The 57,092-nt window shown below is 69.6% G+C and carries 48 protein-coding genes and 5 pseudogenes (2 of these 53 only partly in view); 37 read left to right on the forward strand and 16 right to left on the reverse strand.

The genetic code is table 11. The features are described from left to right. The 5 genes from MFF26_RS03820 to MFF26_RS03840 form a co-directional block, all read left to right on the forward strand. Positions 1-332: the 3' portion of a hypothetical protein gene (locus tag MFF26_RS03820; protein WP_238307498.1), read on the forward strand. It extends 34 nt beyond the left edge of the window; the window shows 332 of its 366 coding nt (coding positions 35-366); its start codon lies off the left edge, out of view; its stop codon occupies positions 330-332. A gap of 23 nt (positions 333-355) precedes the next feature. Beyond that, positions 356-748, forward strand: a complete 393-nt coding sequence (gene copM / locus MFF26_RS03825; protein ID WP_238307499.1) for a CopM family metallochaperone — start codon at positions 356-358, stop codon at positions 746-748. Positions 749-829: 81 nt separating this feature from the next. Continuing rightward, the gene (locus MFF26_RS03830) at positions 830-1,579 is read left to right on the forward strand and encodes a glutaredoxin family protein (protein WP_238307500.1); all 750 of its coding nucleotides are present in this window, start codon (positions 830-832) and stop codon (positions 1,577-1,579) included. 90 nt (positions 1,580-1,669) lie between these two features. Further along, the gene (locus tag MFF26_RS03835; protein ID WP_238307501.1) at positions 1,670-1,888 is read left to right on the forward strand and encodes a hypothetical protein; all 219 of its coding nucleotides are present in this window, start codon (positions 1,670-1,672) and stop codon (positions 1,886-1,888) included. A 112-nt stretch (positions 1,889-2,000) separates the two neighbouring features. Then, complete coding sequence (locus MFF26_RS03840) at positions 2,001-2,474, forward strand: YidB family protein (protein WP_238307502.1); 474 nt, start codon at positions 2,001-2,003, stop codon at positions 2,472-2,474. 90 nt (positions 2,475-2,564) lie between these two features. Here MFF26_RS03840 and MFF26_RS03845 read toward each other — a convergent pair. Both MFF26_RS03845 and MFF26_RS03850 read right to left on the reverse strand, forming a co-directional pair. Further along, positions 2,565-3,570, reverse strand: a pseudogene (locus tag MFF26_RS03845) (magnesium and cobalt transport protein CorA). Between the two features lie 235 nt (positions 3,571-3,805). Beyond that, entirely contained in the window at positions 3,806-4,510 is a 705-nt protein-coding gene (locus MFF26_RS03850; RefSeq protein WP_238307503.1) for a sigma-70 family RNA polymerase sigma factor, read from the reverse strand. Positions 4,511-4,587: 77 nt separating this feature from the next. On the opposite strand from MFF26_RS03850, the gene MFF26_RS03855 reads away from it, so the two are divergent. Continuing rightward, positions 4,588-4,986: an ArsR/SmtB family transcription factor gene (locus MFF26_RS03855; RefSeq protein ID WP_283207388.1), complete on the forward strand. Its 399-nt coding sequence runs from the start codon at positions 4,588-4,590 to the stop codon at positions 4,984-4,986. 34 nt (positions 4,987-5,020) lie between these two features. On the opposite strand, the gene MFF26_RS03860 is transcribed toward MFF26_RS03855, so the two are convergent. The 3 genes from MFF26_RS03860 to MFF26_RS03870 form a co-directional block, all read right to left on the reverse strand. Next, positions 5,021-5,377, reverse strand: coding sequence for an Hpt domain-containing protein (locus MFF26_RS03860; RefSeq protein WP_238307504.1), 357 nt, complete (start codon positions 5,375-5,377; stop codon positions 5,021-5,023). A 29-nt stretch (positions 5,378-5,406) separates the two neighbouring features. Continuing rightward, positions 5,407-5,634, reverse strand: coding sequence for a hypothetical protein (locus MFF26_RS03865; RefSeq protein ID WP_238307505.1), 228 nt, complete (start codon positions 5,632-5,634; stop codon positions 5,407-5,409). A 101-nt stretch (positions 5,635-5,735) separates the two neighbouring features. After that, positions 5,736-6,419: a LuxR C-terminal-related transcriptional regulator gene (locus MFF26_RS03870; protein WP_238307506.1), complete on the reverse strand. Its 684-nt coding sequence runs from the start codon at positions 6,417-6,419 to the stop codon at positions 5,736-5,738. 168 nt (positions 6,420-6,587) lie between these two features. On the opposite strand from MFF26_RS03870, the gene MFF26_RS03875 reads away from it, so the two are divergent. From MFF26_RS03875 to MFF26_RS03885, 3 genes are all read left to right on the forward strand, one after another. Beyond that, complete coding sequence (locus tag MFF26_RS03875; RefSeq protein ID WP_238307507.1) at positions 6,588-6,893, forward strand: response regulator; 306 nt, start codon at positions 6,588-6,590, stop codon at positions 6,891-6,893. After that, the gene (locus MFF26_RS03880; RefSeq protein ID WP_238307508.1) at positions 6,862-7,323 is read left to right on the forward strand and encodes a CYTH domain-containing protein; all 462 of its coding nucleotides are present in this window, start codon (positions 6,862-6,864) and stop codon (positions 7,321-7,323) included. Before MFF26_RS03875 ends, MFF26_RS03880 begins: the two co-directional genes overlap by 32 nt. Positions 7,324-7,406: 83 nt before the next feature. Further along, complete coding sequence (locus tag MFF26_RS03885) at positions 7,407-11,300, forward strand: CHASE domain-containing protein (protein WP_238307509.1); 3,894 nt, start codon at positions 7,407-7,409, stop codon at positions 11,298-11,300. A 10-nt stretch (positions 11,301-11,310) separates the two neighbouring features. Here MFF26_RS03885 and MFF26_RS03890 read toward each other — a convergent pair whose 3' ends face one another. After that, on the reverse strand, positions 11,311-11,745 hold the full coding sequence (locus MFF26_RS03890) for a response regulator (RefSeq protein ID WP_238307510.1): 435 nt from the start codon (positions 11,743-11,745) through the stop codon (positions 11,311-11,313). Between the two features lie 154 nt (positions 11,746-11,899). Between MFF26_RS03890 and MFF26_RS03895 the strand changes: the two genes are divergently transcribed. Beyond that, entirely contained in the window at positions 11,900-13,393 is a 1,494-nt protein-coding gene (locus MFF26_RS03895; RefSeq protein WP_373324348.1) for a PAS domain-containing protein, read from the forward strand. 74 nt (positions 13,394-13,467) lie between these two features. Here MFF26_RS03895 and MFF26_RS03900 read toward each other — a convergent pair whose 3' ends face one another. Both MFF26_RS03900 and MFF26_RS03905 read right to left on the reverse strand, forming a co-directional pair. After that, positions 13,468-14,013 carry an N-acetyltransferase gene (locus MFF26_RS03900; RefSeq protein ID WP_238307511.1) on the reverse strand — a complete coding sequence of 182 codons (546 nt, stop codon included), beginning with the start codon at positions 14,011-14,013 and terminating at the stop codon, positions 13,468-13,470. Further along, entirely contained in the window at positions 13,913-14,395 is a 483-nt protein-coding gene (locus MFF26_RS03905) for a DUF1330 domain-containing protein (protein ID WP_308447730.1), read from the reverse strand. The genes MFF26_RS03900 and MFF26_RS03905 overlap by 101 nt, the downstream gene beginning before the upstream one ends. A 738-nt stretch (positions 14,396-15,133) precedes the next feature. On the opposite strand from MFF26_RS03905, the pseudogene MFF26_RS03910 reads away from it, so the two are divergent. Further along, a pseudogene (locus MFF26_RS03910) lies at positions 15,134-15,617 on the forward strand (YidB family protein). 575 nt (positions 15,618-16,192) lie between these two features. Here MFF26_RS03910 and MFF26_RS03915 read toward each other — a convergent pair. After that, a complete protein-coding gene (locus tag MFF26_RS03915; protein WP_238307513.1) occupies positions 16,193-18,106 on the reverse strand; it encodes a potassium transporter Kup in 1,914 nt (637 codons plus the stop codon). A gap of 263 nt (positions 18,107-18,369) precedes the next feature. On the opposite strand from MFF26_RS03915, the gene MFF26_RS03920 reads away from it, so the two are divergent. Then, entirely contained in the window at positions 18,370-18,924 is a 555-nt protein-coding gene (locus tag MFF26_RS03920) for a DUF6894 family protein (protein WP_238307514.1), read from the forward strand. Here the strand turns inward: MFF26_RS03920 and MFF26_RS03925 are convergent. Next, on the reverse strand, positions 18,879-19,124 hold the full coding sequence (locus MFF26_RS03925) for a hypothetical protein (protein WP_012452129.1): 246 nt from the start codon (positions 19,122-19,124) through the stop codon (positions 18,879-18,881). The two genes, MFF26_RS03920 and MFF26_RS03925, sit on opposite strands and share 46 nt — an antisense overlap. Positions 19,125-19,365: 241 nt before the next feature. Between MFF26_RS03925 and MFF26_RS03930 the strand changes: the two genes are divergently transcribed. Then, positions 19,366-20,916 (forward strand): sensor domain-containing diguanylate cyclase, encoded by a 1,551-nt coding sequence (locus tag MFF26_RS03930; RefSeq protein WP_238307515.1) that lies wholly within the window; start codon positions 19,366-19,368, stop codon positions 20,914-20,916. A 204-nt stretch (positions 20,917-21,120) separates the two neighbouring features. Here MFF26_RS03930 and MFF26_RS03935 read toward each other — a convergent pair whose 3' ends face one another. Then, positions 21,121-21,378, reverse strand: coding sequence for a DUF6894 family protein (locus MFF26_RS03935; protein WP_238307516.1), 258 nt, complete (start codon positions 21,376-21,378; stop codon positions 21,121-21,123). A gap of 216 nt (positions 21,379-21,594) precedes the next feature. Between MFF26_RS03935 and MFF26_RS03940 the strand changes: the two genes are divergently transcribed. The 6 genes from MFF26_RS03940 (at position 21,595) to MFF26_RS03965 (ending at position 29,533) form a co-directional block, all read left to right on the forward strand. Beyond that, on the forward strand, positions 21,595-22,386 hold the full coding sequence (locus MFF26_RS03940) for a Crp/Fnr family transcriptional regulator (RefSeq protein ID WP_238307517.1): 792 nt from the start codon (positions 21,595-21,597) through the stop codon (positions 22,384-22,386). 51 nt (positions 22,387-22,437) lie between these two features. After that, on the forward strand, positions 22,438-25,095 hold the full coding sequence (locus MFF26_RS03945) for a PAS domain-containing protein (protein ID WP_238307518.1): 2,658 nt from the start codon (positions 22,438-22,440) through the stop codon (positions 25,093-25,095). Between the two features lie 136 nt (positions 25,096-25,231). Further along, complete coding sequence (locus MFF26_RS03950) at positions 25,232-27,454, forward strand: CHASE3 domain-containing protein (RefSeq protein ID WP_238307519.1); 2,223 nt, start codon at positions 25,232-25,234, stop codon at positions 27,452-27,454. Between the two features lie 567 nt (positions 27,455-28,021). After that, positions 28,022-28,516: a YciE/YciF ferroxidase family protein gene (locus MFF26_RS03955; protein ID WP_012452123.1), complete on the forward strand. Its 495-nt coding sequence runs from the start codon at positions 28,022-28,024 to the stop codon at positions 28,514-28,516. Between the two features lie 158 nt (positions 28,517-28,674). Then, complete coding sequence (locus tag MFF26_RS03960) at positions 28,675-29,145, forward strand: DUF3597 domain-containing protein (RefSeq protein ID WP_238307520.1); 471 nt, start codon at positions 28,675-28,677, stop codon at positions 29,143-29,145. 142 nt (positions 29,146-29,287) lie between these two features. Continuing rightward, the gene (locus MFF26_RS03965; RefSeq protein ID WP_012452121.1) at positions 29,288-29,533 is read left to right on the forward strand and encodes a hypothetical protein; all 246 of its coding nucleotides are present in this window, start codon (positions 29,288-29,290) and stop codon (positions 29,531-29,533) included. Positions 29,534-29,558: 25 nt separating this feature from the next. Here MFF26_RS03965 and MFF26_RS26430 read toward each other — a convergent pair whose 3' ends face one another. Continuing rightward, positions 29,559-30,140, reverse strand: coding sequence for a sensor histidine kinase (locus MFF26_RS26430; protein WP_283207392.1), 582 nt, complete (start codon positions 30,138-30,140; stop codon positions 29,559-29,561). 36 nt (positions 30,141-30,176) lie between these two features. Then, a pseudogene (locus tag MFF26_RS26435) lies at positions 30,177-30,503 on the reverse strand (PAS domain-containing protein); the annotation flags it as partial. Positions 30,504-30,930: 427 nt separating this feature from the next. On the opposite strand from MFF26_RS26435, the gene MFF26_RS03975 reads away from it, so the two are divergent. The 9 genes from MFF26_RS03975 (at position 30,931) to MFF26_RS04015 (ending at position 38,248) form a co-directional block, all read left to right on the forward strand. After that, the gene (locus MFF26_RS03975) at positions 30,931-31,173 is read left to right on the forward strand and encodes a hypothetical protein (RefSeq protein WP_012452119.1); all 243 of its coding nucleotides are present in this window, start codon (positions 30,931-30,933) and stop codon (positions 31,171-31,173) included. Between the two features lie 13 nt (positions 31,174-31,186). After that, complete coding sequence (locus MFF26_RS03980; protein WP_238307522.1) at positions 31,187-31,840, forward strand: type 1 glutamine amidotransferase; 654 nt, start codon at positions 31,187-31,189, stop codon at positions 31,838-31,840. Between the two features lie 48 nt (positions 31,841-31,888). Continuing rightward, entirely contained in the window at positions 31,889-32,047 is a 159-nt protein-coding gene (locus tag MFF26_RS03985; RefSeq protein ID WP_238307523.1) for a hypothetical protein, read from the forward strand. 133 nt (positions 32,048-32,180) lie between these two features. Further along, positions 32,181-32,885, forward strand: coding sequence for a guanitoxin biosynthesis heme-dependent pre-guanitoxin N-hydroxylase GntA (gene gntA, locus MFF26_RS03990; protein ID WP_238231192.1), 705 nt, complete (start codon positions 32,181-32,183; stop codon positions 32,883-32,885). 76 nt (positions 32,886-32,961) lie between these two features. Continuing rightward, the gene (locus MFF26_RS03995; RefSeq protein ID WP_238307524.1) at positions 32,962-34,065 is read left to right on the forward strand and encodes a cation:proton antiporter; all 1,104 of its coding nucleotides are present in this window, start codon (positions 32,962-32,964) and stop codon (positions 34,063-34,065) included. Positions 34,066-34,076: 11 nt separating this feature from the next. Further along, positions 34,077-34,784: a cation:proton antiporter gene (locus tag MFF26_RS04000; RefSeq protein ID WP_238307526.1), complete on the forward strand. Its 708-nt coding sequence runs from the start codon at positions 34,077-34,079 to the stop codon at positions 34,782-34,784. A gap of 97 nt (positions 34,785-34,881) precedes the next feature. Next, the gene (locus MFF26_RS04005) at positions 34,882-35,883 is read left to right on the forward strand and encodes an SDR family oxidoreductase (protein WP_238307527.1); all 1,002 of its coding nucleotides are present in this window, start codon (positions 34,882-34,884) and stop codon (positions 35,881-35,883) included. 61 nt (positions 35,884-35,944) lie between these two features. Then, positions 35,945-37,123: a zinc-dependent alcohol dehydrogenase gene (locus tag MFF26_RS04010; RefSeq protein WP_012452115.1), complete on the forward strand. Its 1,179-nt coding sequence runs from the start codon at positions 35,945-35,947 to the stop codon at positions 37,121-37,123. 48 nt (positions 37,124-37,171) lie between these two features. After that, a complete protein-coding gene (locus MFF26_RS04015) occupies positions 37,172-38,248 on the forward strand; it encodes a patatin-like phospholipase family protein (protein WP_238307528.1) in 1,077 nt (358 codons plus the stop codon). Here MFF26_RS04015 and MFF26_RS04020 read toward each other — a convergent pair. After that, positions 38,224-39,427, reverse strand: a pseudogene (locus tag MFF26_RS04020) (DUF2252 domain-containing protein). The gene MFF26_RS04015 and the pseudogene MFF26_RS04020 overlap by 25 nt on opposite strands. Positions 39,428-39,623: 196 nt before the next feature. Here MFF26_RS04020 and MFF26_RS04025 point away from each other — a divergent pair. From MFF26_RS04025 to MFF26_RS04055, 9 genes and pseudogenes are all read left to right on the forward strand, one after another. Then, positions 39,624-41,000: a deoxyribodipyrimidine photo-lyase gene (locus MFF26_RS04025; RefSeq protein WP_238307530.1), complete on the forward strand. Its 1,377-nt coding sequence runs from the start codon at positions 39,624-39,626 to the stop codon at positions 40,998-41,000. Positions 41,001-41,122: 122 nt separating this feature from the next. Then, positions 41,123-42,061 carry a lipase family protein gene (locus MFF26_RS04030; protein ID WP_238307531.1) on the forward strand — a complete coding sequence of 313 codons (939 nt, stop codon included), beginning with the start codon at positions 41,123-41,125 and terminating at the stop codon, positions 42,059-42,061. A 322-nt stretch (positions 42,062-42,383) separates the two neighbouring features. Next, positions 42,384-42,932 carry a hypothetical protein gene (locus tag MFF26_RS04035; protein ID WP_238307533.1) on the forward strand — a complete coding sequence of 183 codons (549 nt, stop codon included), beginning with the start codon at positions 42,384-42,386 and terminating at the stop codon, positions 42,930-42,932. Positions 42,933-43,245: 313 nt separating this feature from the next. Further along, positions 43,246-45,495 (forward strand): annotated as a pseudogene (locus tag MFF26_RS04040) (PAS domain-containing hybrid sensor histidine kinase/response regulator family protein). A 197-nt stretch (positions 45,496-45,692) separates the two neighbouring features. After that, a complete protein-coding gene (locus MFF26_RS26700; RefSeq protein ID WP_378780147.1) occupies positions 45,693-45,917 on the forward strand; it encodes a hypothetical protein in 225 nt (74 codons plus the stop codon). 42 nt (positions 45,918-45,959) lie between these two features. After that, positions 45,960-46,601, forward strand: a complete 642-nt coding sequence (locus tag MFF26_RS26705) for a PAS domain-containing protein (protein ID WP_505744332.1) — start codon at positions 45,960-45,962, stop codon at positions 46,599-46,601. Positions 46,602-46,616: 15 nt separating this feature from the next. Then, positions 46,617-48,434 (forward strand): hybrid sensor histidine kinase/response regulator, encoded by a 1,818-nt coding sequence (locus MFF26_RS04045; protein WP_505744333.1) that lies wholly within the window; start codon positions 46,617-46,619, stop codon positions 48,432-48,434. Positions 48,435-48,537: 103 nt separating this feature from the next. Beyond that, positions 48,538-48,714 carry a hypothetical protein gene (locus MFF26_RS04050; protein ID WP_238307534.1) on the forward strand — a complete coding sequence of 59 codons (177 nt, stop codon included), beginning with the start codon at positions 48,538-48,540 and terminating at the stop codon, positions 48,712-48,714. Between the two features lie 123 nt (positions 48,715-48,837). Next, positions 48,838-51,948, forward strand: coding sequence for an ATP-binding protein (locus MFF26_RS04055; protein ID WP_238307535.1), 3,111 nt, complete (start codon positions 48,838-48,840; stop codon positions 51,946-51,948). 53 nt (positions 51,949-52,001) lie between these two features. Here MFF26_RS04055 and MFF26_RS26685 read toward each other — a convergent pair whose 3' ends face one another. Together MFF26_RS26685 and MFF26_RS04065 are read right to left on the reverse strand one after the other, a co-directional pair. Then, positions 52,002-55,985, reverse strand: a complete 3,984-nt coding sequence (locus tag MFF26_RS26685) for a PAS domain S-box protein (protein WP_378780144.1) — start codon at positions 55,983-55,985, stop codon at positions 52,002-52,004. A gap of 229 nt (positions 55,986-56,214) precedes the next feature. Next, a protein-coding gene (locus MFF26_RS04065) for a YihY/virulence factor BrkB family protein (protein WP_373324353.1) crosses the window boundary here: on the reverse strand, positions 56,215-57,092 show its 3' portion. 226 nt of this gene lie beyond the right edge of the window; 878 of the gene's 1,104 nt are visible here — the last part of the coding sequence; its start codon lies beyond the right edge, outside the window; the stop codon is at positions 56,215-56,217.

Raw genomic sequence — 57,092 nt, forward strand, 5'->3', positions numbered from 1 at the left:
TGCTCGCCGCGACGACCGTGTGCGCCCACGAGACCTCCGGCCAGCACGGCGGCCGGGTGGCGGACGCCGGCAAGTTCCACGTCGAGCTCGTCGCCAAGGGCGACACCGTCGACGTGTTCCTGTCCGACGAGGGCCAGAAGCCGGTCCCGGCCGCCGGCTACAAGGGCACTGCCATCCTCGTCGTCGGCGGCAAGCCGGCCCGCGTGACGCTGGAGCCGGCCGACGGCAACCGCCTCACCGGCAAGGCCGCGACCGCCCTCGGCGCGAGCCCGAAGGGCGCCGTGCAGCTCACCAGCCCCGACGGCGCGACCGCCAGCGGCAAGTTCAACTGACCCCCATCGAGCGAGGAAGACCCATGACCCACCTCCGCACCCTCTCCGTCGTCGCCCTGCTGTCGGCCGGCTTCGCCGGTCCTACGGTCGCGCAGGGCATGCACGACCACGGCTCAATGTCCGGCAAGGAGACAGTCTCGATGAAGCCGGCCCCGAAGGACAACGCCTCGACCAAGGACTTCAAGGCCGCCGACATGGCGATGATGAAGGATATGGATGTCCCCTACACCGGCAACCCGGACGTCGACTTCCGCACGCACATGATCCCGCACCACAAGGGCGCGGTGGCGATGTCCAAGGTGGCGCTCAAGCACGCCAAGGACCCGGCCACCAAGGCGATGGCTCAAATGATCATCGACGATCAGGAGAAGGAGATCTCCGAGATGGAGGCCTGGCTGAAGCAGCACGGCAAGTAGCGGAAACGCCGGATCGGGGCGGCCCTTCGGTGGCTCCGGTCCGCCCCCCCCCCGTCACCCGAGATCAGGCAGAAGAGCACGATGCCCGAAGCCACCGTCCGCAAGGCCGCCCTCTATCGGATGGCCACCCCCGAACACACCTGCCCTTACGGGCTCAAGGCCAAGGACCTGCTCGAACGTAAGGGCTTCCAGGTCGATGACCACCTCCTGACCACGCGGGAGGAGACCGACCGCTTCAAGGCCGAGCATCAAGTCAGGACCACGCCGCAGACCTTCATCAACGGCGAGCGGGTCGGGGGCTTCGACGACCTCAGGCGCCACTTCGGCGAGGCCGCCAACGACCCGAACGCGACGACCTACATGCCCGTCGTCGCAGTGTTCTCGATGACCGCGCTGATGGCCCTGGCGGCGAGCCAGGCCGTCTACGGAACGCCGCTCACGATGCGCGCCGCCGAATGGTTCATCGCCTTCAGCATGTGCGTGCTCGCCCTCCTGAAGCTGCAAGACGTCGAGAGCTTCTCCTCGATGTTCCTTGGCTACGACCTGCTCGGGCAGCGGTGGGTGCGCTACGCCTACGCCTACCCGTTCCTGGAGGGCGTCGCCGGCGTCCTGATGGTGGCGGGCGCCCTGAACTGGATCTCGATCCCGGTGGCCCTGTTCATCGGTACGGTCGGGGCGGTCTCGGTGTTCAAGGCGGTCTACGTCGACAAGCGGGACATCAAGTGCGCCTGCGTTGGCGGGTCGAGCAAGGTGCCGCTCGGCTTCGTCTCGCTGACCGAGAATCTTATGATGGTTGCCATGGCCGTTTGGATGCTGGCGGTGCACCACTGAGCGACCGACGGCACCGCGGCTTGACCCTCCCACGATGGGAATCCCTATCGAAAGCGAGACCGACGGGTTCGTCGGGTAAGGAGGGGGTTCATGAAGCGGATCGTACTGGCCTCGGCCGCCCTGCTGCTGCTGGCGGCGTCCCCCGCTATGGCGATGTCGTGTTGCGGCGGCGGCAAGGGCAAGGGTGCCATGATGTGCGGCAAGGCCGGGCCGAAGGGCGGCATTGGCATGAACCACGGCGCCATGAAGGGGAAGAAGGGCAGATGCTGCTGCGAGGGCATGTCCATGAACATGACCAAGCGCGGCTGAGGTCGGGCATCATGACGGCTTTTCTTGTGCATCAACTCGGCGCACGAGCGCGTTCGTAGGGTTCGAACTCAAGCGGACGGGCTCCACCCCGCCCGCAAGCGGGAGACGAACCATGAGTGACGGCTACCCCTCGATGACGGCCCTGCTCGGCCTCCTCGCCCTCGCCGGCTACCAGAACCGGGACAAGCTTGCCGAACTGCTCGGGGGCGCTGGCCAATCGGCCCCTTCACCCACCGGTCCCGGTGCGGCGTCCAATGCCTCCGGTGGCGGGTTGGGAGGCCTTCTCGGCGGTCTGCTGGGCAACCGGCGGGACCAAGCCCCTGGCGGCTTCCTGCACAGCGGTTTGGGCGAAATGCTCGATCGCTTCCAGCAGGCCGGCCACGGGGCGGCCGCGCAGTCCTGGGTCGCTCAGGGGCCGAACCAGGAGCTACCGCCGCAGCACCTTGAGCAGGCCATCGGGTCCGACGTTCTCTCGACCCTTACGCAGCGCACGGGATTGTCCCGCGAGGAGCTCCTGTCACGGTTGTCGCGCGAGCTTCCCCAGGCGGTCGACCGCTACACGCCGGACGGTCGGATGCCGGCCTAGCCGGCGCTGTCCCCCCGGGGCATCGACCCATAGGACCGCGCCGACGTGTCGTCTTTTCGGCGCGGCGTCTCTCGACCTTCGGGACGGCGGTCAGAGCCATCCGCTCTTGCGGAAGCGCCAATACAGGATCGCGCAGGCGGAAAAGATGATGCCCAGGACCATGAAGTAGCCGTAGCGCCACTTCAGCTCCGGCATGTGCTCGAAGTTCATGCCGTAGATGCCGGCAATAGCCGTCGGCACCGCGAGGATGGCCGCCCAGGCGGCGAGCCGGCGCGTGATCACGGTTTGCTGCGCCTGTCCCAGCTGCAGGCTCGCCTCGAAGGCGAAGGCCAGCACCTCGCGCATTGCGTCGATCTCGTCTTGCACCCCGCGCAGGTGGTCGGAAACGTCCCGGAACAGGGGCTGCATCTCATCGTCGATGGCGACGAGGTCGCCGTGCTCCAGCTTGCGGCAGACCTCGACCAGCGGCACCACGGCCGAGCGCAGGCGCAGGAGGTCGCGGCGCAGTTGGTAAAGCCGCTCGACCTCGGCGGCCATCAGCTCGCGCTTGAGGATGCGGTCCTCGAGGCCTCGACCTCCGCCAGGACCGACTCCATCACCGGCGCGTAGTTGTCGACGATGAAGTCGAGCACCGTGTGCAGGATGAAGTCCTCGCCGTGCGCGAGAAGCTTGGGGCAGGCCTCGGCTTTCTCGCGGGCCGGCGCGTAGGAGACCGACGCGCCGTGGCGGACCGTCACCACGAACCCCCGCCCGACGAAGACCTGCGTCTCGCCGAGCGCGATCCGCCCCTGGACGAGCTGGGCGGTGCGGGCGACACGAACAGGCAATCGCCATAGCGTTCGAGCTTCGGTCGCTGGTGCGCGTTCCGCGCGTCCTCGATGGCGAGCGGGTGCAGGCCGAACTGGTCTTGGATTTCCGACAGCAACTCCGCCGAGGGCTCGTAGAGGCCGATCCAAACGAGATGTCCGTCCTTGTCGGCCCAGTCGCCTGCCTGGCCGATCCCCACGTCCGCGACGTGCTTGCCGTCCGCGTAGGCGGCCGCCATCACGACCCCCGGCGTCTTCGGCTCGGGGGGCACGCTGTTTCTGGAAAGCATCGTCCACTCCCCGGACCGCCACCTTCGATGTTTGACGGTCATCACCAATCAAATGTAGTGCCGGGCGCTCTGGGGTAGTCAGGCCTCGGGTTGTGTCGCAACGGGCACCGCGCGTGTTGCCGTGGGACAACATGGACATAACGCTTGCGCTATCCTCCCGTCGTCGTACCTGCCGCCCTGATAGCCCTGGCATGCCGTCTCGGGCTATTTGGCGACCGCGCCTGATCCGCCGCGCCTAAACCCGTTGGGGCAACCGCATCGACGCGGCGGGGTCGAGGCAATCGACGAGAAAGCTCCTCGCCCGGCTGACCCGACTCTTCACCGTGCCGACCTGGCAACCGAGTCGGGCGGCGGCCTCCTCGTAGGTGAAGCCTTCTGCCCCCACGAGTAGCAGCGCCTGGCGTTGCGGGAGCGGCAGCGTCCCGATCAAGTCCATCACGGCCCCGAGCGCCACGACGTGGTCCTGGTCCGGCGCCGCCGTAAGTGTCGCAGCGTGCGCGCCCTCGGCATCCTCGACCTCGCGCTTGGCCTTGCGCATCTCGGTGTAGAACTGATTGCGCAGGATCGTGAAGGTCCACGCGATGAAGTTGGTGCCGGGTACGAACCGGGTCCTGTTGGCCCAGGCCTTGATCAGCGTCTCCTGCACCAGATCGTCCGCGCGAGCCCCGTTCGCGCACAGCGACATGGCGAAGGTCCGCAACGACGGCAGGGCTCGGATGAGGTCGTCCCGGAAGGTTTCGGCGACCCGTTCACCGTTCGCCGCCAGGGCCGCCTCGAACCGTTCGACCAAGGCCGAGAGCTTGTCCGGCAAAGGCATCTGCTCCGCGAGGACGAAGTAGTCCCGCAAAGAAGTTGCGAGATGACCGGCGATGTCCGCCTTTCCGCATCCCTCGGCGTTCGCAGCGCCCGTCGGCTTGGCGGCGGGTAAGGTATCGTTCACTGTCGGCTCCTCCCCTTAACGGCAAAGCTTCCTTAGAAAGCTGTTAGTTTCGATGGCTATCGAAAAGCGGCGACGTAATGAACGATGACGCCGCCCTCTCCGTGTTGGTCGCGCTGGCTCAGGAGACCCGTTTGGCAGTGCTCCTTACGCTGCTTCGACACCTGCCCGACGGGGTGTCCGCAGGACGTCTCGCAGAGGCCGTCGGATGCGCGCCCTCGACGTTGTCCTTCCACGTCCAGCACTTGGCGGGTGCGGGGCTCGTCCGCTCGTACTGGCAGGCGCAATCGGTCATCTACTTCGCGGTACCGGACGCCATCGGCGGCCTGACCAATTTCCTCACGCGCGAGTGCTGCCAAGGCCGCCCGAAACGTTGCGGGCTCCCACCGGTCGAACGGACGACGCAGGACCAGCTATGCTGCGGAACGGCTGCACCAGACCATCCATCGCCCCTGGCTACGGTCGGGAAAACCGGCTGATCCGGTCGTCGACCTCGACCCGAGGCACGGGACCTCAGTCGTTCGGGCACTTGCCACATCCGTCGAGCATGTCGACGATGGCGAGCGCCGAAGCGATGGCCTCCCGCAACCGTGCCAGGTCCTCGGCCGGCACCTCGCCGCGCGACCCGGCCGCGTCGACGGCGTCACAAGCGCGGGCCAGCCGGTCGAAGCCCATCAATCCAGCCTCCGATTTCAGGCGATGGACCAGGGCCAGACCGGCCGGTGCCGCGAACTCGGCCTCGGGCATGTCGCGCAAAGTCGCCAAGCTCCCGCCCAGCAGATCCAGCATCTCCGCGGCCCGTACGGCCCCGAGAAGCCTCGCCACCTGCTCGTGTGTCGCGTGGTCGAGGTCGGCAACCGTGTTCTGCATCGGGTCCTCGCGGCGGTTCGGTCTCGCGTTCAACGCCCGGCGAAGGGCGATGCCAGCACCACCCGCACCGACCGGGCCGGGTCCGCGGCGGGCATCGTCGGGTGGGCGATGGTACGCCCCGGGACGGCCTCCACGCCGAAGGGGGCTGAGATGACCGCCAGCGTCGGCAGGTTGCCGGGGAGCGGAGAAGGGACGGGGCGCAGGCCGACGCCAAGGGCGGCGGCGGCGAGGGCGGAAGGGATCAAGAGGTGCGTCATGTCGATCGGGCCTGGATGGGATGACCCGTTAGGCCACGGCCCGTCATGGGCGTCATCTCGGCCTGCCGGACTGCCCCGGCCACCCCGATAGACCGTGTGGCCTAGGGGGTGGCGCGGGGACGCGCCAGGTTGGCTCCACCCCAAGCCGCGGCCGCCGACCGGTTCGGGACGCCGAGCGCCTTCAGCAGGGCGGCGACGTGGATCTTCACCGTTCCCTCTCCTAGCGACAGCGACCGCGCGATCTCCTTGTTTGACTGCCCGGCGACGATCAGGTCGAGCACTTGGCGCTGGCGGGGCGTCAGGGCCGCGGTCGGGTCCCACGCCGCCTCGCGCCATGCCGCCGGGGTCGGCGGCGTCTCGGCCCCGCCGCCGGGCACCCGCGTGACGAAGGCCGGCACGTAGACGAAGCCGTCGAACACCAGTCTCAGCGCCCGGATCAGCGACTCGACGTCGGAGCCCTTGGGCACGAAGCCGTGCACGCCGGCCCTAAGGGCGAGGAAGACGTCCTCCCGCTCGGTCGAGCCGGACACGACGACGGTCAGCACCTCCGGGAAGCACTCCCGCACGGCGGATAGGCTGGCCGGGCTCTCCATGCCGGGCATGGCGAGGTCGAACAGGGCGAAGCGGACATCCGGCTTCTCGCCCAGCGCCTCCAGCGCCTCGTCGAGGGAGCCGACCTGCTGCACCTCGGAGATGCCGAGATGGTCCTTCAGGATGCTGGTGAGGGCGATGCGGAAGAAGGGGTCGTCGTCGGCGACGACGGCCTTGCCGTTGAGACGGGTCATGGGCGGCTGTCCCGGTTTCGGAGGCCTCGCGACGGCGACGATAGTCCAGGTGGACTATTCGGGCCTCGGATCATGCCCGTGAAGTCTACTGGTTGCGGGACCCCGACGCGGCGTAGCGTTTTCGTGTGGATCCGGCGCCTCGTCGCGCCATCGGACGGGGAGCGCCCCATGCACGAACCAGTCAGGAGGCCCGTGGTGGTGGTCGCCGAGGACGACCCCATCGCGATGCGGATCGTGGCCGCCGAGCTTGAGGCCGCGGGATACCAGGCGGTCACCTGCTCGGACGGCATCGCCGCTTTGGAATACGTGGCCTTCGGCGAGCGCCTCGACGCGCTGGTCACCGACGTCCACATGCCCGGCTCCGTTGACGGGCTGTTCCTCGCCAACGAGGTGCGGTCCCTGCGGCCGCGCCTTCCCGTGGTCTACCTGTCCGGGCGGGCCGTTGGAGACCGAGCGCAGGTTCCTCGTCCGTGACGAGGGCTGGCGGGCGCAGGTCGTCGAGACCCGGAGGTTGTCGGACGGCTTGATCGGCGCGTCCGGCGGCATGAAGGTCCGGGTGCGCAAGGACGGCACCCGCGCGTGGCTGACTGTGAAGGGACCCCGGACGGGCTTCAGCCGCATGGAGTTCGAGTGCGAGGTCTCCGTGCGCCAGGCGGACGCCCTCCTGTCGTCCGTCCTCCATGACGACCGGATCGACAAGGTCCGCCACAGCGTGCCCCACGGCGGCCTGACCTGGACCGTCGATGTCTACGCGGGCGACCTTGAGGGCTTCGTCGTCGCCGAGGTCGAGTTGGGAAGCGAGGACCAGGACGTGCCGCTGCCCGCGTGGGTCGGGCGGGAGGTCACCGGCGATCCGCGCTTCGGGCAGGGCGTGCTGCGCCGGATGGATTGGAAGGCCGTCTGAGGACCGGTCTCGCCGGACGGCGACAAGCGCGGGCCTACCGCGCGTCCGTAACGGCGAAGGCCCTGTGGGGGGGGATGCGGGACGTGGCGACGGACGGAACGTATAAGGGCGTGACAGGGACGGCCTTCGGATCCGGAGGCTCGACGTTCGGCGGTCGGTCGGGGTGCCCGGCGCCGTGCGTCGCGGCGCTCGCGGTCGTCGTCCTGGGGCTGGTCGCGGCGCTCGCGGCCGCCCAGTGGACGCAGGTCCGGAACGGTCGCACCGCCGCGGAACGCTTCCAAGTCGTGGCAACCCGCGTCGCGTCGCTCGTCGAGGGGCGCATGGCCCGATACGAACACGCGGTGCGCGGGGCCCGCGGCGCCGTGGCGGCGGCCGGCGAAGCGGGCATCACCCGTGATGGCTTCCACCGATACGCCTTGACCCGGGACATCGGACGCGAGTTCCCGGGCGCCCGCGGGTTCGGCTTCATCCGCCGTGTTCCGGCCGCGGACGAGGCGGCGTTCTCGGCGGCGGCGCGCCGCGACGGCGCCCCGGACTTCCGCATCCGCCAGCTCAAGCCGCACGACGGCGAGCGCTGGGTGATCCAGTATGTCGAGCCGATGGCGGCCAACCGGGAGGCCGTCGGCCTCGACGTCGCCTCCGAGGAGCATCGGCGCGGCGCGGCGCTCCAGGCGCTGGAAACGGGTGCCGCGACGCTGACCGCTCCGATTACCCTGGTGCAGGCGACCGGCTCGAAGGAGCGGGGATTCCTCCTGTTCCTTCCGGTGCTGCGCGCCGGCATGCGCGCGGACACGCCGGACGCGCGCCGCGTCGTTACGCTGGGCTGGACCTACGCGCCACTGATCATCGACGAGGTCCTGACCGGCCTCGACCTCGATGCGGGGGAACTCGATGTCGCTATCCGAGACGTCGCCCCCGACGCCGTCACGCGGTTCTACGCCGGCAGGGACGTGGCCGAACCGCCGGCCGGCGGCCTGATGTCGACCCGGCGACTGGCGGTCTTCGGCCGGACCTGGGACGTCGACGTCGCCGCGCGCCCGGCCTTCTTCGCCGGGCTGAGCCTTGTCCGCCCGGCGACCGTGGCCACCATCGTCGGCACGGGCACGCTGCTGCTCGCGGGCCTCGTCTACCTGCGCCTGGCCGGTCGGCGCCGCGAGGTGCTGGCGGCGGTCGAGAAGGGACGGCTGGCGGCCATCGTCGAGAACGCGGATGACGCCATCGTCGGCAAGTCCCCCGACGGCGTCGTCACCGACTGGAACCCGGGGGCGGAGCGGCTGTTCGGCCGTCCCGCCGCCGAGGCCATCGGCAGGAAGGCGGAGGACCTCATCGTCCCCGAGCACCTCCGGAAACAGGAGCGCGACGTCCTCCTGCGCATCCGCCGGGGCGAGGCCGTGCCGACCTTCACCACCCTCAGGATGCGCAAGGACGGCACGGTCTTCCCGGTGCAGGTGACCTCCTCCCCGATCCGTGCGCCCGACGGCACGGTGGCCGGCGTGGCGGCGGTCATGCGCGACGTTTCCGAGCAGGCGGCCGCGGAGGAGCGCATCCGCGAGGCCAACGCCTCGCTCGAACGGCAAGTCGCGGAACGGACTGCGGCGCTGCGAGCCGGGTCAGCCCTGCAACGGGCCATCTGCGCCAACGCCGGTTACGCCGTGATCGCCACCGACATGCAAGGCATCGTGTCCCTGTTCAACCCCGCCGCCGAGCGGATGCTGGGCTACGGCGCCGACGAACTGGTCGGCCGGGCGACGCCTGCCGTCTTCCATGATCCGTCCGAGGTCGAACGGCGTGCCGTGAGCCTGTCACGGGAACTCGGACGGGTCGTGCGGCCCGGCTTCGAGGCGGTCGTCGCCAAGGCGCGCTCGGGCCGGCCCGATCCGGGGGAGTGGACCTACGTCACCAAGGGCGGCGAGCGCCTGCCGGTCCTGCTCAACGTCAGCCTCCTGCGCGCCGACGACGGGCAGGAACTCGGCTTCCTCGGCATCGCCCTGGACCTGAGCGAGCGCTACCGCCACGAGGCGGAGATGAAGGCGGCCCAGGCCGGAACCTGGAACTACGAGGTCGCGACGGGCCGGGTCATGTTCTCGTCCGAGTGCGCCCGCCAGCACGGCCTGCCGGATCGCGAGACCGAGCTCGACGTCGAGGCCGAGTGGAAGCCGCTCGCCCACCCCGACGACGTGCCCCGCGTCCTTGCCGACCTCGCGGGCGCCGTCGAGACCGGCGGCGGATACACCACCGAGTTCCGATTGCCGCAGGCGGACGGGGGCATGCGCTGGATCACCGCCATCGGCCGGGTCGAGGCGGACGCCGAGGGGCGGACGGCCCGGGTGATCGGCCTGACGCTGGATACCACCGCCCGCAAGGTGGCCGAGATCGCGCTGTCCGAGGCCAAGGCGGTGGCCGAGGCGGCGCGGGCGGAGGCCGAGCGGGCGAACCGGGCCAAGACAGACTTCCTGGCCTCGATGAGCCACGAGATCCGCACGCCGCTCAACGCGGTCATCGGCTTCACCGACCTGATGCTCGCATCGGGGCGGCTCGACCCGGGCAACCGACGCCAGGCCGAGCTCGTCCGATCCTCGGGCAACGCGCTCCTGACAGTCGTCAACGACATCCTCGACTTCTCCAAGGTCGAGGCCGGCGCGGTCGAGCTGGTCGAGGCGCCGTTCCCGCTGCTGGCGATGATCGACAACTGCGTCTCCATCGTCAGGGGCCCCGCCGACGCCAAGGGGCTGGAGTTCCGGCTGCGGATGGACCCGGCCCTGCCTCGCTGGCTCAAGGGCGACGAGAACCGCCTGCGGCAGGTTCTGTTCAACCTGCTCAACAACGCGGTGAAGTTCACCTCGGCCGGCTCGGTTACGCTCGACGTCGCTCCGGACGAGGGCATCTCCGGCGGTGAGCGCCTTCGCTTCCGGGTCATCGACACCGGCATCGGCATCCCGAAGGACCGGCGGAACCGGCTGTTCCAGCGCTTCAGCCAAGTCGACGGCTCGATCCAGCGCGACTTCGGCGGCACCGGGCTCGGGCTGGCCATCTGCCGGCATCTCGTCGAGCTCATGGGCGGCGAGATCGGCGTCTCCTCGGTCGACGGGGGTGGCTCGACCTTCTGGTTCACCGTGCGCATGCCGCGGACCTCCGCGCCGGCCGAGGTGGTGAAACCGTTCCTCGCGGCCGCTCCCCGCCGGACGGGCCGTCTGTTGCTGGTCGACGATTCCCCCATCAACCAGGAACTCGCGCAGGCGGTGCTCATCGCGGCCGGCCACTTGGTCGAAACCGTGGGAGACGGGCAGGCAGCCATCGACGCGGTCCGGGAGCGGGCCTTCGACCTAGTGCTGATGGACGTTCAGATGCCCGGCATGGACGGGATGACGGCGACCCGCCACATCCGGGCGCTCCCGGGCCCCGTGTCGCAGCTTCCCGTGATCGCCATGACGGCGAACGTGCTGCCGGAGCAGGTCTCGGCCTTCCACGACGCCGGCATGGACGACCACGTCGGCAAGCCGTTCGACAGTGAGAGGCTTTACGCGACCATCGAGCGGTGGCTGCCGCAGGAGGCCACGTCCTCCGAGACGCCCCACCGGGCGCCGCCGCCCGTCGAGTTCGACGAGGACGCCTACGGCGAGGTGCGCCGCTTCCTGACGCCGACGCGGCTGCGCGAGGTGCTGACCCTGCTGGTCCGTGAGCTCGACACGAGCTTCGAGGGGGACCCGACCATGGCGGACGTCCGCACGCGGCTCCGGCAGCGCGCCCATTCGCTGTCGTCCGCCGCGGGCATGATCGGGTTCACGGAGCTCGCGACGGCCTGCCACGAGCTTGAGGCGTTCGAGGAGGACCGGGTGGCGTCCGAGGGCGTCCCGGCGTTCGCCGCTGCCCTGGGCAGGGTGCGCCACCTGGCGGACCGCTCGGCGAGAACGACCGAGTGCATGTTGGAAGAGACGGAGGCACCGGCCGGCCTCAAGCTGGTCCGCGGACGTGCCTGAGCCCCGGCCGTCAGGTAGCGCTTCCCGCCTGTTCCCGGGTGCGCAGCGGCTCCGGCTTGCGCCCGTCTGGCAGGATGGCCTGGAGGTGGTCGTGGACCATGTCAGCGGTGAAGGGCTTCCCGATGAAACGGGCGCCATCGGGCATCTCGCCCGGCTCCAGCCGCACGTGCCCGGATGCGACGACGATGGCGATGTGCGGCCATCGGCTGGCGGTCTCGCGGGCGACCGCGAAGCCGTTGCGCGTTCCCGGCATCTGCACGTCGGTGAAGAGCAGGACGATGACGGCATGCTCCCGGGCGAGGAGCGTCATGGCCTTGTCGCCGTCGCTCGCCTCGAAGGTCCGGAAGCCCGCATCCTGCAGGATATCCATGGCATCCATGCGGATCAGGCCGTCGTCGTCGACGACCAGGGCGTAGGGCTCGGAGGAGATGGACGGGTCGCTCATCCACCCATAAGTCCCGTTCAGGGTCGAAGGCTCCATCACTTCGGAACGTGCGGGTTGAGCCGCGGCGTGCGCAGGAAGCTTGACCCATGATACGGTCGTGCCGGAACGGCGGTGGGGAAGTACCACGGAGCGTCCGTGGCAGGGAGTTGGACCGGTGGCGGACGTGATGGAGCGCAGGCGTTTCGAGGCGGAGTTCGCCCGGACCGGCGCGAGCACGGACCCGTTCGTGTCCGCGGTGCGCGCGACGCGCATGCCGATGGTGATCACCGACCCGAACCTTCCCGACAACCCCATCGTCTTCGTCAACGACTCCTTCTGCCGGCTGACCGGTTACGCCCACGACGAGATCGTGGGCCGGAACTGTCGCTTCCTGCAGGGTACGGACACCGACGCGGCCGACGTCGCCAAGGTCGGTGCGGCCATCGCGAGGCGGGAGCCCATCGAGATCGACCTCCTGAACTACAAGAAGGACGGGGAGACGTTCTGGAACAGGCTACTGGTCTCGCCGGTGTTCGACGGGGAGGGCGCGCTGACGTACTTCTTCGCGTCGCAGTTCGACGTGACGCTGGAAAAGGAGAAGCTGGCGCGTGTCCAGGCGGACCGTGACGCGCTGGAGCGGGAGGTCGGGCGCCGCACGGCGGAACTCGCGCGGAGCGAGGAGCGCCTGCGCTTCATCCTTAAGGCGGGTCGCCTCGGCTCGTGGACGCTAGACCTGGCCGACATGCGCCTGACGGCTTCCGACACCTGCAAGATGAACCTGGGTCGGGAACCGCACGAGCCGCTCGCCTATGAGGACCTGATCGAGGCCATCCATCCGGACGACCGCGAGAGGATGCAGGCGAACGTCCGTGTGTCCATCGAGACGGGCTCCGACTACGACATCGAGTACCGCGTCCGCCTGCCGGACGGCGGGACGCGGTGGCTCCAGGTGCGGGGGCAGCCCTTCCACGACGACGGGGGGATTCCGGTCTCGATGGCCGGCGTGACCATCGACGTGACCGAACGCAAGCGCGCCGAGGAGCAAAGGGCTCTGCTGGCGGAAGAGCTCACCCACCGGGTCAAGAACTCCATGGCGACGGTGCAGTCGGTCGCGTTCCAGACCCTGCGCAACGCCTCCTCGCTGGAGGATGCGCAGGAGATCCTGGTCGCCCGGATCAAGTCCCTGTCGGCGGCCCACGACGTCCTGACCCGCGAGAGCTGGGCCGGGGCGACCCTGGGCGAGGTCGTCGCGGAGGCCCTGCACGTTTTCCGCGACGACGCGAGGCAGCGCTTCCTCGTCAACGGTCCTGAGGTCTGGCTGGACGCCCGCATGACGCTCGCGTTCACGATGGCGTTCCACGAACTGGCGACCAACGCCGTTAAGTACGGCGCCCTCTCCAACGAGGCGGGCCGCGTCGTGGTGGACTGGGAGGTCGTGGACGCCGCGGCCTTGCCCAAGCTGCAGCTACGCTGGGAGGAGGTCGGCGGCCCTCCCGTGGCCGCGCCGTCACGCACTGGGTTCGGGACGCGCCTGATCGAGCGGGCGCTCGCGACGGAGATGGGAGGTACCGCGCTAATCGAGTACCACCCGCGCGGGGTCTCCTTCACGCTGGAGGCACCCCTACCGGAGTGGGGGCTTCCTATCAGGACGGAGGATGCGGGCGCCTAGCGGGGTGCTCCGCGGGACCTACGCAGCGACATCCTGCGAAGGGCTCCCAAGGTAAGGCGGTCATTCCATCCTGGTCAAAGCCTCGGGTTGGACCTCTTCATGACCTTCTCGAACTGGAACGCATCGCCATCGCCAGGCAGGTCGTTTCCGCCCTCGGGCTGGTTCGGGTCAGGGTTGTGCCTGTTGAAGAACTCGATGATCCTGAAGCCGCATTTGTTGATATAGAAGTGGATGTTCCGCTTCTCGAAATACGGGGTGTGCGTCTGCCAGGCGACCGTTTCTGGAAACCGCCGCTCAATCGCGAGCCAGGCCTGGAGGCCCAGGCCGCGGCCATGTTCGCCAACCTTCAGGAAGAACAGGTCGAGCGAGTTTCGATGGGTTTCCTCGTTGATCGTCACGACCGCGCCGCCGACTTTCCGGCCGTCGCACAGTATGCGCAGGGTGACGGCCCCCGGGGCGTTGACCGCGCCATCGAGCACCTCGTCGGACGGGATAGGCCCACCGGGGAGTTCCCCGAACTCATCGACGACAGCCAATGCGAAGGCATCCTGCAGCTCCTTCTTGAAAGCCGCGATGTCGTCGGGGTACGTGTTTGCGAGGGTGATTGGTGCATTCTGCATGCCTGCCCCCTAGACCTTCATTCCGGAAGGAATATGGGCGACTGGTGTCCACGTGGTCGGGCCGAGCGGCTTCCACTCCTGGAAGCGGCTCCCACAGCCTCCACCAATATGGGTCGACACCCTCCATGATGACGATGTCCACGTCCGCGGCGCCCACCCGTAAATGCGACACCTCGGCGTAGCCTGGCGAGCACCGACAGGCGCGCGCCGTATCGTACTCATCGAAGGCAATCACCACGTTGCGCGCCTTCGCATCACCCTCGACCGCGTCCATGCGGCCACCGGCCGCGAGAAACCGCCCACCGAAACGCTCGACCACCTCGGGGAGCGCGTGCGCATACGCGCCGTAGCGCTCCGGGTCCGTCACGGCGATGCGCGCGATCCAGTCTGGCCCTTGATGCCGGCTTAGTGGCCAGGGTCAGCGTCGATTGGCTTCACTACGAGTGGCGCGAGCGGAAAGGCGACCGGGTCTGGCGGCAGCCGAACGAGGCTCTTTTCCGTGCCGTTTCCCGTGCCCTAGCGAAAAAAAGCTGAGACCCGCCCAGGGGATCGATGGTTTGGAAGGACCGTTATGAGGGGTTTGATCAATCCATCGAGCTCGCTGCCCAGAATGCCGTTTGCATCCGGCATGTCCGCTTCCGCTGGCGAAGCGGACATCGAAAAGACTGCGGCTCAATGTCCGCAAGGGGTCATGAGCCGCCTTGGCAGCCAACAAGGCTCCAGCGCAAACTTCGAAACTATTGAGCGCCCGAAAAGGGCAATTTTCATGCATTCGCTCTCATCAGCCACCGGTGCAGCGTGAGCCACTGATTCATGGCGGCTTTGCCCTATGCTCTCGGGGAGCCGCATTGCGCCATAAGCGGCCCTTCCAACAGAGTCGCTGGAATGGCTGCTTAGCCTTCGAAACCTGCCATTGGCATGGAATAGCAGGTCGCGGCGACCACAACGTCCTCATTTGGGAGAACGGACGGTTCGGTCCGCGCGAACGCTCCCGGTTTCGGTGCGGCATCCGTCCAGCAAACAGATGGCGGACTGCATCGGCTTGGTGGCCTTGCGCGTTGCAGGTGCCTATCCCACGGCGACCGGCCCCGATCAGGCCGCCGTCAGCCGGAGACGAAACATGAGCGATGGCTACCCCTCGATGACGGCCCTCCTGGGCCTGCTTGCTGTCGCCGGCTATCAGAACCGGGACAAGCTCGCGGAGCTGCTGGGCGGAGCCGGCCAGGCTACGCCGGCACCGGCTGGCACCGGCTGGCACCGGCGTGGCACCTGGCGGCCCGGGCGCGGGGCTTGGCGGCATCCACGGCGGTCTGCTCGGCAACCAGCGGGGCCAAGCCCCCGGCGGCTTCCTGCACAGCGGCCTCGGCGAGATGCTTGAGCGCTTCCACCAGGCTGGCCACGGGCCGACCGCGCAATCCTGGGTCGCCCAGGGGCCGAACCAGGAGCTTCCGCCGCAGCACCTTGAGCAGGCCATCGGGCCGGACGTCCTCGCGACCCTGACCCAGCGCACCGGCCTGTCCCGCGAGGAGCTCCTGTCACGGCTGTCCCGGGAGCTTCCCCAGGCCGTCGACCGCTACACGCCGGACGGCCGGATGCCGGCCTAGCCGAGCGCCTGTCGGTCAGGCACGCCCGATCCAGCCGCGCCACGTGAGGGCGGCGAAGAAGAGTTCGACGTCCCGGAAGACGCCTGCAGCACGACGGCGTCCGCCTCGGGAGCGAGTAGGTGCAGGTGAGTCTCCACGGCGACCCGCGCCTTCGCCGCCTGGTCGCGGTCGGCGCCAGAGGCGACCGCGAATGCCTCGTACCGCGCGAGCCACGGCGAACGGCTGCCCTCCTGCGGGAACCTCGCATGAGCCGCCACGAACCGTTCGCCCGGCTTCAAGCGCCGGCGGATGGGGCGGACGGTGTCCTCGCAGTCCGCTGAGTCGAGGAAGTACAGGGTGAGGGGACGGGCGCCACATCAAAGGGGCCGACGGGCGCATCGTCGATGTAACCCTGGAAGAGGGTGACATCCTGTACTGGCGCTTCCGCAGGAATGGCTGGCTCTAACACGGCCCGTGGGCGCGCTGAACCGCTCACAAGTGACCTGCCGCAAAGCCGCTCGGGCATGCGGCTCAACGTGAGGCCCAGCGGTCGTGCACGAGCCGTGCGACCAAGCCGCGAAGAGCCGCGCACGCCGTCAGATGTCGATCCGCGCTCCGATCTCGACGGCCCGGTCCACCGGGATGCGGAAGTAGCGTGAGGCATCGGTCGCCGCGCGCGCCATGGCGATGTAGAGGCGGTCCTGCCAGACCGGCATGCCCGTCTCCGGCGAGGGCACCAGGACCCGCCGCGTCAGGAAGTAGGAGAGGTTGCCTGCGTCGAAGCCGGCGCCGGCCAGGGCGCGGGGCAGGTCGGGCAGTTCCATGAAGCCGAAGCGCACGGTCACGCAGGTGAAGACATCCGAGAGCGGCTTCACCGCGACGCGCTCACCCTCAGGCACCCGTGGCATGTCGTCGGTGACCACGTGCAGGATGACGTTGCGGGCATGCAGCACGTGGTTGTGCTTCACGTTGTGCATCAGGGCCCCGGGCGTGTCCCCCGGCGAGCCGGTCAGGAACAGGGCCGTGCCCGGCGCCCGCAGCAGCGAACCGGCCTCGGCCATCCGCTCGAAGTCGGACAAGGGCACTCGCCGCCGGTGGATCTCCGCGGCGACGAGGGCCGAGCCGCGCCGCCACGTCCACATCGCCGTGACAAGGGCCGCCCCGATGGTCAGGGGCACCCAGCCGCCGTGGAGCAGCTTCAGCGCGTTGGCGGACAGGAACACCAGCTCGATCAGCAGGAACGGAGCGATGACCGCGACCGCCAGCACGGGCGACCAGCGCCAAGCCTTCCAGGCCACGACGAAGAGCAGAACCGCCGTGATGACCATGTCGCCGGTCACGGCGATTCCGTAGGCCGCCGCCAGTGCGCTTGACGACTTGAACAGCACCACCAGAAACACGACCGCCACGAGCAACCACCAGTTCACTCGCGGGATGTAGATCTGTCCCTTCTCCGTCTCGGAGGTGCGCTGGACCCGCATGCGCGGCAGCAGGCCGAGCTGCATGGCCTGCTGCGTGATCGAGAAGGTGCCGGTGATGACGGCCTGGCTCGCGATGACGGTCGCCACGGTGGCTAGCAGCACCATCGGTAGCAGGGCCCAGGACGGGTAGAGTAGGAAGAAAGGGTTCTCGATGCGCTCGGGGTGGGCGAGCAGCATAGCGCCCTGGCCGAGATAGTTCAGAGCGAGCGCCGGCAGGATGAGGCCGAACCAGGCCGCCCGGATCGGCGAGCGGCCGAAATGGCCCATGTCGGCGTAGAGCGCCTCGGCCCCGGTCACGGCGAGGAACACGGCGCCGAGCGCCAGCAGGCCGGCCGTGCCATGGTTGAGCAGGAAGCTCATTCCGTATGCCGGGTTGAAGGCCGCCAGGATACTTATGTCGTCGGCGAGATGGCCCAGGCCGCCGAGTGCCATGACGACGAACCAGAACGCCGTGATCGGCCCGAAGAACGTCGCCACCCGCGCCGTGCCATGGCTCTGGACCGCGAACAGGCCGATGAGGATGGCAAGGCTGAGCGGCAGCACGTACGGCTCGAAGGCCGGGGTGACGAGCTTGAGACCCTCGACGGCGGACAGCACCGAGATGGCCGGGGTGATGATGGCATCACCGTAGAACAGGGCGACGCCGACCATGCCGAGCACGATGACCGGCCCGCCGGCATGGCCCAGCGCCCGCTGGGCGAGCGCCACCAGGGACGGGGTGCCGCCCTCGCCCTTGTTGTCTGCCCGCATGACCAGGAGAACGTACTTCAGCGTCACGATGAGGATGAGCGCCCATAGGATCAGCGAGACGACGCCGAAGATCATGTCGCGCGTCGGGGCGTGCCCTCCGCCCGCGGCGGCGTGCAGGGATTCCTTTAGCGCGTAGAGCGGGCTGGTCCCGATGTCGCCGTAGACCATACCCACGGAGCCGAGGGTCAGCGCCCAGAAGCCGGTCTTCGCGCCATGGCCCGCATCGGCCGGCAGGGGCGTCCGCTCCGTCGGGAACTCGGTCGTGGCAGGTGCTGGCATCTACGGCTTCCTCCGCCCGCGAATTGAGGCCCCTAGGCCTCAGGGCCTAGAACGGGCGAGACGTGGGGAACGTTCGCGCCAGCCGGGACGAACAAGGCGCCCCCGGACGCGTCGAGGTACGGTTCGGGGACCCCGCGCCGGCAGGCAAGGCCTGCCGGCGCCCAGGTGGCCTCCCCATCCGCGAGCGTCTGGTCCCGCTGCGGTGGGACCCGACGCTCGCGGATGGGGTTTGCCTTCCGGGGAGCCGCAAAGGCGAGTGCCCCATGCCGGTCTTCTTCTTCGACGTGTGCGCCCGCGGGCGCCTGGAAGCCGACGAGGCCGGGCTCGAACTCGCGAACGCCGAGGCTGCCTACCTTGAGGCGTGCGCCGCCATCCCGGGGCTGACGGCCGAGCTCCTGCGCGCCGGGGACGAGCCGCGCGGGTGCGCTTTCGTCGTGGCCAACGAGGCGCGACGGATCCTGTTCGGGGTCCCGTTCCACGAGAGCCAAGGCGGACCCAGCCCTAAGGTCCCACCACTCCCGACGGCTTGGTCCACCCTCACCCCGACTTGTGTGCCGAGCCGGTTGGAGACCTCCACGACGACGGGCGCGCCGCAGGCGGCCATGAGGTCGCGCAGCATGCCGACGCTCTCCTCGGCCTCGGCCAACGACGTCAAGCCCGCGTGGCGGAAGACCTTGCCGGAGGCGAGCACCGCGATGACCGCGAACCGGCCGTCAGGCATGCCGACGATGCGGCATTCGACCGGCTTGGCCATGACGCGCGGCTCCTCGGCTCAGGTCGTCAGGCGGCGGGTGTTGGCGGCGACCAACTCCCGGTAACGGGCGACGACCTCGTCGTGCGATCCGCCCGCCAGCAACGTGTTGGCGGCCTCCATCGCGGCCACGACCTTCTCGCCGACCATCGAGACCATCTCGGCCTGGGCCTCCGCCCCGCCCCAGGCGATCCGGACCAGCCGCAGCTCGATGACCCGCTGCGCCTCGACGGCGAGCAGGAACGCGGCACAGAAGGGGTTCAACATAAGGGCTCCGGTATGGTCGGCGGATCCTGTAACGCACCAAGCGCGGGTGCGGTGCCGTCGGACGGCTACGCAGGGCCCTCGGGAATGCCGCGGTCCGCTCGGAAGGATCCTCCGCATCGCAGGTACCCTTCGTTAGCCACGACGGAGTTAAAGGGCCAGGAACGGATTCGACGGAAAGCACCCGTCAGCGTCTCGCGTCTTATCAACCAAGCAACGACGACGAAGCTCGGGAGAGCCGCTGATGGTCCTGCCTTCACGCCTCGCGCGCCTGCTCCGCTCCACCCATACCTGGATCGGGTTGGGCGTGCTCGCGCCGCTCGGCATGCTAATGGTGTCGGGACTGATGCTGCTCGACCTGCGCCAGGACGCCTGGGACAAGGCCGAGCAGACATCGAGGAACTTGCTCCAGGTCATCGAGCGCGACATCGCCCGGAACGTCGAGGTCATCGACCTCACTCTCCGGGCCATGCAGGACAACATGCGGATGCCGGGTCTCGCCAAGCTCGACCCGGACATGCGCCAGCTCGTGCTGTTCGACCGGGCCACGGGCGCGCGCGACCTGGGGGTCATGTTCGTCCTTGACGAGAACGGCGACGTCGTCGAGGACGCGGCGGCCTCGCCACCGCGCAAGGGCAACTACGCCGACCGCGACTACTTCCAGGCGCACAAGGCCAACGGGCATCTCGGCCTGTACGTCGGCCGCCCCATCGTCTCGCGCCTGACCGGCGAGCGCATGGTCAACTTCAGCCGGCGCATCGACAAGCCCGACGGCTCATTCGGCGGGTTGGTCCTGGGCAGCCTAAAACTCACCTACTTCGCCCGCCTCTTCGACCAGATCGGCCTTGGGCAAGAGGGCGCGATCAACCTCTACCTGCGCGACGGCACGCGCATCACCCGCCACCCCTACCTTGAGGCCGACGTCGGCGTGAACATCGCCGGGTCCCGGACCTTCGACCGATTCGCGCGGGAGGGCGCCGGGAAGTTCGTCGAGACCTCCGTCCGCGACGGCGTCCGGCGCCTCTACACGTTCAGCCAGGTTGGCGACCTCCCCCTGATCCTGAACGTGGCGCTCGCCGTCGACGAGGTCGAGGCCGGGTGGCGGGCGAAGGCCGTCGTGATCGGGACCGTCGTGCTCGTTCTGTGCGGCCTCACCGTCGTGCTGTCCCTCCTGTTCGGACGCGAGCTCCGCCACCGTGCCGCCATGCAGGCCGAACTTGCCCGGTTGTCGCTCACCGACGCGCTGACGGGACTGCCGAACCGGCGCCGCTTCGAGGAGGCGTTCGAGGCGGCCTGGGACCGCGCGCGACGCACCGGCAAGCCGCTCTCGCTGCTCGTCGTCGATGCGGACCACTTCAAGCGCTACAACGACCGCTACGGCCACGCGGTGGGCGACGAGGTACTGAAGGGGCTCGCCCAATGCCTTTCCGCCGGCGTGCACCGGCCGGACGACCTCGTTGCGCGCGTCGGCGGGGAGGAGTTCGCGATCCTGTTGCCCGACACCGACCAGGACGGCGCCATGCGCATCGCCAGCAAGGTGCACGAGGAGGTCGCGACGGTCTCGGTGCCCTCGGCAGGCATCGCGGCGGGCGCTGTGACGGTGAGCATCGGCCTCACGACAGGCCATGGCTCAGCGAGCGAGCGGGCGGAAGCGCTGTACCGGGCGGCCGACGCGGCGTTGTACGAGGCGAAGGCGGCGGGCCGCAACCAAACCCGCTGTGCCCCCGGCAGCGAGAAAGGCAACCTGAGGGCTCCAGTGCTTCGTCTCGTCGGGGCCCATCGCGGGCAGGCCTGAGGCAAACGCCGACGATGTCCTCGAAAGCGCGTGGCAGTTCCCCGAGTGGAGGTCCCGAACGGTCCAGATGGTCCCGCAGGCAAAGGGCGGCCAGCGTGATGGGCTTACTGCCCTAGGTCTTGTGGTCTGCGTACCCGTCGCTCGGCCTTAGGGGTGACCTACGGCGTGTCCGCGAAGCGGGACCGGCCGTGCGTGGCTCCCGCCTTATCGGTCCCGGGTCTGGCCCTTGGGATCGCACTCGGCGGCAAGGTTTAGCCGAATGGTGCAGAGCTGCGCGCCCGCCTCGTCACGGACGTAGGCCACGAACCCTCGCTTGCCGTCCGGGGGCGGCGCCTCCCGGCCGATGTCCGGCAACGCCGCAATCGCTGCGTCGCGCGCGGCCTGCAGGCTCTCGTAGTCCTGGCCTTCATCGTCCCGCAGCCACAGTTCACCGTCCTGGAAATCGAGGAAGTAGCGGGGCATCGCGTCGCGGGGCTTGAGAGACCGGTCAATACGAACCTAGAAACCCTTCAGCCGCCGATGGTTGCATGTGTTAACGCGCGCATCCGACGGCCCGCGCCAAGCCGATGAGAAATGCCGGTTTTCCGCCCTTTTGTGCACTTGTGAACTGACAGCGAATCGAGCGTCGCTGTAAGGATAGGTCCAGGCCAACCCGGTACGACGCTCCGCCGCTGATCCATGCCCTCAGACGTCAACGACCTGCTCAGCGGCAACCTCCTCCTCGGCGCCTTGCGCTTGCCCGACCAGGCGCTGCTTCGGCCGCACCTGGAACTGAGGGAGTACCGACGCGGCGAGGCGCTGTTCGACGCAGGCGATGACGTCGGCCACATCACCTTCCCGCTCGGTCAGTGCGTGGCCGCCCTCCTCATCGGGCTCAGCGACGGACGCGCCGTCGAGACGGCCACGGTCGGGCGCGAGGGGGCGGTCGGCGGCGTCGTCAGCCAGGGCTCCCTGCCGGCCTTTAGCCGGGCCGTCGTCCAGATTCCCGGCTCGGTGCTGCGCATCGAGGCGCCGGTGCTGCAGCAGATCAAGCAGACGTCCCCGGGCCTGCGTAACCTGATCACCCGCTACTCCGACTGCCTGCTTGCCCAGGTGCTCCAGTCGGTGGCCTGCAACGCCAGCCACACCATCGAGGCGCGCTGCGCTCGGTGGTTGCTGGGTTTGCAGGACCGTCTCGGCAGCGACGTCCTGCCGGTCACCCACGAGGTGCTGGCCGAACTCCTGGGCGTGCAACGCTCCTACCTGACGCGGACGCTGCGGACCCTGCAGCAGCAAGGGCTGATCCAGGCCCGGCGCGGGCGCATCATCATCCTGAGCCGCCCAGCGGTCGAGGAGACCGCCTGCGAGTGCCACGGCGGGGTCAAGCGCCACTTCGAGACCGTGCTGGGTGCCGTCTACAACGCCTCCGGTACGCTGGTGTCCCTGAGACCCGCGCCAGTGGGTGAGAAGCCGATGTGCCAGGCCGTCTGAGAGGGCGCCGCGCGGATGGAACAGAATACGGTCCCCGGACGTGACCACGCCATGGGGCAGCCCAGCCAAACGACGAACGAGTTCGCGCGCCTGCAGGCGCTCGCCGGCTACGACATCCTCGACACGCCTCGCGAACGGGAGTTCGACGACGTCGCCGACCTGGCGGCCGAGATCTGCGGCACGGCCATCGCGGTGGTGAACTTCATCGGCGACGGGCGGCAGTTCTTCAAGGCCGAGGTGGGACTCGGGGTGCGCGAGACACCGCTTGAGACCTCGTTCTGCCGGCAAGCCATCCTGCAGAGCGATTTCCTCTACGTGCCGGACGCAGCCCGGGACCCGCGCTTCGCCTGCAACCCCCTGGTGACAGGCGAGCCCGGCCTGCGCTTCTACGCCGGCGCCCTGCTCAAGACTGAAGACGGGCATCCGGTCGGTACGGTCTGCGTGCTCGACACCCGGCCGCGCGAACTTACGGAGCGGCAGCAGGCCGGCCTGCGGCGCCTTGCCCGCCAGACCATGGCACTGTTGGAGGCGCGCCGGAACGCCCGCGCCCAGCAGATCCAGAAGGAGCTGCAGGAGCGTATCCTCGACAGCGCGACGGACTACGTCATCATCGCCATGAACCGGAGCGGGCGGGTCACCCGCTGGAGCGCCGGCGCCGAGCGCGTCCTCGGCTGGCGCGAGGAGGAGATGCTGGGCGACCCGGCTCACGTGTTCTTCACCCCCGAGGACCGCGAGGCGGGTCAACCCGAGATCGAGATGGAGCTGGCGCTGAAGGAGGGCTTCGCGCCCGACGAGCGTTGGCACCTGCGCAAGGGCGGCGAGCGGTTCTGGGCCAACGGAGAGCTCATGCCGCTGAAGGGCGCGGACGGCACGGTCCAGGGTTTCGTCAAGATCCTGCGTGACCGCACAAGGCAGCGCGCGGAAGCGGCGGAGCGCAGCGCGAGCGAGCTGCGCTTCCGCTCGCTCGTCGAGGTCAGCCCACAGGTGGTCTGGTTCGGCAACGCCGCCGGCGACATCACCTACTGCAACCCGACCTGGTACGCGTACACCGGCCTCACCCCGGGCGACACCGGCGGCGACGGCTGGGCTGGCGTGATCCATCCGGAGCACCGTGAGCAGGTGCTCGGCGTGTGGAAGCAGGCGGTCGCCACGCAGGGACCCTACGAGGTCGAGATCCCGTTTCGCCGAGCCTCCGACGGTGCGTACCGCTGGTTCCTCGCGCGCGGCAAACCCGTTCGCGGCGAGGGCGGTCGGGTCGAGAGCTGGATCGGCATCGCCATCGACATCCATGACCGCCGGCAGGCCGAGGACGACCTGCGGCAGGCACGCGAGCAGCTGCGGCTCGCCGTCGATGCGACCGGCACCGGCGTGTTCGACTACGACTTGGTCGCGGACGAGTTGAAGTGGGACGCCCGCATCCTCTCCTTCTATGGCTTGCCGCCGGACGCCCCGGTCGACCTGAACGTGCACTTGGCCCGCGTGCACCCGGACGACTTGGCAAGGGCGGACGAGGCGGTGCGCGCCGCAGTCGACCCGGACGGCGACGGCGTCTACGACGTCACGTACCGCACGGTAGCCCCGGAGGACGGGACCGAGCGCTGGGTGTCCGCGAAGGGCCAGACCCTGTTCGACGACGGTCGGCCGGTGCACCTCATCGGCTTCGCGCGCGACGTTACCGAGGGCCGGCGGGCCGAGCAGGTCCTGCGCGAGACCGAGGAGCGCTACCGGCTTGTCTCGCGCGCGACCAACGATGCGATCTGGGACTGGAACCTCGCCGCCAACCACTTGCTCTGGAACGAGGCGCTCCAGACCGCCCACTGCCACCGGCCCGAGGACGTGGAACCCACCGGCGACTGGTGGATCGGCCATATCCATCCCGAGGACCGCGCCCGCATCCACGCCACCATCCATGCCGTCATCGACGGCACCGGCACGGTCTGGACCGACGAGTACCGCTTCCTGCGTGCCGACGGCTCCTACGCCGACATCCTGGACCGCGGCTACGTCATCCGGGGCGAAGGCGGTCGGGCGGTGCGCATGATCGGCGCCATGTTCGACATCACCGAGCGGAAGCGGGCCGAGGAGCGCCAGCGCCTTCTCGCCGGCGAGCTGCAGCACCGGGTCAAGAACACGCTCGCTCTGGTGCAGGCCATCGCAAGCCAGACCCTGCGAGGAGCCAACGACGTCAACGAGATGCGGGAAGCGTTCGCTGCGCGCCTGATATCCCTCGGGCGCGCTCACGACATCCTGACACAGGCGAACTGGACCGAGGCGCCCATCGGCGAGGTGGCCGAGGGCGCGCTCTCGGTGCACCGCCAGGCCGAAGCCTCGCGCATCCGCATCAGCGGGCCCAACGTGCTCCTCTCCGCCAAGGCCGCGCTCTCGCTGGCGCTGGCGCTGCACGAGCTCGCGACCAACGCCGCCAAGTACGGAGCCCTCTCGAACGAGGGCGGCATGGTCGACCTGCGCTGGCTCGTGGTGCACGCGGGCGACGGGCCCCGCTTCTGCCTGACGTGGTCCGAGCAGGGCGGCCCACCCATCCTGAGCCCGCCGGTTCGCCGCGGCTTCGGTTCGCGCCTGATCGAGCGCAGCTTTGCGGCCGAGATCGGCGGCGAGGTCCGTTTGACCTACGCGCCGACCGGTATCGTCTGCCGCCTTGAGGCGCCGCTCGCCTCCATGCAGGAGCGGCGGGACGAGGCCGTGGCATGATGGTCCGGAGCTGGGGGCAGCCTCAACGATCCCGCAATCGCATGCCATGCCGCGTCCGGCGGGACGCGAGCGCGCAAGGGACCTTCGTTCCCGGCGACCGAGCCACGAGACACCTTCACTTGCTGCGCTGGATACGATGACACGCTACCTCGTCGCGCGCGCCAACCTGCTGGTCTTCGGTGTGCTCGTTGTCATCCTCGCCCTGGTCGGCGTGCTGACCTGGGAGCGCCTGAACGAGTCGCGCGTCGCCCGCGAGTGGTCCCAGCACAGTTACCGCGTGCTCGGAACCACCAAGGACCTCGCCATCGCCCTGCGCGACGCCGAGCGCGGCCAGCGCGGCTACCTTCTCACCGGCCGGGACGAGTACCTCGGACCCTACAACGCCGCGCGCGACCGCATCAGCCTGCTCCAGGGCGAACTCCAGAAGCTGACCGCCGACAACGGCGCCCAGCAGGAGCGCCTGCGTGCGCTGGCGCCGCTCCTGCAGCACAAGTTGGAGGAGCTCGCCCAGACCGTGCAGGCCCGTCGGGATTCCGGGCTGGAGACGGCCCTGCGCATCGTCAACACCGACACCGGCCGCAACGACATGCGCGAGGCGGAGAACGTGCTCGCCGCCATGCTCGGCGACGAGCAGCGGCTGCTCGACGTGCGCCTCGCCCAGAACGACGCCCGCGCCCGGTGGGTGCGCTGGCTCGTCATCGGCGGTTCGGCGCTCGCGGTCCTGACCCTGCTCTGGGCTGCGCGGCTCCTGAACCAGGCATGGTCGCGCTCCTTCAGGACCGAGGCCGAGCAACGCGACCTGGCGCTCCGCCTGCGCACCACGCTGGACAGCCTCAGCCAGGGCGTCGCCGTGTTCGGCCCGGACCGCAAGCTCGCGAGCTGGAACGCGTGCTTCCAGGTGCTGCTCGACCTGCCGAAGGCGATGCTCCGGCCAAGCACGACCTACGCCGCCTTCGTCGAGCACTCGGCTGAGCCGGGCCGCCCAGCGCTTGAGACCGAGGACCAGATCCGGCACGGCATCCGGAACCCGCGTGAGGCCGTCACCTACGAGCGCGAACGCGCGGACGGCCACCACCTTGAGATCCGCCGTACGCCGATGCCGGACGGCGGATTCGTGCTGACCATCTCAGACATGACCAAGCGCGCCCAGGCCGAGGGCGTGCTGCGCGAGGCCCAAAAGATGCAGGCCATCGGGCAGCTCACCGGAGGCATCGCGCACGACTTCAACAACCTGCTGCAGGTCATCCTCGGGAACCTGGAGTTCGTACGAGCCAAGCTCGAAGGCGACGCCAAGCTGCAGCAGCGGATCGAGCGAGCGGCCTGGGCGGCCCAGCGTGGGGCGACGCTGACCGCGCAGCTTCTTGCCTTCGCCCGCAAGCAACCGCTGGCACCCGCCGCCATCGACCTGGCCGCGACCATGCCGGACCTGGTGCCGCTCCTGCGCCGCACCCTGGGCGAGCACATCGAGGTGCGCTACGTCGAGACCGCCGGCCTATGGCCGGCCATGGCCGACCCCGCGCAGCTGGAGAGCGCCGTCCTGAACCTGGCGCTCAACGCGCGCGACGCGATGCCGGGCGGCGGCCGTCTCACCATCGAGCTCGGTAACAAGGTGCTCGACGAGGAGTACGCGCGGCACCATGCGGAGGTTGTGCCCGGCGACTACGCCATGGTGGCGGTGTCCGACACCGGCCACGGCATGACGACGGATGTGGTCGCGCGCGTGTTCGAGCCGTTCTTCACGACCAAGCCCGACGGCAAGGGCACGGGGCTCGGCCTCGCGATGGTGTTCGGCTTCGTCAAGCAGTCGGGCGGCCACGTGAAGATCTACTCGGAGCCCGGCGAGGGCACCACGGTGAAGCTCTACCTGCCGCGCGCGGTCGGGGCGGCCACACCGTCGCAACGGACGGGCGCGCCCATCGACCTGCCGCGCGGCACGGGTACGGTGCTGGTGGTGGAGGACGAGGCGGCGGTGCGCGAGATCGCCTGTGCCATCCTCGCCGACCTCGGCTACCGGGTACTGGAGGCGGCCGACGGCGAGGAGGCGCTGCAGGTGTTCGGCCAGAACACGACCGCCATCGACCTGCTGCTCACCGACGTGGTGCTGCCGGGCAAGGTGCGTGGCCGAGAGCTCTCGGAGCGCGTGAGGGCGGTCCGGCCGGAGGTACGGGTGCTCTTCATGTCCGGGTACACCGAGAACTCCATCGTGCACCACGGCCGGCTCGACGACGGGGTGCAGCTCATCGGCAAGCCCTTCAAGCGCGAGCAGCTCGCCCGCAAGGTCGCCGAGGTGCTCGGCGCTCCCGCCGAGACGAAGGGGCCCGGCAAGGTTGTGGAGCTCAGGCCGAGGCGCGACGCCTAACGGCGGTGTCGACGAGGGGCGTTGGCGCCCGGGCCGCAACCACCTAGCCCGGCTGACCCGCCTTCCCCTCGGCCTTGGTGAGATGTGCCTCGTGCTGCTGCTGAAGAACCTCGAAGGTGTCGCGGATTAGATGCCGAATGGCGCTGGGTACGTCGCGCGAGCGTTGGCCATGACCTGGTCGAGAAGGTCTGCCGCCTCCTGGCTAACGGGCTCGGGCAACGACCGCTTTCGGGCTTCCTCCGGCGGGACTGACGCGTCCGCTTCATCGGACGTTGCGGCGCGATCCCCGGACATCCTTGGCCGGGTAGGCCGTGCATCTTGTTCGGGCATCGTCGACGCACCTCCTCTATTGCCGACAGCATGGCGTCCCTGAACCGTCAGGCCATTTCGAGTTCGGTTTCCTCTGTCTCCAGCCAGCCTACACGCATCCGGGTCGGAAAGCGCGGCCAAGCGCATCCGACGGAAGTCGGCCGGAAAGGCACATCTGCACGGCCCGACGCGGCAAACCGGCCAGGAACATCGCGAGCAAGGTCGTGTTGCAAGGGAAGCAGCCAACGGGAGCCACCGATGTCAGCACCGAGCAGCCTCAAGGAAGTATATCTCGACGAGATGAAGGACCTTTGGTCCGCCAACGACCAGATGATCAGGACAGTCAAGGAGTTGGGTGGCCACGTCTCCGACCCCAAGCTCAAGCAGATGCTTGAGCACTCGGTTGGCGGCATCCAGAAGCACACCGACATCCTCAAGGACCTGATCCGGCAGAACGGCGGCGAGGCCGAGCCGGAGCACTGCAAGGGTATGGAGGGTCTCGTGACCGAGGCGAAGAAGCACGGCATCCAGGAGGCGCCGACCGACGGCAAGCTGCGCGACGTGGAGATCATCGCCCAGTACCAGCGCATGTCGCACTACGGCTTGGCGGGCTTCGGCTCGGCGGCGGCCTACGCCAAGGCCCTCGGCCGCTCCGAGGACGAGCAGAAGCTGAAGCAGGCGGTCGCGGAGATCTACGAGGGCGACGAGATCGCAAGCCAGCTCGCCGAGAGCCTGGAGCAGGTCGCGGCCTGAGCCGTCACGACCGAGGCGAGGCGGACGGCACCATGAGCGTATATGCCACCGCCCGTCGACCATGCTCCGATGCGGGCGACGAGTTGCGGAACATCGGTCACTGGCGTTCCGTTGTCGTCCGCTCGGCCCTAGTCGGGGCCAGGATCTTGGAGGACTGGATGAGCATCTTTGGGTCGATCATGTCGAAGATCTTCGGCGGCAGCGCGAGCGCCCAGGCGGCGGCCCCGCACGCCTCGGAGGCGCCGAGCGTGTCGGCCGCGGCGCAGGGTTCGGGCGGTCCGACCGGCTCGGCCAGCAGCGCGGCCGCGCCCTCGATGAGCGGGGCGCCGTCCCCGGTCGCCGACGCTCCATCGGGAGCCGGGCAGGCGAACGTCGATGTCGGGCAGGTGCTCGCCGGCCTTGCCTCGAAGAAGGGCCTGGAGCTCGATTACAAGCGCTCCATCGTCGACCTCATGAAGCTGCTCGACCTCGACAGCAGCCTGCAGGCCCGCAAGCAGCTTGCGGACGAGCTGCACTACACGGGCGACAAGGAGGATTCGGCCTCCATGAACGTCTGGCTGCACAAGCAGGTGATCCAGAAGCTCGCCGAGAACGGCGGCAAGGTTCCCGACGACCTCAGGCACGCCTGACGGCAGGGGGGCGCCGGATACCCCTTTCGGCGCCCCCAAAAACCGTATGTTGCCCGGACAGCCTGACGAGGCGGCCGGGCACCCAGGCACCTGGGCCGTCGGGGGAGCCCAGCATGACACGCATCAGCAGGACCGCGAGCCCATGCCCTACAGGACCTTCGTAACCCTCGTGCTCGCGACCTCCAGCCTCGTCGTGGCGCAGTCCGCATTCACCATGGACCGGGAGGCCTTGAAGGCGCGCTGCAGCGGCGACTACGCCACGTACTGCGGCGACCTCCCGCCGGACGGCGACGAGGTCCAAGCCTGCTTCCGGAAGAACATGGCGAACCTCTCGCCAGCCTGCCGCACGGAGATCGACCGGAGCGGGAAGGATGGCAGGAAGGGTTGAGCCTCCCGGTTTAGGCCGACGCTCCCTAAGGGTGTGACGGCGGCAGGGGCATGCGCACGGACATCCGCAGGCCATCCGGAGCGAAGTCCACATCCACCTCGGCACCCGTCTGGGTGGCCAGGACCTTGTTGAGGAGCCGGTGGCCGAAGCCTTCGCGCGTGGGGTGCGGGTCGGGCGGGCCGTCGTGCTCGCTCCAGTCCCAGCGCAGGGCACGCCCGGCATGCCCATCCTCGACCCACCAGTTCACTTGGAGGCGGCCGTTCGGGTCGGCCAGCGAGCCGTGCCGCAGCGCGTTCGTGGTCAGCTCATGCAACGCCATGCCGACCGGCACGGCGAGCTCGGACGACAGCACGACCTTGGGGCCCTCCAGGGTGAGGCGCCGCCTTTCGTCGTAGGGGTCGAGCTCCGCCCTCAGCAGTCCCTCGAACGAGGCGGCCTGGGCAAGGTCCTCGGTGATCAGCGCGTGGGTCCGGGCCAACGAGCCGATCCGCCCCGAGAACGCGCGGGTGAACTCGGCGACGGAGAGCGAGGAGCGGGCGGTCGCGTTCACCACCGCCTGGACCGTGGCGAGGGTGTTCTTCACTCGGTGGTGCAGCTCGCGCACCATCAGCGCCTGACGGTCCTCGCCGCCGCGCCGCTCGGTTATGTCGCGTTGGGCCGAGACCCAGTGCGAGATGCCCCCGTCGCCCTCGCGCACGGGCGTGATCAGCCACTCGACGACGTAGGTCGAGCCGTCCTTGCGGTAGTTCACCGCTTCGCCCTGGAACGGCTCGCCAGCGGCGAGGGCGGCGCGCATGCGGTCGAGGACGGCCCGATCCGTTCCGGGCCCCTGCAGAAGACGCGGCGTGAGACCCACGACCTCCTCGGCCCCGTAACCGGTCATGCGCGTGAAGGCGGGGTTCACGTACTCGATGCGCGGTCCCGGTTCGTCGAGGTCGGCCGAGGTGATCACGATGGCCTCGCCGGAGGCTTCGACGGCGGCCTACAGGAGCCTTGGGTCCGGCTTGCCCGCCGTCGCGATGTCCCGAACCTCCAACGCCCCCTCCCGAACGGCCCCGTCCCAAGAGGCTGTCGGTAGAACCGTATTCATCGCCTCAGGTTGCCAACCTGCGTCGCCGGTGCACCGCACGCCTGGCCGCGCTAGCCGGACCGCCGCAGGCCCGGCAGATGGCACCGACGCCGACCACCCCAGCTCGCCGCATGGGCTTCCCCCGCGTAAGGGCGAGACGCCGGCATGGATGGGTGGCTCGATGTCCCTTCGGCGGCGGAGGGCAAGCCGGCCTGGGCCCCTAGGAGATACAGCGTGACGCACGCGCCTCCGCAAACCCTTCGCCGCCACGGGTGTTGTCCGACATGACCTCGCGCGACGAGGGCGGACTTGGTTCCAAGGAGGTGCCATGACGGTCGGTCACGAGGAGGGTTGCCGTTACCTGCGGGAGCTGAAGGTGATGACCTCCTTCCGTCCGATCCCCGTCATTCCCAACCTGGAGGTCGCGCTGTTCCAGCGGTTGCAGGCTTTCGAGGTGGAAGCCAAGGCGGCCGGCGCCCCCAGGGAGGTCCTGAGCGCCATCGCGGCCGCACGCCTAGACCTGCGGCTCGCCGACCTGCGGCCGTGGCTCGGCTTGCCACGCGGCCACTGAGAACTGGGCTGCCGTGAATTCAACCCAATCGTCGTCGCGCTTCCTGGTGGCCGAGAGCGAGACGCCCGAGGCGCGTAAGAAGCGTCGCGAGAGCGTCGGCCGCTCCTCTGGCGAGACCTACCTCGACATCCTGCGCAGGCTCGCTCCCGGGGCCACCTGCGACCGCATCCAGCCGGCCGACGCCGATGCGGCTCTCCCACCCGGGGACAGCTTGGCCGAATACGACGCGGTGTTCCTCACGGGCTCGCCACTGCATCTCTATGAGGAGACGCCGGAGACCCGGCGAACGGTCGCCTTCATGCGGAGCGTGTTCGCTTCGGGCACGCCGGCCTTCGGCTCCTGCGCCGGGCTGCAGGTCGCGAAGGTCGCCGCCGGCGACAGCGTGCGCCCGAACGCGAGAAGGTTGGAGGCAGGGTTCGCGCGGCGGATCACGCCGACGGCGGATGGGCGGTCACATCCACTGCTGGCGGGTCGGCCGGCGGCCTTCGACGCGCCGGCTATCCACACCGACGAGGTCGACGCGTTGCCACCGGGGGCCACTCTGCTCGCCGGCAATCGCCTCACTGCCGTGCAGGCCGCCGAGATCCGCTTCGACGGCGGCGTGTTCTGGGGTGGGCAGTACCATCCCGAGATCGGCCTGGACGAAGTGGCCGGTGCCCTGCGCTGACAGGCGGATAGCTTGGTCGAGGCCGGGCTCGCACGGGGCGAGGACGACGTGGAAGCCTACGCGCTGCAGGTCGATGCCTTGCACCGCGAGCCAAACCGGCGCGACCTCGCCTGGCGCCTCGGCCTGGACGAGCAGGTCACCGACGAGCGGCTCAGGCTGGCCGAGATGCGCAACTTCATCGGGGCGCTCGTCCGGCCCGGGCGGTGAGGGCTGACATCTGTGGATAGGCAGGACACCTCCCAGCCCGCGCGGAACGCGGCCTGCGCGGGACCGTTGCCTGTTGCCGCGGCGCCTCGTGCCGGTTCCGCGGGCATCTTTGCGACCTGCGTGCCGAGTTCCGATGCAACTGCCCCGAGACGATACCAACCATCCGCAGGCGGAAGCCTTCCGGGCCTTCATCCGCGACGCCGGCTTCCCCTGCGTCGGCGCCAAGTCGGCCCTGACCAAGGGCCAGATGCGGGTGCTGGTCGCCCGCGACATCACCTCGGCCTGGGACGACATGCGCATCTACCCGGCCTTGATGGCCTTCGCGGCGCGCTACCGCCGACAACCGGACCTGTTCCAGAGCTTCGCCGTCGTCTTCGAGGGGCCGAGCGACCTGGACGAGGAAGGATTCGAGCGGCACCTTTGGAACCGTGTGCAGTCCCTCGCCGACAAGGACGCCTGGCTCGGCCACCCCTGGGACGGGCGCGTCGCCCCCGAGCCGGACAGCCCACACTTCTCCCTGAGCTTCGCCGGCGAGGCGTTCTTCGTGGTCGGCCTGCACCCGAACGCCAGCCGGCCCGCCCGGCGGTTCTCGTCGCCGGCCCTGGTTTTTAACCTGCACGCCCAGTTCGAGCAGCTGCGCGAGGCCGGGCGCTACGAGAAGCTGCGCTCCTCCATCCTGCAGCGGGACGAGGCGCTGGCCGGATCGGTGAACCCGATGTTGGCCCGGCACGGCGAGGTGTCCGAGGCGCGCCAGTACAGCGGCCGGGTCGTGGACGAGGAGTGGCGATGCCCGTTCCGCCCGCGTGCGACGGACACCACCGCCTCCGGTACGGCCTGAGGCGACGTTGGCAGGGACCTCCGGCGCCGGGAGACGTTTCCCGAGCCGGCAGGGCGCGCTCAAGGGAGCTTCGCGAATGGAACAGGGTGTGGCGACGGCGGTGCTTTGCATCGTCGCGGGCGGCATCGCAGCCCAGGTCATCGCTTCCCGTTTCCGCATTCCGGCCATCGTCCTCCTCCTCGGGCTCGGCTTCCTCGTCGGGCCGGTGCTCGGCCTCCTCCATCCGTCCCAGGCGTTCGGGCCAAACCTCCGTCCCCTGATCGGCCTGGCCGTGGCCATCGTGGTGTTCGAGGGCGGCCTCGCGCTCGACTTCCGCGAGTTGCGTGCCGCCGGCGAGGGCGTGCTCCGGCTCACCGCCATCGCCCTGCCCATCAACTTCGTGTTGGGCACGGTCGCCGCCCACCTCGTCGGCGGCATGCTCTGGGGGCCGTCGGCTGTGTTCGGGGCCATCCTTGTGGTGACCGGCCCGACCGTCATCCTGCCGCTGCTGCGCCACGCCCGCCTGGAGCGGCGCTCCGCCGCATTCCTGAGGTGGGAAGCCATCGTCAACGACCCGGTCGGCGCCATCCTGACCGCCATCGTCATCGAGATCCTGGTCGGCCTACCGCATCGGTCGGGCGAGGAGGCCGTGACGGACCTCGCGCTGCACCTCGCGGAAGGCGCCGGGGCCGCCGCGGTCCTCGGGGTCGGCTCGGCCTTCCTCGTGGCCTGGGCGTTCCGGCGCGACCTTGTCCCGGAGACCCTGAAGACGCCGCTCCTGCTGGCGCTGGCGCTCGTCGCCTACGCGGTGCCGAACCTCCTGATGCACGAGGCCGGGCTGATCGGCGCGACCGTGTTCGGCATCGCGCTCGCAAACCTGCACGTCCCGGGCATCGCAGAATTGCGCCGCTTCAAGGAGGCGCTGGTCGTCCTCCTGGTCTCCTGCCGCTTCGTCGTCCTCACCGCCGACCTCGACCTCACGGTGCTGGGCAAGCTCTCCCTGCCGGTCATCGCGTTGACGGCCACGACGCTGTTCGTGGTGCGGCCGGCGGCGCTTTGGCTGGCCACGTGGCGCAGCGACCTGACCTGGCGCGAGCGCCTGTTCGTCGGGTGGATCGGCCCGCGCGGCATCGTGGCGGCCGCGGTCGCCGGCCTCGCCGGCCCCAGGCTCAGCGAGGCGGGCTATGCGGGAGGCACCTGATCCAGCCAACGGTGTTCGCCGTCATCGTCGCGACCGTGCTCGCCCATGGGTTCTCGCTCGCGCCGCTGGCACGCCGGTTCGGGCTCTCGGTCGCCGCGGATGCGGAGCGGCTTGCCGTCGTCGGCGCCTCGCCCTGGTCAAGCGACCTCGCCCTGGCGCTGCACCGCGCCGGCGTGCCGGTGCTGCTGGTCGACACCTATCCCGGGGCCTTACGCGCGGCCCGGGCTGGCGGGGTGCCGACGCTGCAGGCTGAGCTCCTGTCGCGTGAGGCCGAGGAAGGGCTTGCCGACCAACCGCCGGACCGGCTGCTCGCGGCGACCCGGGACGAGCTCTACAACGCACTGGTCTGCACGCGCCTCGCGCCGGAACTCGGCCGCGAGCGGGTCTACCAACTCGCGCCGTCCGCGGACCACCTCCTGCACGCGGAGACCGGCGTGAGCCGGGACTCGCGCGGGGAGGTGCTGGCGAACGGGTTCGACTTCGAGGCCCTGGCAGGGAGACACGCCGCCGGCTGGCGGTTCGTGATCGAGCCAGCCGGCTCAGAGGTCCGCGACGCGCGGTGCCTGCTCGTCATCCGGTCGGACGGGAGCCTCGACTTCCCCTCGCCGGACCACGAGATGGCCCGGACGGCGGACGGCGACCGTCTGCTCCTGCCAGCTCCCTCAGACGGGGCGCGTCATGGCGACGTCCGCGAGCCGGTCATGGCCGGCACGGCCTAGACCCGAAGGCACGGAACGCGCTGGGGCTGCAACGCTTCGGCGTCTGGCGCGTAGACATGCCGGGCCCCGTTCAGGGTCGACAAGGAGCGAACCGGACATGGCGCATAAGGCGCTGCGCGAGCAGGTCATCGTCGTCACAGGCGCGTCGAGCGGCATCGGCTTGTCCACCGCCCGCATGGCCGCCAAGCGCGGCGCCCGGGTGGTGCTCGCCGCGCGCAGCCAGGACGTGCTCGCCCGGGTCGCCGACGAGCTCGGCCCGAACGCAACCTATGTCGTCGCCGACGTAGGCCGGCGCGAGGACGTCCAGGCCATCGCCGACAAAGCAATCGCGACGTTCGGCGGCTTCGACACCTGGGTCAACGTCGCCGGCCTGACCGTCTACGGGCCGTTGCGCGAGATCGCCTACAAGGATCACGAGCGCCTGATCCAGACCAACCTCTGGGGTACGGTGAATGGCTCTCTGATGGCCGTCGAGCACCTGCGGAAACGCGGTGGCGCGCTGATCAATGTCGGCAGTATCGCATCCGACCTCGCCTTCCCGTTTCAGGGCCTTTACGCGACCTCGAAGCACGCGGTGAAGGGTTTCACCGACACCTTGCGCATGGAGCTCATCGCGGACCGGGCGCCGGTCTCGGTCACCCTCGTGAAGCCGGCGTCCATCGACACGCCGCTGCCGCAGCGTGCCCGCAACTACATGGACCGCGAGCCGACGCTGCCGCCGCCGATCTACCCGCCCGAGGAGGTGGCCAACGCCATCCTGCACGCCGCCGTGCACCCGCAGCGGGACATCTTCGTGGGCGGCGGCGGCAAGATGTTCGTGATGGGCAAGGAGTTCGCGCCGGGCGCCTACGACGAGCTGGCGCCGGCCATCATCGCCTTGCAAAAGCGTGCCGAGGAGCCGCGGGACCCGCAGGGCGCCCTCCATGCGCCGCGGCATGCCGGCGAGGTTCGCGGCGACCCGCCCGTCTACGTCGTGCGCACCAGCGCCTACACTCGGGCGACCTTGCACCCGCTGGCGACCGCCAGCGTGGTCGCCGCCGGCCTGGCCGCGACGGCCGCCGTGATCTTCGGCACGCGACCCAGGCAGCGCCGTCGCTGACCGGGTACGCGCCCGGACTACTGACCGAAACCGAACCCCCAACGAACGGAAGCGACCGACCATGAAAGCACTCACGTGGCAGAGCCGGGGCAAGATCACCTGCGAGACCGTGCCCGACCCCAAGATCGAGCACGGGCGCGACGTCATCATCAAGGTGACCGCCTGCGCAATCTGCGGTTCGGACCTGCACCTCATGGGCGGGTTCATGCCCACCATGGAATGCGGCGACGTCCTCGGCCACGAAACCATGGGCGAGGTCATCGAGGTCGGAAAGGACAACGCGAAGCTCAAGGTCGGCGACCGCATCGTGGTGCCCTTCACCATCTGCTGCGGCGAGTGCCGGCAGTGCAAGTGGGGCAACTGGAGCTGCTGCGAGCGCACCAACCCGAACGGCAAGCTCCAGGCCGAGACCTACGGCTACCCGCTCGCCGGCCTGTTCGGGTTCTCCCACATCACCGGCGGCTACGCGGGCGGCCAGGCCGAGTACCTGCGGGTGCCCTACGCCGACGTCGGGCCCATCGTGGTGCCCGAGGGCCTCACCGACGAGCAGGTGCTGTTCCTGTCCGACATCTTCCCAACCGCCTACCAGGCCGCCGAGCACTGCGACATCGGTCCTGAGGACACCGTCGCCATCTGGGGCTGCGGCCCGGTTGGCGTGCTGGCGGTGAAGTGCTGCTACCTGCTCGGTGCCAAGCGCGTCATCGCCATCGACAGCGTGCCCGAGCGCCTGGCGCTCGCCCGCGAGGCCGGCGCGGAGACCATCGACCTGTCCAAGGAGAACGTGCAGGACACGCTGATGGAGATGACCAAGGGCCTCGGCCCGGACTCGGTCATCGAGGCGGTCGGCATGGAATCCCACGGGGCGGACACCACGCTGCAGAAGGTCACCTCGGCCATCATGGAGCACACGGTCAGCCTTGAGCGGCCTTATGCGCTCAACCAGGCCATCCTCGCCTGCAGGCCCGGCGGAAACGTCTCGATGCCGGGCGTGTTCGCGGGTCCCGTCGGTCCCGTCGCCCTCGGCATCCTGATGAACAAGGGCCTGACCCTGAAGACCGGCCAGACCCACATGGTGAGGTACATGAAGCCGCTGCTGGAGCGCATACAGAACGGCGACATCGACCCCTCCTTCATCATCAGCCACCGCTCGACGAACCTTGAGGAGGGCCCGGCGCTGTACGACCTGTTCCGGGACAAGAAGGACAACTGCACCAAGGTCGTGTTCAAGCCGCACGGCTGACGCCACCCGGGTCATGGCCGGCGACGGCCTCAACGCACGAAGGCACGGATGTTGGACGACACACGCGACCTGGCCCTGGTCTTCGCCGGCGGCAACGCCGTCGGCGCCTACCATGCCGGGACCTACGAGGCGCTGCACGGCCACGGGCTCCGGCCCGATTGGGTCGTGGGCGCCTCCATCGGCGCGGTGACTGCCGCCATCGTCGCGGGCAACGCCACCGAGGACAGGGTCGCCAAGCTCCGGGCGTTCTGGGACGAGGCGACCCTGGCCACGGGCCCGAGCCCGACCGGGCTGCTCAAGCCGCGCCAGGTCTACAACGGCCTGCACGCCCTCCTGGCGCTCGCCTGGGGGCGACCGAGCATATTCGGCCACCGGTTACCCGGCCTATGGTCGGCCCTCCCATGGGTGCCGAATGACGTGGCCCTGTTCGACAACAAGCCCCTGCTGCGGACCCTGGAGCGCCTCATCGACTTCGAGCGGCTGAACCGAGGCGGCACGCGCCTGACGGTGGGCTGCGTCGATATCGAGACCGGCGAGGAGGTCTACTTCGATACCGCACGCCAGGAGGTCCGGCCCGAGCACATCCTCGCCAGCACGGCCATCCTGCCCGCCTTTCCGCCCGTCGAGGTGGATGGCCGGGTCCTATGCGACGCGGGCTACACCAACAACCTGCCCCTCGACCCGCTCTTCGAGAACGAGCCGGAGCGGGACCTTCTCTGCATCGCCTCCGACCTGTTCTCCCTGCGAGCGCCGCGACCCGCCTCCCTCGACGCAGTTCTGGAGCGCGCCAACGACCTCATCTTCGCCAGCCCCCCGCGTCGGGCGATTGCGGGGCTGAGGCGAGAGTACGCGCTGCGGGAGCGGCTCGATCCCGCGGGACCGGCGGTGACGCTGCTTCACCTCGTCTACCAGGCCGGCGCGGACGAGCTCGCGGCCAAGAGCTTCGACTTCTCGCCGTCTTCCATCCGCGACCGCTGGGCCGCAGGCCGCCGCGACGCGGAGCACGGCCTGGGGCTGCTGGGGCCCGGGAAGCGCGCGGGCGGCCGGTTCGGCTACCTGACCCTCCCGGACGGCCTCGTAGCGCCGAAGGCCACTACGCCTCAAGCGGCCTCCGCGGTCGCGTAGCGGAGACAGTGCTGGAGGTAGCCGACCTCGTGCCGGCCCGCGAGCTCGACTACGCTCGACCAGAGCCAACTCGGCGCCTGCGACCCGCCGTCCGTGCCTCGCAGGACCTCGTCACGCCAGCCCGAACGGGTGGCCTCGTCCATCTGCCAGCCGTGCGCATTGCCGACGACGTGGGCGAGGTAGTGCGCCGCCCGCACGGCCTCCTCGCGGCTGAACTGGTCGATGTCGAGCTTGAGGTCCTGGGGCGCGAGCTCGCGCATCACCACCGGCTTGCCGAGGAGGCTCACCGGCAGCATGCGCTCGCCCAGGTTCGGCGAGAGCGCCCGCGCCCCGGCCACGACGCGCTCGGCCGGGTCGGCGGGCATCTCCGCGCCCGGGGTTGCCGGTGCGGCGGGCTCGACGGCCTCCTTGAGGTCGACAAGCGCGAGCCTCCGCTTGCCCTGGTCCTCGATGCGCACGAGCGCCGCGTAGCGCAGGAACCCGAGTGAGGAGCAGCCCTTCATCCAGTACGCCGCGTCGATCAGGCGGACCATCGACTGGCCGCCGCGTCGGTTCAGCGCCAGGTACGAGGCTGCGCACCCGCTCCTCCTCGAACAGGCCTTGCAAGGCGCCCCGCTCTACATCGTCGAGCGCTCAGAACTTGCGACCGAGCGGAATGGAGGGCTCGACGTCCTTCAGACGCTCGCGGGCGAGGTGCTTCCACTCGCGTCCGAGGGCGCGCCGGCGCACGGTGCGCACCACGTCCGGCTCGGGCGGCGCCCCGTCCGCCTTGAAGCCAGCGAGGCCCTGCGCGTAGCCGCGGACCATCTCCTCCAGCATCCGGGCGGTGACCACGCCGGGCAGGTCGGAGCCGCGCGCGGCGCTCGCCAGCGACAAGCCGAGGCGAACGAGGTCGTGGGTCGGGTTGCCGACGACGGTCTGGTCGATGTCGCGGATCTGGATGTCTACACGCCCCTCCGCGTCGGCCAGCGGGCCCAGGTTGCCGAGATGGCAGTCGCCGCAGATCCAGACCGGAGGGCCCTCCGGCAGGGTGCCGCGCGGGAGCCCATCGAGCCAGTCGTAGAACTGCAGGGTGTTGCCGCGGACGTAGGCGTGGGCCGACTTCGCCATCTTCAGCGTACGCTGCCGCTCCAGCACGGCGGCGCGTTCCTCAGGTCCGTAGCTTCCGGTCTCAGGCATCCCACCACCTACGCACACAAGGACCACCCCTGGCCGTGCCCATCAACGCACGAGAACATGTGGGCAACATGCGTTGTTTCGTCTTCGCTGTGGATTACCGAGGCGTGCCGCGCGTGCGGCGCGTTCTCGGTCGAGCCGCCCTATGTGGGAGGAGGCCGCCGGCCATTCGCCCACGCCGACACGGAATCCGTCGCGCATGATCCAGCCAACCCGCATCAAGCCGCTCAACGACCTGCCCGCGCGGGATGGCGCTTCCTACGTCCTGTACTGGATGGGGCTGTCCCAGCGCGCCCGCTTCAACCCGGCCCTGGAATACGCCGTCGAGGAGGCCAACGGGCGCGGGCTGCCGGTGCTGGTCTGCTACGGGCTCGCCGAGGGCATTCCCGAGGCGAACGCCCGCCACTGGGCCTTCCTGCTGGAGGGCATGGCCGAGGTCGGGCCTGAGCTCGCCAAGCGCGGCATCGCCTACGTCGCGCGCCGGCCGCCGCCGGTCGAGACCGCGCTCCTTTACGCGGCGGACGCGGCACTCGTGATCTGCGACCGCAACTACCTGAAGCCGGTGCGTCGCTTCTACGCCGACTTCGCCGCCCGGGCGCCCTGCCGCGTGGTGCAGGTCGAGGGCGAGGTTGTGGTGCCCGTCGAGACCGCCTCGCCCAAGCACGAGGTCGCTGCCCGCACCCTGCGGCCCAAGATTCGCCGGCTCCTGCCCGAATACCTCGTGCCGCTGGAGGAACGGTCGGTCGCCCATCGGGCCGACCATCTCAGCTTCGAGAGCACGCTCGACCTCTCGGACGTGCCGAGGCTCGTTGCCAGCCTGAAGGCCGACCAGAGCGTGCGGCCGGTGCGACGCTTCAAGGGCGGCACCACGCAGGCCGAGGCGACGCTGAGCCACTACCTGGACGCCCGCTTCAACCACTATGCCCAGATCAGGGGGCGGCCGGAGGCAGGCGCGGCCTCGCACATGAGCCCGTACCTGCACTACGGCCAGATCTCGCCGGTCGCTATCGCGCTCAAGGTCCAGGCTGCCGCGACGGGCGGCGAGGACGACAAGGCGGCGTACCTGGAGGAGCTCATCGTCCGGCGCGAGCTCGCGATGAACCACATCTACTACGAGCCGAACTACGATTCCTACGAGGCCGCGCCGGCCTGGGCGCGCAAGACGCTGGATGCGCATCGCGGCGATCCGCGGCCTTACCTCTACACGCCCGAGCAGTTCGAGCGCGGGGAGACGCACGACCGCTACTGGAACGCGGCCATGATGGAGATGCGCGAGACCGGCTACATGCACAACCACATGCGCATGTATTGGGGCAAGAAGATTCTGGAGTGGTCGGCGTCGCCCGAGGAGGCGTTCGAGACGGCGCTGCGGCTGAACAACAAGTATTTCATCGACGGTCGCGACGCGAACTCGTTCACGAACGTGACCTGGCTCTTCGGCCTGCACGACCGCCCCTGGGGCCCGCGGCCAGTGTACGGGAACGTGCGCTCGCTGGGAGCGGCGACGCTCAAGAAGTTCGACGCAGACGGCTACGTGCGCGAGGTCGAGCGCCTCGCCGCCGAGGAGCGTTCCTGACCCGATCATCCAGGAAACGAGCCTCGTGCATCGGATTCCTGGGCATCCGCGTTACTGCACGGCTCCGGGACGCGTCGCAACACTCCGGGCCGCGTCGACACAACGAGGAGGCACCAGCCGTCATGGAGCCGGGTCGCGTCGTCATCGGCATCCACGGCCTCGCGAACAAACCGCCGGCCGACGAGAAGACGCGGTGGTGGAAGGCAGCCATCGCGGAAGGCTTGGCCCGCAACGAAGGGCTGGTCGATCCTGACTTCCTCTTCGAGTTCGTCTACTGGGCCGACTTGCGCTACGACGCGCCGCTTCCGGAGGACGACAATCGCGAGCCGTATCGTCCCTACGCCGGAGCCGGTCCGCTTCCCGGAGGCGAGGACGCACCGTCGGTCACGGCGAAGGATGTACTGGCACCCGTCTACGCCGGCATCGACCTCATCGAGGAGGCGACCGGCGTCACGCTCGTGGACGACGTCATCCTGGAACACCGCTTCGACGATCTCTGGCACTACCACTCGGAAGCGGGTTTCGCCCGCGACGTGCGGGCCCGGCTCATCGAGAGGCTGCGGGCGTACCGCGACCGTCGCATCCTGCTCGTGGCGCACTCGATGGGATCGGTGATCGCCTACGATGCGCTGCGGCTGCTGGAGCGCGAGGATCCCTCCCTGAAGGTCGAGCACCTCGTCACGGCCGGCTCTCCATTGGGCCTCGCCAAGGTGAAGCTCAAGTTCGAGGCCGAGCATGGGGCGATCAGGGTGCCGAACAACGTCTCGGCCTGGACCAACCTTGCCGACGGCGAGGACGTGGTCGCCATCATGGGGGCGCTCGACGCGGATTACGGGTCGAGCGACACCGGCGTGAGCATCGTCGACCGGCGGGTCGTGAACGGCTACCTGCGGCCCAACGGCGAGGCGAACCACCACAAGTCCTACGGTTACCTCCGCACGCCGGAGTTCTCGCGCTTGGCCCGTGCCTTTGCCGCGGTCCGAGACGAGGAGCGCTCCGAATGCGTTCAACCGCGCTTGCTAGCGTTTGCACCTCCTGAGGGCCTTGCCGCCACGGCATGAACGTGCACGCACGGCGGACGAGCCGGCGACACAGGTATACGCAGATGCCTGCGGCAGCGCTGGCCGAGCCGCTGCGGATCACGTGGCCGGTCTGCGCGCGGGCGATGACTTGGACGGCGGAGCCGGCGCGCTCCGTCGCCCGCGAGCCTTGCCTTTGAGGCTACTTGGGCGATCACTGTTCGGCAGGGCCCCGCTGGGGCGGCATGCCCGGAGCCGCATCGATGAAGGCCGGGAACGACAACCGCGTGGTACTTCTGGGCCTCGACCAGGCGCCCTGGGGCGTGGCGCTCGGGCATGACGCTGCGGCCGAGCATGTCGGCGGTTGCGTTGGGCTGCGCGACTGGCTTGGGGTGCCCGACGACGCGGCGACGGTCGAGGACGGCCTCTGCCGCCCGAAAGGGCCAAGCCCCGATGGGTCCTCGTCCAGCACGACGACCCCAAGCTCGCGACCCTGCTGATCCTCAACGACCCCTTCGCCACCGATTGGCGGGCGAAGCGGAGGGGCATCCGGTTGCGCGACCTTCGGGACGGCGAGGCCTTCCACGGCGCGATCCAGGCGGACGACGCCCTCGTCACGGCGTACGACCAGGATGCCCTGGCGCTGGCGGCCTTCAGGCCCGCCGACCGCCAGCTTCTCGCGGACATGGCCGGTGCCCTGGTGGCCGGACGCCTTGCCTTCGCCGACGGCGGCGAGGTCGGGGTCGGCCCCGTGCTCGTGCTGGCCGACCGGGTCCCCGCGGACGCCTTGCTCCGGGCCATCGCGTCGACCGCGGCGTCCGGCACGCCGTACGGGGACGACGACGGCATCGTGTACGAGGTTCGGTCCCCTTGGAGCCTGGAGCCCCGCACATCGGCGGGACCCATCCGATAAGCCCGTCCGGCGGCAGACCGATGCGGGTAGCTGGGGATCCGTTGGTGCCGGGCGCGCAAGGGACGCGTACGATTCGAGAACGGGCTTGTGCCGTGTGCGGCATCTCTCCCACAAGAGGGGCCTGACTGCATGGGACGACAACCACGGGATGGACGGCGAGCCGGCGAAAACAACGAACCTGTTTCCGGGCGGCGGCGGGATGGCCGCCCGGATGCGGGCGCACGACTGGTCCGCTACCGTCCTCGGGCCCGCCGAGGCGTGGCCGGCGGCGCTCGCCACCCTGGTGGGCGTCGCGCTCCAGGCCGCGGCCCCGATGGCGCTCTACTGGGGGCCCGACCTCGCCATCCTCTACAACGACGCCTGGGGCGCGCTCGTCGGAGGCAAGCATCCCGGCGCGCTGGGCCGCCCGGCGCGGGAGGTGTTCCCGGAGGCATGGCAGGAGCTCGAACCCATGTTCGCCCGGGTGCTCGCCGGCGAGGGCGCCGTGGAGGTGCAGGACCAGCGGCTGGTGCTCGACCGGGACGGCACGCCCGACGAGGTCTTCTTCACACACACCCTCAACCCGGTCCTGGGTGCGGACGGGCGCGCCGCGGGCATCCTCAACGTGGCGCAGGAGACGACCGCGCGGGTGCGCGCCGCGGCCGGGTTGATCGAGAGCGAGGAGCGCTTCCGCTCCTTCGCGGAGAACTCGGCCGACGTGCTCTGGATCGCCGACCCCGCGGGCGGCCGGCTGGAGTGGCTGAGCCCGGCCTACGAGCGGGTCTGGGGCGACCGGCGCGAGCTGGTGATGGGCGACCTCGGACGCTGGGCCTCGCTGGTGCACCCTGACGACCGTGCGCGCGCCTTCGCGGCCATGCCGCGCCTGCTTTCCGGCGAGACACACACGGTCGAGTACCGCATCGTGCGGCCCGAGGACGGGGCCGTGCGCCACATCCGCGACACCGGCTTCCCGATCCGCGACGCGGAGGGCTGCCTCCGGCATCTGGGCGGCATCGCGCAGGACGTCACCGAGGAGCACGCCCGCGAGGAGGCGCTGGAGCGGCGCATCGCCGAGCGCACGGCCGAGCGCGACCGGGTCTGGCGCAACTCGCGCGACCTGCTCGTCGTGGTCGGCGTCGACGGCGTCTTCCGCGCGGTCAACCCGGCCTGCAGGACGATCCTGGGCCACGACCCAGCGGAGGTGGTGGGCCGCAGCTTCCAGGAATTCGTCTGGCCCGAAGACGACGTCGTGACGCGCACGGCGCTGTCCTACGCCGCCACGGACGACGACCTCACCGCCTTCGAGAACCGCTACCGGCACGAGGACGGGACGCCGCGCTGGATCTCGTGGCACACCGCCACCGAGGGCGACATCGTCTACGCCTACGGACGCGCTGTCACCGCCGAGAAGGAGCGCGCGGTCGCCCTGCACGAGGCGGAGGAGGCGCTGCGCCAGTCGCAGAAGCTGGAGGCCATCGGGCAATTGACCGGTGGCGTGGCGCACGACTTCAACAACCTGCTGACCATCATCCGCTCGTCGGTCGAATTCCTGCGCCGGCCCGACTTGGCCGAGGCCCGCAAGGCCCGCTACCTCGACGCGGTCTCGGACACCGTCGACCGGGCCGCCAAGCTGACCGGGCAGCTGCTCTCCTTCGCGCGACGGCAGGCGTTGAAGGCGGAGGCGTTCGACCTCGTTGCCGTTCTGCGCGGCGTGGCCGAGATGCTCGACACGGTCACGGGCGCGCGCATCCGGGTCGTCACCGAATTGCCGGATGCGCCCTGCTTCGTGCGCGCCGACCGCAGCCAGTTCGAGACCGCGCTGGTGAACATGTCCGTCAACGCCCGCGACGCGATGGACGGAGAGGGCACTTTGACGCTGCGCCTGGCCTGCGGGGTCGGCAAGCCCGCCATCCGCGGACATGCCCCAGCGCCCGGGCCCTTCGCTGCCGTGTCCATGACGGACACCGGCTCCGGCATCCCGGCCGACGTGGTCGGGCGCATCTTCGAGCCGTTCTTCACCACGAAGGAGGTCGGCAAGGGGACCGGGTTGGGCTTGAGCCAGGTGTTCGGCTTCGCCAAGCAGTCCGGCGGTGACGTCGACGTCGCGAGCGCACCCGGACGCGGCTCGACCTTTACCCTGTACCTGCCGCAGGTCGACGCCGCCCGGGGCGAGGAGCTGCGGACCGTGGAGCCCGACGCCGCGGACGGCGGCACGGGCCAGCGCGTGCTTGTCGTCGAGGACAACGTGGAGGTGGGGCGTTTCGCAACCCAGATCCTGGAGGACCTCGGCTACGAGACGACCTGAGCGGCGAACGCCGGAGAGGCCCTGGCGCATCTCGGCCCGGACAGCGCGGGGTTCGACGCGGTGTTCTCGGACGTGGTGATGCCGGGCATGAACGGGGTTGAGCTTGCGCGCGAGATCCGGCGCCGCTTCCCGAGCCTTCCGGTGGTCCTGGCGTCCGGCTACAGCCACGTGCTGGCGCAGGAGGGCGGCCACGGCTTCGAGCTTCTGCACAAGCCCTACTCGGCCAGGCAGCTCTCGCACATCCTGCAGCGCGTGACCGGGGGGCGCGGCGGCCCGTGACGGCAGGACCCGAGCTCAACGACCCTGCCACACGGAGCGCCGCAAACTCGCCACCACCACGTATCATGGCCCCCACCGAATCCTTGGCCGGGGGGAAGACAACCCTGCCCGCCGCTTTCCCGATCCAGGCCCCACCGCAGAGCATGTCCGAGACCTCCCCATCCACGACCGCCGCCTTTCTGTCGGGAGGCGGGCAGATGAGGGAGCGCATGCGGGCCAACGACTGGTCGTCCTCGCCGCTCGGTTGGCCGGAAACCTGGCCGCAGGCGCTGCGCTCGGTCGCGAGCCTGATGCTCGGCTCCAGGTTCCCGATGTTCGCCGCCTGGGGGCCGGACCTCGCCTTCGTCTACAACGACGCCTACGCGGAGATCCTGGGCGACAAGCACCCGGCTGCCCTCGGTCGCCGCTTCCGCGAGATCTAGCCCGAGATCTGGGAGGCCATCACGCCCTTCGTCGACAGCGCGATGGCCGGCGAGGCGACCTGGGCCGAGAACCTGCCGTTCACGATGAACCGCCACGGCTACGACGAGCAGATCACCTTCACCTTCTCCTATTCGCCGATCCGGAACGAGGACGGCACGGTGGGCGGCATGTTCTGCTCCTGCACCGAGACCACAGCCAGGGTCAGGGCCGAGGAGGCCCTGCGCGCCAGCGAGGCACGGGCCTCGGGCTTGCTGGAGGGCATGGGCGAGGGCTTCATGCTCCTCGACCAAGACTTCCGCATCCTCCAGATGAACGCCGAGGGCCTCCGGCTGGAGGAGAGGCCGCCGGATCAGGTCGTCGGCCGCTCGCACTGGGAGGTCTACCCGGGCTCCGAGGCCATGACCATCGGGCAGATGTACCTGCGCGTGATGCGGGAGCGCGTCTCACGGACGCTGGAGCACCGCTATGTCTGGCCGGATAGGCACGCCGTCTGGCTGGAGGTGCGCGCCTACCCGCACCCGGAGGGGCTAGCGCTGTTCTACCGCGACGTGACCGAGCGCCGGGAGCGCGAGGACGCGCTGCGCGAGGCCGAGGCGCGGTTCCAGACCATCGCCAACTCCATCGACCAGATGGTTTGGTCGACGAGGGCGGACGGCTACCACGACTACTACAACCAGCGTTAGTACGACTTCACCGGCGTGCCGGCTGGCACCACGGACGGCGCGGCGTGGGAGGGCATCGTCCATCCCGACGACCGGGAACGGACCTGGGAGGTGTGGAGCGCGTCCCTCGCGAGCGGCGAGCCCTACCGGATCGAGTACCGCCTACGCCACCATACCGGGCAGCATCGATGGACGCTCGGCCGCGCCCTGCCGATGCGCGACGCCACAGGGCAGGTCACCCGCTGGTTCGGGACCTGCACCGACATCCAGGACATCGTCGAGGCGCGGGACGTGCTCGCACGCTCGCGTGAGGAGCTCGAAGGCCTCGTCACCGAGCGCACCGCCGACCGCGACCGCATGTGGCGGCTCTCCACCGACATCATGCTCGTCGCGCGCTACGACGCCACCATCGAGGCGGTGAATCCGGCCTGGACGACGCTGCTCGGCTGGGACGAGCGCGACCTCGTCGGCGGCGCGTTCATGGATCTCGTTCACCCGGACGACGTCGCGCCCACGCTAGCCGAGGTCGGCGAGTTGTCCGAGGGCCGGACCACCCTGCGCTTCGAGAACCGCTACCGGCACAAGGACGGCAGCTACCGCTGGCTCTCGTGGACAGCCGTACCAGCCGAGGACCGCATCCACGCGGTCGGGCGGGACGTCACGGCCGAGAAGGAGGCGGCGCAGGCGCTCGCCGAGACCGAGGAGGCGCTGCGGCAATCGCAGAAGATGGAGGCGGTGGGCCAGCTCACCGGCGGCATCGCCCACGACTTCAACAACCTGCTCACCGGCATATCCGGCAGCCTGGAACTGCTGCAGACGCGCATGAGCCAGGGCCGCCTGACCGAGATCGACCGGTACATGACGGCCGCGCAAGGGGCGGCCAAGCGGGCCGCCGCGCTGACGCATCGCCTGCTCGCCTTCTCGCGGCGGCAGACCCTCGAACCGAGACCGACCGACGTGAATGGCCTCATCCATGGCATGGAGGAACTCATCCGCCGGACCGTGGGCCCGGCCGTCCACATCGAGGTGGTCGGCGCAGGCGGCCTCTGGCCGGCGCTGGTGGACCCGGGCCAGCTTGAGAACGCGCTGCTGAACCTGTGCATCAACGCCCGCGATGCCATGCCCGAGGGCGGACGCATCACGGTCGAGACTGCAAACCGGTGGCTCGACCACCATGCCGCCCGCGAACGCGACCTGCCACCGGGACAATACCTATCGCTCTGCGTCACCGACACCGGCACGGGGATGAGCGCGGATGTGGTCGCCAAGGCGTTCGACCCGTTCTTCACCACCAAGCCCATCGGCCAGGGTACCGGACTTGGTCTCAGCATGATCTACGGCTTCGCCAAGCAGTCCGGCGGGCAGGTGCGCATCTACTCGGAAATCGGGCAGGGCACGACCGTGTGCCTGTACCTGCCGCGCCACCACGGCGACGTCTCCGCCGCCGGGGACCTTCCGGACCTCGCCGACGCGCCCAGGGCCGAGCCAGGGGAGACGGTGCTCGTCGTCGACGACGAGCCGTCCGTGCGCATGCTGGTGGCCGAGGTGCTGGAGGACCTGGGCTACGCGGCCATCGAGGCGGCGGACGGCCCGTCCGGCTTGCGGGTGCTGCAGTCGGACGCGCGCGTCGACCTGCTGATCACCGACGTGGGCCTGCCCGGCGGCATGAACGGTCGGCAGGTGGCGGACGCGGCCCGGGTGACACGGCCCGGCCTGAAGGTGCTCTTCATCACCGGCTACGCCGAGAACGCGGCGGTGGGTAACGGCTACCTGGAGCCCGGCATGCAGGTGCTCACGAAGCCGTTCGTGATGGAGGCCTTGGCGTCGCGTATCCGGGACATGATCGAGGCGTGACCCATATCTGTCGGCTGAGACGAGGTTTGAGGGAGCGGGGACGCGTGGCGGCCATGGCCGAGGCATGGAGGGATAGGTGCGACGCGGAGAAGGGTAGCGGACAATGACCCTTGCTGAAGCCGCGGCCACGCTGTTCCGGGGTACTGGGGAGGTCCGGGCGCTCGCGCGCGGCCTCGACTGGTCGGCGACGCCTCTTGGTCCCGTGGCCGCCTGGCCGCAGAGCCTGCGCTCGACCGTTCGCACGCTCCTGTCCTCGCAGTACCCGATGATCCTGACGTAGGGCCCCGAGTTCACCCAGGTCTACAACGACGCCTACGCCAAGCTCATCGGCGCCGGGCACCCCAACGCGCTCGGCGGCGACATCCGTGTCACGCTGGCGGCGTCCTGGGACACGCTTGGCCCGATGATCGCCCGCGTGATGCAGACCGGCGAGGCCAACTGGACGGCGGCCCTGCCGCTCTTGATGGAGCGGGCCGGCTACCGGGAGGAAGCCTACTTCAGCGTCTCTCATGCGCCGGCCGAGGACGACGACGGCCGCATCGTCGGCATGCTGGCGGTGTGCAGCGAGGTCACCGCCCAGGTCGTGGGCGAGCGTCGGCTCGGCCTGCTGCGCGACCTAGCGGCCAACGCGGGCGAGACCCGTAACGTCGACGCGACCTGCGCGGACGTAGCCCGCGCGCTGTCCGGCGAGAGGCTCGACGTGCCCTTCGCGCTCGTCTTCCTGCGCGAGCCCGACGGCAGCCTGCGTCAGGGCGCGGCTGTCGGAATCGATGCCGCCCATCCCCTGGCCTCGGCGGAGGCAGGGGCGACCTGGCCCTTTGAGCGGGCGCTCGCGGGCGAGACCGTAGGGGTGGGCGGCCTCGGCACGACCCTCGGCATGGCGGGAGGGTTGTGGGGCGACCCCGTGGAGGACGCGCTGGTCGTGCCGCTCGCGGGCGAGGCCGGCTCGGAGCCGCTGGGCGTGCTGATCCTCGGCGTGAGCCCGAGCCGCGCGCTCGACGAAGGCTACAGGGGCTTCCTCGATCTCGTGGCGGGGCAGGTCTCGACGGCGCTCCGCAATGCGCGCGCCTACGAGGAGGAGCGGCGACGCGCCGAGGCCCTGGCCGAACTTGACCGCGCCAAGACGCGGTTCTTCTCCAACGTCAGCCACGAGTTCCGCACCCCGTTGACCTTGATGCTCGGCCCCCTTGAGGAGGCCTTGCGGGACCCCGGCATCGCGCCCGGGAGCCGCAAGGAGCTTGAGGTGGCCCACCGGAACGCCCTCCGGCTACTCAGGCTCGTCAACACCTTGCTCGACTTCTCGCGCGTCGAGGCCGGACGCGTCGAGGCGACCTTCGCGCCGGCCGACCTCGCGGCCCTGACGGCGGACTTGGCGAGCACCTTCCGCTCGGCGGTCGAACGGGGCGGCCTTGCCCTACGCGTCGACTGCCTTCCGCTTCCAGAGACCGTCTTCGTCGACCGGGACATGTGGGAGAAGGTCGTCCTCAACCTGTTGTCCAACGCCTTCAAATTCACCTTCCACGGCAGCATCGACGTCCGGCTCGGGCCGGGTCCGGCAGACGTATGCCTGACGGTGGCCGACACCGGTGTCGGAATTCCCGCCGAGGCGTTGCCGCACGTCTTTGACCGCTTCCACCGCATCGAGGGCACCCGCAGCCGCTCGCACAAGGGCTCGGGGATCGGCCTCGCGCTCGTGCGCGACCTCGTCTCCCTCCACGGCGGGGACGTCGAGGTTCGCAGCACGCTTGGTCAGGGCACGACCTTCACGGTGACCCTTCCCTTCGGGCGCTCCCACCTGCCCGCTGACAGGGTCGTCGAGGCAGGGGCGGCACCCGACGAAGGCCAGGCCCGCGGTTACGTCGAGGAAGCCTTGCGATGGCTGCCCCAAGTGCCGTCCAACGTCGTATCCCTTCGGGGCTCGCTCGAAGAGGCACCCTCCGGGGATGGTCGGCCCCGCATCGTCCTGGCCGATGACAACGCCGACATGCGTGCCTACGCCGAGCGCCTGCTCGGGCGGGACCACCAAGTGGTCGCGGTCGGTGACGGCGCCGCCGCCCTGGAAGCGTTGCGCAAGGCGCCGGCGGACCTGCTGCTCACCGATGTGATGATGCCGGTGCTCGACGGCATCGCGCTGACCCGGGCAGTCCGGGCCGATCCCGCCCTACGCACGGTGCCGGTGATCATGCTCTCCGCCCGCGCGGGCGCCGAGGCCGGCGTCGAGGGATTGGAGGCCGGCGCGGACGACTACCTCGTGAAGCCGTTCTCGGCGCGGGAGCTCCAGGCGCGCGTCCGGGCCAACCTGGAGCTGTCGCGCCTCCGTGCCGAGGCACAGGAACAGGCTGTGCAAACGCGCAAGATGGACGCCATCGAGCAACTGACGGGAGGCGTGGCGCACGACTTCAACAACCTGCTCGCCGCGGTGATGGGCTCCTTGGAGCTTGCCGAGCGCAAGGTCACGGACGAGCGCGCGTTGCGTCTCCTGCACAATGCCATGCAGGCCGCGCAGCGCCGTGCCAGGCTCACTAAGCAACTGCTCGCCTTCTCTCTCAAGCAGCGCCTGGAAGCACACCCCGTCGACCTCAACGGCGTGCTCTCCGCCATGGCCGAGCAGCTACACCGGACCTTAGGCGGCGGCACCGCCGTCGTGACGCGCCTGGCCGCGGACCTGTGGCCCGCGGTGGCCGACCCGCACCGGATCGAACTGGCTGTCCTCAACCTCGTGACGAACGCGCGCGACGCCCTGCAGGGTGCCGGGGAGATACGGATCGAGACCGAGAATCTGCCCGCCGGCGCGCCACGACCCGGGACCGTGCCGGCGGGGGATCTCGTAGTGCTCACGGTCGCCGATACGGGCGATGGCATGTCGCCGGATGTCCTCGCCCGCGCGTTCGAACCCTTCTTCACGACCAAGCCCCAGGGCAAGGGTACGGGTCTTGGGCTTGCGCAGGTCTACGGCACGGCGCGTCAGCTCGGCGGCGCCATTACGTTGCGCAGCCGACATGGTGAGGGCACCACGGCATCGATCTATCTCCTCCGGGGCGAGGTTGTCGCCGGCGCGGACGCCGACCGGACGCAAGGCCGTGGAGTTGCGACGGACGCGACGCGCATCCTCGTCGTCGATGACGATCCCCAGGTTCGTGCCGTCGCCGTCACCTTGCTGGAGGAACTCGGCTACGGGGTCGTCGAGGCAAGCGGCGGCGCGGAGGCCCTGCGGCTGCTGCACGGGGGAAACCGCATCGACCTGCTGCTGACCGACTACGCCATGCCCGGGATGACGGGAACCGAGCTTGCTGGGCGGGCGCTGGCGCTCGACCCCGCGCCTGGCGTGCTCATGATGACGGGCTACGCTGATGCGGCAGCGCTACCCTCGGAGGGCGTACCCGTGCTGCGCAAGCCCTTCGCGCTCGACGAACTCCGGGCAGCGGTCGAACGCCTTCAGTCCAAGCGGCCGGGCCGCGTTCTGCCTTTCCGCAGGGTGGCGGAGGCGGAGGACGGGGGCGGGCAGCTCGCCTGAACCGCCAGGCTTTGGTCAGACCGACCACACCGACCTCAACGCCATGGTCGATGTCACGGGTTGGAGATCAGGTCCTTGATGCGGCTGGCTAACGCCTCCATTACGAAGGGCTTGGTCAGCACTGCCATGCCGGGCTCCAGGTGGCCGTTGCCGACCGCAGCGTTCTCCGCGTAGCCGGTGATGAATAGCACCTTCAGATTCGGCCTGCTCACCCGCGCGGCGTCGGCCATCTGGCGGCCGTTCATGCCGCCGGGCAGCCCGACGTCGGTGACCAGCAGGTCGATGCGCACGTCCGACTGAAGCACCTTCAGGCCGGCGACAGCATCCGACGCCTCAATGGCGGTGTAGCCGAGGTCCTCCAGGACCTCGGTGACAAGCATGCGGATGCTCGGCTCGTCGTCGACGATGAGGACCGTCTCTCCCTGCTCGGCCCGGGGCGCGGTCGAGAGGTCGGGCATGCCGTCATCGCCCTCCGCCTCTCCGTAGTGCCGCGGCAGGTAGATGCACATCGTCGTGCCTTGGCCCACCTCCGAGTAGATGCGCACCTGCCCGCCCGACTGCCGGGCGAAGCCGTAGATCATGGAAAGGCCGAGCCCCGTGCCCTGACCCGTCGGCTTCGTCGTGAAGAAGGGGTCGAAGGCGCGGGCGATGACGTCGGGCGTCATGCCGGTGCCGGTGTCTGTGACGCAGAGCGACAGGTACTGCCCCGGCGGTAGTTCACGCTCCCTCGCCGTTCGGTCATCGAGCCACTTGTTGGCCGTCTCTATGGTGATCCGACCGCCTTCAGGCATCGCATCGCGGGCATTGATGCAGAGGTTGAGCAGCGCGTTCTCAAGTTGGGGCGGATCGACCAGCGCCGGCCAGAGCCCGGCCGCCCCGACCACCTCGATGTGGACCGCCGGGCCCACGGTCCGCCGGATCAGGTCCTCCATGCCGTGCACGAGGGCGTTCACGTCGGTGGGCTTGGGGTCGAGCGTCTGCCGGCGCGAGAAAGCGAGCAGGCGGTGGGTCAGGGCCGCCGCCCGCTTCGAGGCGCCCTGCGCGGCGTTGATGTAGCGGTCGAGGTCGGTCAGCCGGCCCTGGCTCATCCGGGTCTGCAGGAGTTCGAGCGAGCCCGAAATGCCGGTAAGTAGGTTGTTGAAGTCGTGGGCGAGGCCACCGGTGAGCTGCCCAACGGCCTCCATCTTCTGAGCTTGGCGCAGCGCCTCCTCGGTCAGGGCGAGCGCCGCGGCCGCTTCCCTCTCGGCCTGCACGTCGCGTCCGACCGCGTGGATGAAGCTCTCGTCCGGCACGGCGGTCCAGGACAGCCATCGGTAGCTGCCGTCCTTGTGCCGGTAGCGGTTCTCGAAGCGGGGGATGACCGAACCGTCCGAGAGGTCGCCGGCCGCCGCCGCTGTGGAGGCTGCGTCGTCCGGGTGGACAAGGTCCATGAAGGAGCGCCCGACCAAGTCGGCCTCGCTCCAGCCGAATAGCGTGTTCCAGGCCGGGTTCACCGCCACGATGGTCGCGTCGAAGCGTGCCACCAGCATGACGTCGGTTGAGAGCCGCCACATCCGGTCGCGGTCGCGGGTGCGCTCCTCGACCTGCTGCTCCAGGTTCTCGTTGAGGCGCTCCAACTGGGCTGCGGCCTGCTTGCGGTCCTCTATGTCGGTGTTCGTGCCGATCCAGCGGACGACCGCGCCGTTGGGACCGTGGATCGGCTCGGCCCGGACGAGGAACCAGCGGAAGGCCCCGTCCGCGCGCCGAATGCGGAACTCGGTCTCGTAATGCGTCCCGTCGGCCAGCGCGGCCCCCCAGGCGCGTCCCGCCGCCCCAACATCGTCCGGATGCACGATGGACGCCCAGGCCGTTCCGTCGAGTTCGCCCGCCGAGGTGCCGGCGTAGGCATGCACCTGCTCGTTGAACCAGTAGAGGGCGCCGTTCGCGTCCGCCGCCCAGACGTGGTTCGGCATGGCCTGGGCGAAGACCCGGAACTGCTCCTCGCTCTCGCGCCAGCTCGCCTCGGCGCGGAAGCGCTCGATGGCGGCCCGGGTACGCTCGGCGATGTCGCGGATGAAGGCGAGCTTGTCGGTGAGCCAGTCGCGCACCTGCCGGTCGTGCAAGAAGAACAGAGCCACGATCCGGCCCTGCTCCAACACCGGCACGTTGATCAAGGCGCGTACGCCGATGGCCAGGAGCGGGCCCGGGTTGCGCGCGGTCCGCGGGTCGGTCGTCACGTCGTGGATGACGACCTCGCGCCCTTGCGCCAGGCCCGCGCGGACCTCGCCGAACTCGTCGAAGCGGTGGCGGCCGGCGACGCTGGCCACCCCCGGCGCCGTCCAATCCCGCTCGATCTCGACATGCTCCATCGCCTCGTCGACGGTGCCGTACCCGGCCCGATCCAGGCCAAGCGTGCGAGCCATGATCTCAGCCCCGACCGCCGCCATCTCGGCGGTGTCGCGGCACGCCTGCAGCCTGTCGCCGAACGTGATCAGGGCATCCCGGAAGGATTCCTGCCTGCGGCGCTCCGTGAGGTCGCGGGTGACGGTGCCGTAGCCTGTGACGGAACCGTGCGCGTCGCGGACCGGGAAGATGGCGTAGTGAACCGGTACTGCGGCGCCGGTTGAGAAGTTGCGGAAGGCGAGGTCGCCCTCCCAGAAGCCGCTCTCGCGAACGGCCGGAAGGACCTTCCCCAGCACCGTCGGACGGTCCGCCGGCTCGAAATAGTCCATCAGGTTGTAACGGCGAGCTTCCTCCAGGCTCGCGAGCCCGACCAACTTGCGACCGCCCTCGTTGACGAACTCGGCGTTGCCTTCGAGGTCGGCGACCCCGATAAAGTCGCTCGACTGCTCGACGAGGGCCGCCAAGCGGCGCGCGGTCGCCTCTGCGGCACGTGCATCGGTGATGTCGCGAACCGTTCCGACGAAGCGGGCGGGCCGTCCGTCACGGAAGACCGTGTTACCGCGTGCCGCCAACAGGCGCTCCACGCCGTCGCGCCTGCCGATCACGCGGTATTCCAGCTCGAAGCCCTCGCGTGCGCCGATGGCCGCCTGGACGGCGCGGTCGGCCCGCTCCCGGTCGTCCGGGTGAACGCCCGGCAGGAAGGTGCCCTCGTAGGAGACCGGGTCGTCGGCCGACAGCCCGAACAGGGCGCGGGTACGCGCGTCCCAGGTGAGCGCGCCGGTGACGAGGTCGTAGTCGTAGATGCCGGTGCCGGCCCCCTCCAGGGCCAGCCTGAGCCGGTCCTCGGCCTCGCGTAGGTCGGCCTGGGCCGCCTGGCGCTCGGCGATGTCGGTCACCATGACGAAGATGCCGTCGACGACACCGCCCTCCGTCCGACGCGGGATGTAGCGGATCTCCGACTGGCGGGTCACGCCGCCACGGTACGGCATCAGCGCGTCGAAGGTGATATCCTCGCCGGCGAGCGCCCGTGCCATGAAGGGCAACCTGGCCTGGTAGACCTCCTCGCCGACGACCTCGCGCACCAGCCGGTTCAGGATTTCGCTCGCCGGACGGTCGAACCAGGCCTCGTAGTGCTTGTTCGCGAAGCGGTAGACGTGGTCGTGGTCGATGAAGCTGATGAGGACCGGCAGCGCGTCGGTGACGACCTGCAACTCGTCGCGGACGCGGCGGGTCTCACCCTCGCTCGCCGTGGCCGTCGTGCGGTCGCGCAGGATCTTGAGGAAGCCCAGGTCGGCGCCCTCGGGCGAGCGAAGGGGCATCATCTCCCCGCTGGCCCAGAAGCGTGTGCCGTCCTTGCGCAGGTGCCAGCGCTCGTCGGCTGCCCGCCCGGTCTCGGCAGTCTGGCGCACCTCCTCCGCGGGACGCCCGGCCGCGCGGTCCTCGGGCGTGAAGAAGGTCTCCGCCGAATGCCCGACCATCTCCTCGGCCGACCAGCCCAGGATGCGCTCCGCGCCCGGGTTCCAGGCAGTGACGCGTCCCTCGTGGTCGGTGGTGACGATGGCGAAGTCGACGGCGCTCTCAAAGATCGCCTGGTAGGACACCGGCTGCGATGGCGACGAGCGGTCTTGCGGGCACTCGCCCTCCGTGCCGCTCACCACGCCGCCCAGCCGTCGCGGTTCGACATCGGAGACACTCGCATACGGGAGGTTCGGGAGGCGGCCAATTGGATCATGGGCATTGGTCGATGGGGATGCTTCGGCGCGGGGGATGGGCGAATCGGGGCTCACAGGCGGACACGCGCGAGCATAGGTGCCCATGCCCGCTGAGGCAGGCCAGGCGTAGGCCGAGGCATGTGGCTACGCAATCGCCCGCGCGTGCCACCCGTCAGGCCGACGCCGCCACCATATCCGCCATGCGCGCCTGGCGTGCGCCAAGCGGCTTGCCGTCCCCGACCGTCGTGTCGCGCGCGGTCTGGTGCTCCATCTCCGCGTTGAGCTCGGCCCCAAGCAGAACGACCGTCGTAGATATCCAGATCCAGGTCATGAAGCCGATGGCGGCCCCCAGGGAGCCGTAGGTCTCGTTGTAGCTGCCGAAGTTGGCCACGTACCAGGAGAACAGTCCCGACGCGACGAGCCACAGGGTGCCGGCCACCGCGCTGCCCCAGGTCACCCAGCGCCATTTCGGCTTCCGGCGGCTCGGACCGTACCGGTACAGCACCGCCAGGGTGCCGATGACAAGGGCGAGCAGGGCGGGGAAGCGCAGCAGGGCGATGTACCAGGCCTTCTGGTCCAGCCCGAGCACCTGGAGCGCGGCCGGCACCACCACGATGCCGGTCAGCGCCAGCACGACGAACAGCAGCGCGCCGGCCGTGAACGCGAGCGACTGCAGGTTCAGCATGACGAACGAGCGCTTCTCCTCCTCCTCGTAGGCGATATTGAGCGCGTCGAAGATCGCCTTCATCCCCCCGTTGGCGCTCCAAAGCGAGAGCAGGATGCTGACGAGGGCGGTGAGCCCGAGCGCCGCGTCGCCTTTGTCGACCAGACGCTTCACCTGCCCGCCGACGATGTCGATGGCGCCGTCCGGCAGGATGCCGCGCAACTCGTTCAGATGGGTGCTGATCGTACTCGGGTCCGCGACCGCGCCGTAGATGGAGACGAGCGCCGCGACGGCCGGGAACAGCGCCAGGATGGCGTAGAAGGTCACGCCGGCCGCGACCAGGAGGATGCGGTCGTTGCCGAACTCCTGGTAGAGGCGGAGCGCGA

Origin of the sequence: Methylorubrum suomiense, assembly GCF_022179765.1 — a bacterium.
Classification (GTDB): domain Bacteria; phylum Pseudomonadota; class Alphaproteobacteria; order Rhizobiales; family Beijerinckiaceae; genus Methylobacterium; species Methylobacterium suomiense.

What these genes read in the sequence shown, in the direction of transcription:
- copM (WP_238307499.1), top strand. Translation starts at nt 356, where the DNA reads ATGACCCACCTCCGCACCCTCTCCGTCGTCGCCCTGCTGTCGGCCGGC.
- MFF26_RS03830 (WP_238307500.1), top strand. Translation starts at nt 830, where the DNA reads ATGCCCGAAGCCACCGTCCGCAAGGCCGCCCTCTATCGGATGGCCACC.
- MFF26_RS03835 (WP_238307501.1), top strand. Translation starts at nt 1,670, where the DNA reads ATGAAGCGGATCGTACTGGCCTCGGCCGCCCTGCTGCTGCTGGCGGCG.
- MFF26_RS03840 (WP_238307502.1), top strand. Translation starts at nt 2,001, where the DNA reads ATGAGTGACGGCTACCCCTCGATGACGGCCCTGCTCGGCCTCCTCGCC.
- MFF26_RS03855 (WP_283207388.1), top strand. Translation starts at nt 4,588, where the DNA reads ATGAACGATGACGCCGCCCTCTCCGTGTTGGTCGCGCTGGCTCAGGAG.
- MFF26_RS03860 (WP_238307504.1), bottom strand. Translation starts at nt 5,377, where the DNA reads ATGCAGAACACGGTTGCCGACCTCGACCACGCGACACACGAGCAGGTG.
- MFF26_RS03865 (WP_238307505.1), bottom strand. Translation starts at nt 5,634, where the DNA reads ATGACGCACCTCTTGATCCCTTCCGCCCTCGCCGCCGCCGCCCTTGGC.
- MFF26_RS03870 (WP_238307506.1), bottom strand. Translation starts at nt 6,419, where the DNA reads ATGACCCGTCTCAACGGCAAGGCCGTCGTCGCCGACGACGACCCCTTC.
- MFF26_RS03875 (WP_238307507.1), top strand. Translation starts at nt 6,588, where the DNA reads ATGCACGAACCAGTCAGGAGGCCCGTGGTGGTGGTCGCCGAGGACGAC.
- MFF26_RS03890 (WP_238307510.1), bottom strand. Translation starts at nt 11,745, where the DNA reads ATGAGCGACCCGTCCATCTCCTCCGAGCCCTACGCCCTGGTCGTCGAC.
- MFF26_RS03900 (WP_238307511.1), bottom strand. Translation starts at nt 14,013, where the DNA reads ATGCAGAATGCACCAATCACCCTCGCAAACACGTACCCCGACGACATC.
- MFF26_RS03915 (WP_238307513.1), bottom strand. Translation starts at nt 18,106, where the DNA reads ATGCCAGCACCTGCCACGACCGAGTTCCCGACGGAGCGGACGCCCCTG.
- MFF26_RS03920 (WP_238307514.1), top strand. Translation starts at nt 18,370, where the DNA reads ATGCCGGTCTTCTTCTTCGACGTGTGCGCCCGCGGGCGCCTGGAAGCC.
- MFF26_RS03925 (WP_012452129.1), bottom strand. Translation starts at nt 19,124, where the DNA reads ATGTTGAACCCCTTCTGTGCCGCGTTCCTGCTCGCCGTCGAGGCGCAG.
- MFF26_RS03930 (WP_238307515.1), top strand. Translation starts at nt 19,366, where the DNA reads ATGGTCCTGCCTTCACGCCTCGCGCGCCTGCTCCGCTCCACCCATACC.
- MFF26_RS03935 (WP_238307516.1), bottom strand. Translation starts at nt 21,378, where the DNA reads ATGCCCCGCTACTTCCTCGATTTCCAGGACGGTGAACTGTGGCTGCGG.
- MFF26_RS03940 (WP_238307517.1), top strand. Translation starts at nt 21,595, where the DNA reads ATGCCCTCAGACGTCAACGACCTGCTCAGCGGCAACCTCCTCCTCGGC.
- MFF26_RS03945 (WP_238307518.1), top strand. Translation starts at nt 22,438, where the DNA reads ATGGGGCAGCCCAGCCAAACGACGAACGAGTTCGCGCGCCTGCAGGCG.
- MFF26_RS03950 (WP_238307519.1), top strand. Translation starts at nt 25,232, where the DNA reads ATGACACGCTACCTCGTCGCGCGCGCCAACCTGCTGGTCTTCGGTGTG.
- MFF26_RS03955 (WP_012452123.1), top strand. Translation starts at nt 28,022, where the DNA reads ATGTCAGCACCGAGCAGCCTCAAGGAAGTATATCTCGACGAGATGAAG.
- MFF26_RS03960 (WP_238307520.1), top strand. Translation starts at nt 28,675, where the DNA reads ATGAGCATCTTTGGGTCGATCATGTCGAAGATCTTCGGCGGCAGCGCG.
- MFF26_RS03965 (WP_012452121.1), top strand. Translation starts at nt 29,288, where the DNA reads ATGCCCTACAGGACCTTCGTAACCCTCGTGCTCGCGACCTCCAGCCTC.
- MFF26_RS26430 (WP_283207392.1), bottom strand. Translation starts at nt 30,140, where the DNA reads ATGGTGCGCGAGCTGCACCACCGAGTGAAGAACACCCTCGCCACGGTC.
- MFF26_RS03975 (WP_012452119.1), top strand. Translation starts at nt 30,931, where the DNA reads ATGACGGTCGGTCACGAGGAGGGTTGCCGTTACCTGCGGGAGCTGAAG.
- gntA (WP_238231192.1), top strand. Translation starts at nt 32,181, where the DNA reads ATGCAACTGCCCCGAGACGATACCAACCATCCGCAGGCGGAAGCCTTC.
- MFF26_RS03995 (WP_238307524.1), top strand. Translation starts at nt 32,962, where the DNA reads ATGGAACAGGGTGTGGCGACGGCGGTGCTTTGCATCGTCGCGGGCGGC.
- MFF26_RS04005 (WP_238307527.1), top strand. Translation starts at nt 34,882, where the DNA reads ATGGCGCATAAGGCGCTGCGCGAGCAGGTCATCGTCGTCACAGGCGCG.
- MFF26_RS04010 (WP_012452115.1), top strand. Translation starts at nt 35,945, where the DNA reads ATGAAAGCACTCACGTGGCAGAGCCGGGGCAAGATCACCTGCGAGACC.
- MFF26_RS04015 (WP_238307528.1), top strand. Translation starts at nt 37,172, where the DNA reads ATGTTGGACGACACACGCGACCTGGCCCTGGTCTTCGCCGGCGGCAAC.
- MFF26_RS04025 (WP_238307530.1), top strand. Translation starts at nt 39,624, where the DNA reads ATGATCCAGCCAACCCGCATCAAGCCGCTCAACGACCTGCCCGCGCGG.
- MFF26_RS04030 (WP_238307531.1), top strand. Translation starts at nt 41,123, where the DNA reads ATGGAGCCGGGTCGCGTCGTCATCGGCATCCACGGCCTCGCGAACAAA.
- MFF26_RS26700 (WP_378780147.1), top strand. Translation starts at nt 45,693, where the DNA reads ATGAGGGAGCGCATGCGGGCCAACGACTGGTCGTCCTCGCCGCTCGGT.
- MFF26_RS26705 (WP_505744332.1), top strand. Translation starts at nt 45,960, where the DNA reads ATGGCCGGCGAGGCGACCTGGGCCGAGAACCTGCCGTTCACGATGAAC.
- MFF26_RS04050 (WP_238307534.1), top strand. Translation starts at nt 48,538, where the DNA reads ATGACCCTTGCTGAAGCCGCGGCCACGCTGTTCCGGGGTACTGGGGAG.
- MFF26_RS04055 (WP_238307535.1), top strand. Translation starts at nt 48,838, where the DNA reads ATGATCGCCCGCGTGATGCAGACCGGCGAGGCCAACTGGACGGCGGCC.